The organism is Streptomyces amakusaensis, from assembly GCF_039532665.1.
Taxonomy (GTDB): Bacteria; Actinomycetota; Actinomycetes; order Streptomycetales; family Streptomycetaceae; genus Streptomyces; species Streptomyces amakusaensis.
Map to the genome: position 1 here is coordinate 1 of NZ_BAAASB010000028.1, position 57,671 is coordinate 57,671.

The window sequence follows — 57,671 nt, forward strand, 5'->3', positions numbered from 1 at the left end:
GCCGCCGACGGCCTCACCCTCACCGTCCGCTACGCCGACCGGACCACCACCACCAGGACCCGCACCCTGCCCGAACCCACCCACCACACCCGCCCCCTGGCCGCCACGGCCTACGCCCTCCACGAGACCCTCGGACTCCAGCGCGCCCGCGTCCGGGCCATCACCCTCCGGGCCGAGTCACTCATCCCCGCCGCGGACACGGCCCGGCAACTCACCCTCGACCCCGACGACGACCGGTCCATCACCCTCGAAGCCGTCACCGACCGGGCTCGGGCCCGCTACGGACCCGGCGCCATCAAACCCGCCACTCTCTCCGCCTCCCGCCCGAACGCCTCCCCCCAGGGCCCCGCGACACCTGCCCACCCTTTTGCCGGTGAAGCGGGTTGATGCCCTGATCGTCGTGGGCGAGTCCATGACCGGTGCGCACATCGCCGACGGAGACCACATAGTCGTCCGCGCCCAGCCGTCGGCCGAGAACGGCGACATCGTCGCCGTACTGCGCCGCACCACCTGACAGCCGGCCACCAAACACGGCCGCCGCCGGAGTACAGGGCTGACACCCTCCTCCGCCTTTCAGGGCCGGCTGCCGGGTCAGCGGTCCTCCAGGGCGCGCCAGGCCCGGTATTCCTCGCGCACGTAAGCTCGCAGCCCCCGGCGGTGCCCAACGGCGAAGTCCGTGCCTTCGCCGAGCGGATCATCAACGCCGGTGTCGCGCAGACCGCACACCTCGCAGCGCTCCAGGAACAGGTCAGCCGGGCGGGGAAGGCTCTGCGCCGGGCACAGGCCGGCACCGGCGGGGTGGATCGCGCCGGGCAGCGGGAACTCGTCGTGGTCGCTCTGTCCGTAGAGGTCGCGTCCGTCGAGGTAGTGGAGGCTGGGGTCCTCGGCGGACCACTGCTCGACGATGTCGGCGAGGACATCGCGGACATCGCGGACGACAGCGAGTCTCCGTAGTCCGGCAGCCGTCTCGGCCGGATCGCCGGTGGCCCTGAACGTCAGCGTGCCGCCGGAGAGGTCCGGCGTCAGAGGGCCGGGGGTGTTCTCGTGGGTGGGGCACAAGCACGAGGGAGACGAGGAACAGCCGACGGCTGAACGCCGCTACGAGCGGAAACGGAACACTTCCCCGCCTTCGTCGGCATGGTTGCAGCCCTCAGCTGCCACCGCAGACTCGCCATGCTCCCCGCCGTCCCGGACCGGGAGGCACCGGCTCAGTCGCCGGTCCAGGCATCGAGTCGCCGTCGCAGATGGTTGCGTTCGATGTCGTTGCGGGCGGCTTGGATGGCGTGGCGCATCAATTGCCGTGCCTCCGGGTGGTGGCCGAGTCCGGCGGTCAGCTCGGCGCGCAGGACGAGCAGCCGGTGATCGCCGGGGGCGGCCCGCACACCGTCGAGAGCGGCGATGCCCGCGGCGGGTCCGCGGGCGAGGGCGATCGCGGCGGCGCGATTGGCCAGGACCGCCGAGGACGGTGTCTGTTCGGCGAGCCGGTCGTAGAGGGCGACGATGGCTTCCCGGTCGGGATCGGGCTGGACCTGGAGGGCGGCGATGGCGGCCTCCAGCACCCACCGGCCCGGGCGGTCCCCGCTGCGGCGCAGGGCCCTGGTGGCGAGGTGGAGTCCGTGGCCGATGTCGTCCCAACGCCAGCGGCCGCGGTCCTGATCTGCGAGCGGGACCAGGGCGTCGCCGTCGGTCCGGGCATCGCGTCGCGCGTCGGTGAGGAGCAGCAGTGCGGACAGGCCGAGGACTTCGGGTTCGTCGGGCAGCAGCCTGCGCAGCAGGGCGGCCAGGCGCAATGCCTCGTCACACAGGCCGGGCCGGACCAGTGCCGGGCCTTCGGCGGCCGTGTGTCCCTCGGTGAACACCAGGCCGATGACGGTCAGCACCGCGTCCAGGCGGTCCGGCCACGCGGCGCGGGGTGGGATGTCCAGCGCGATCCCGGCGTCGCGGATCTTGCGTTTGGCCCGGACCAGGCGCTGGGCGACGGTCGGTTCGGTGGTGAGCAGCAGCCGGGCGGTCTCGGCGGCGGTCAGCCCGCACAGCAGGCGCAGCGCGAGCGGCACCTGGGCGGAGGCGGCCAGGGCCGGGTGACAGCAGGTGAAGACCAGCCGGAGCAGGTCCTCGGCGGCGGTGTCGGACCAGCACACGGCGCCGAACGGATCGTCCGGGTCACTGACGCTGTCGGCTCCCGGTTCGTCCCGCAGCTCGTGGGCCAGGGTGGCGAGCTTGTCCACGGCGACCCGGTCGCGGCGCAGCCGGTCGAGGACCTTGCGGCGGGCGGTGGTCTGCAGCCAGGCGCCCGGCCTGGCGGGAACCCCGTCACGGGGCCACGTCTCAAATGCCTTGGCGACCGCCTCGGCGGCGGCGTCCTCGGCCCGGTCGAGGTCACCGGTCCACCGGGCGAGACCGGCCACCAGCGTGGGCCACTCGGCCCGGTAGGCCTGTTCGACGGCAACCTCGACCGGGTCGGACATCGGTTCAGCCGAGCTCGGTCAGGGCACGGACCTCGACCGAGCCGAAGTCGGCGGCCGGGCAGCCGGCCGCGTACTTCAGCGCGGTGTCCAGGTCGGCTGCCTCCACGATCCAGAAGCCGCCGAAGGACTCCGTCAGCTCGGCGTACGGTCCGTCGGTGAGCAGGACCTCCCCGCGCCGGTTCCGCACCGTGGTCGCCGTGTCGGCGGAGTGCAGCTGCTCCGCACCGCGCAACACTCCGGACTCGGCCAGCGCCCGGGTGAAGGACACGAAACGTTCCATCGTGGCCTGGAGCGCCTCCGGCGCCATCTCGGTCAGAGCGGAATCGTCGACGTGGGACATCAGGATGTAGCGCATGGCATTCCTTTCCTCGCGGCGGCCGTACCGCCTCTCACCCGTTCGACGCGCATGCGGGCAAGGTTTCGACAGACTAGGACATGCGTTTCCCGAACCGCCCGGCTGCGCTGCGTCCACCGGGCCGTCGGGGCGGGCCCGGTCGCTCAGGCGAACCGCGCCTGCAGCGCGGTGAGGGTCTTGTCCACCGCCGTGCCGGCCCGCTTCGGAACACCGATCAGCCGCACCAGCCGCCGGGCCCGCTTGGCGGTGTAGTCGAAGGTCTCCGTGACCTCGGTACCGCCGGGCACCGCCCGCAGCCGCCACCGCCACACGTGCCGCCCGCGGTGCCGCCACGCGATCAGGACATCGTCCTCGAACTCCACAACGGTGTTGGTCGTCGTATAGCCCTTCATCCGCATCCGGAACACCGAGCCGTTCTCCAGCCGCTCCGGCCCCTCCACGACCCCCCGCACCTCACCAGTACCGTCCAATCCCGCGTGCTCGCCCGGTGCCGCGAGCAACGCGAAGATCACCGACGGCGGGGCGGCGACGACCACTCGGCGGCTCACCAGCGCCGCGGTGGGCAACCCTGCGTGGGTGGTACTGCTCATGAAAGGCCTCCTCTGACGTCCTGCGCGGGAGCCTGTCGCCACCCCGCTCACTCCGTCGACGCCCGGGCAGCCTCCGTTTCGACACCACGCCGTCCGTCGACCGGCCGTCTTTCAGAGGTGACCCCACTCGCACTCGTCGCGCGAACCTGGTCTCCGGCCGACGCCGCGAAGGCCGATGGTGAACTCCCCTGTGCCGCGCGGAGAGCGCGTCGGGCATCCTCGCTCGCCCCGCGCACCGTCACCGTGCCGCGCCGCCCAGGACGACGGTCCCGTGAGCGCCGGTCGGCGACCGGCTCGGACCATGACGGTGAGGACAGGCGAGCCCGGCACTGGTTGGCTCTGCCCGATGGCCTCGTACCCCCACGCTTCGGAGAGCGCGGACCTTCCCCTCGCCGACGGCCGGGCGGGAAGAGTCCGCCGAGGCCGTGTCCCCCGTCCGGCGGCTCCGCGCCGAAGTGGACGGGACCGGTGACCGCGGGATCGCGGATCTCCAGCCGGTCGATGCCCGAGGCCTCCGCGAAGGCGGCGATCGCCGCGAGGTACGCGGCCTCGACCGGCCCATGGTCACTGACGGCCTCCTCGGCACCGGTGTAGTGGCCGTGTTCGTCACGGTCGGCGGGGTCGTACCTGGTGATCCGGTGGACGAAGAACGGCGGCATGTGCCGAATTCCCAACACCTACGCCGCGTAGGGGCAGGTGCGGCGACCGAGGCTCTCCTGCGGAGGCTGCTGAGGGCAAGTCCGTGCAGGAGGCGGCCTTGTAACAGCCCACGCCAGGACCGACTCCGTTGGAAATTCAGCCATTGCTACTGGAAGGCCCAACGGCTGCCTCGATGGTCCCCGAGGACCCTAGAACTGACTCATCCGATGACGAGCGCGCGGAACGACCCCCGCGCGGGCGGGACTGCCAGGGAGGCCGCCACGCCCTCGCCCGGAAGATCTTCCACAGTCGGGCCGGGCGGCTGCCGAGCAGAAGCTCACCGCGATGCGCGACGTGTCCGCCCGGCGCACCACCGTGCACCTCGGGATGCCCGACTTCCGAACCAGCGCAGGCCGTCTCACCTCCGACCCGGCCAGCGGCTACTGAGGTTTAATGCGTGATGTCGCCGGTCGAAGTCTTGGACTGCGAAGGGACGAGGGATCGCCGCGCGCGGCATCATGCGAGGATCACCCGTAACGGGCTCTCCCGGATGGGTCGTGCGGCGTGTTGGCCTGGCTCCTGAGGGAAACCCCGCTTCGCGGAGCTGCGCTAGTAGTAGCCCTTCGTGCCGTCGAGTAGCTCCCGGACGATGTCCGCGTGCCCTGCGTGTCGCCCCGTCTCCTCGACGAGGTGAATCAGCATCCAGCGGAGATTGGCGCTGCCGTCGCGGAAGTCGGGGTGGCGGCCGGTGTCGTCCAGGTCGGCGGCGGCAATGATCGCGTTGCTGCGGGTGCACTGGGCCTCGTACTCCGCAAGGAGTTCTGCGAGGTGGCGGCCGTCGGTGTGCCAGTCGGCGTTCTTGCTTGACTCGTCGAATGCGGGGTTCTGCTTCTTGTCGCCGCCGAGGAACAGCACTTCCAGCCACATGTGCTCGGTCCAGCGCATGTGGGAGATGAGACCGGCCATCGTCATGTCCGGTGAGGTCGGGATGACCGGGCGGCGCGCGTCCTCGTCGCTCAGCCCTTCGCATTTCCAGCGCAGAATCTGCCGCTGCAGGTCCAGCCAGCCGACGAGCGCGGTGCGTTCATCCGCTTGGCGCGGGGGGCGTTCCAGTTCCGATGACATGGCGGCGCACGCTACCAGGGCGGTCGGGAGGCGGCACCTGGGTGACGGGCTTGTCCACGAACTCTCCGCTGTGCTGGGCTAGTTCGGAGCCCCTCCATCGCGGCCCAGAGCGCGACCCGGGCCAGGTCGACCCCGGACACCTCGACGGTCGTGCGATCGCCATCCCAGCGGCACCGTCGCCCAGGGGGCGTGCGGCGAGTTCGGGCAGCCGGTCCGCCCACGGCGCGGTCGACCCGGTCGGGGCGGCGGTCTGCTCACGCAGCTCCTCCAGCCGTGCCGCGAGCAGGTACTGCGCGGCGTGGGCGAGCGCGGACGCCGCCGCGGCCGGGTCCGCGTCCAGCTCGACCGGGTCCAGGAATTCCCGCCGGGTGCGCGATGTCGGCCTCCAGCGACACCCGGCCCCGCTGTGACGGCGGCCAGGTCGGCTGTCCAGGTTACGTCGACCAGCCCGGCCTCCATGGTCAGGGCCTCGGCCTGAGGGTAGCCGCAGTCCACGTACAGCCCGGCCGGCCGGGCTGTCGAACGACCCCCGCGCGGGCGGGGTGGACCTGGTCGGTCTCGTCGACGGCGGGGCCCCAGCGGAGCTTGGTGGCGGTCCACTCGGCGGCAGAGCGCGCCGGGCGGGCGGCAGTCAGGTTCCCCGGGTCCTGGTCGGCGGCTTTGGACCGTTGGTGCGTGCGGTCACGGCGACCAGTGACGCCTTCGCGCCGTGCCGGCGTTCAGCCGGACGCCCCGGAGTCCCAGGCTTCGGCGAGCGGGACCATGTGGTCGATGTCCAGCGCGGCGGTGTACCGAGCTGATGGGCCGGTGCGCGATGGACTCGCAGGAGCCGGGTGGTGGGACGATCGGGACGTCACCGGCTATGGCGGCCTGGACCTTGAACAGGTGGCGGATCCGGGCAGTTGGGCTCCGGCCCGGGCAGCCGGCCTCGATGGCCCCTTCATCAGGGCGACCATGTCCACACGGGTAGGGAACTCCGTTCCTCGTCGCCAGGGTCTCCACGCAGCCGGTTCCCGGCCTGTGTCATCCATCACCGCCGCCTGTGCCGAGTCCCGGCGACCGGTTTGGGTGCCTTCATTCCACACAGCCGGCGCTCGTGCCACGGACGGGACACCGCCAACGGAGGCTCCCTGACGAAAGGGGGGTATGCGACGGGGCGGGCGCGGGAACGTGTGCGAGCGTATCCGCCTCCGCCTCGAGGAGGTCCGGCTCAATGAGGAGCTGATGTGAACGGTCACCGCGGCGCTGGGCCTGATGTCATCGTCGTTGGAGCGGGTCTCGCGGGGCTCGCCTGTGCTCTGGATCTGTGCCGCGCCGGGCGCCGGGTGGCGCTGCTGGAGGCGTCCGACGGTGTGGGTGGCCGGATGCGGACGGACCGGCGGGACGGCTTTCTGCTGGACCGGGGCTTCCAGGTGTTCAACACTTCCTACCCGCAGGTGAAGCGCCGTCTGGACCTGCGGGGGCTGCGGCTGCGGCCCTTCGCTCCCGGCATCGTCGCGCACACGCCGGGGGGCCCGGTCCGCCTCGGCGACCCGACCCGGCTCCCCGCGGCGGCGGGATCGCTGCTGCCGGGGCGCGTCATGCCGGCCCGGGACCTGGCAGCCGTCGCCGCGCTCACCGCGAGGGACACGCTGCTGCCCGTCCGCCTCGTCAAGAGCCGTCCCGACCGGTCCACGGCGTCCGCTCTCGCGCGCGCCGGAGTGACGAACCGTACGGTCGCCGAGATCCTGCGGCCCTTTCTGTCCGGGGTGTTTCTGGAGGACCGGCTGGAGACATCGGCCCGTTTCTTCCACCTGGTCTGGCGGAGCATGGTCAGGGGAACGCTCTGTCTGCCCGCCGACGGCATCGGAGCGGTGCCCGCGCAGTTGGCGGGCGACCTGCCCGAAGGAGTGCTCCGGCTGGATACGCCCGTGGAGGCGATCACTCCCACCGGGGTGCTCCTGCGGGGCGGCGGTGAGCTGGAGGCGGCCGCGGTCGTGGTGGCGACGGACGCCTCCTCCGCGGCACGTCTGCTGCCGGGGCTGGTGATCCCGCCCGGCCGTACGGTCACCACCTACTACCACGCCGTGACGCGCCCGCCGCTGACCGAGCCTCTTCTGGTGGTGGACGGTTCCGGTGTTGTGCTGAACACCTGTGTGCCCACTGCGGTCACTCCCACGTACGGCCCCCCGGGCAGGGCGCTGGTCTCCACCTCCGTGCTGGGAGCCGACCGGCCCGGGGCGGGCCAGGCCGTCCTGGGGCGCCTGGCCGAGCTGTACGGCACCGACACGAGCGGCTGGCGGCAGGTCGCCGCGTACACCGTCGAAGGGGCGCTGCCCGCGATGGAGCCGCCGTGGCCGCTCAGCCGGACCACCCGGCTGGCCCCGGGCCGGTATGTGTGCGGGGATCACCGCGCGACCGGCAGTGTGCAGGGCGCACTGGCCTCCGGTACCCGCGCGGCCCGGGAACTGCTCGGTGAGCGGACGCGGCTCGCGACGGGACAACAGGACGGAAGGCCGCGTCCGCGGACGGCCGGCGGACGGACAGGAGGATGAGGGCCCGAAGCCGCGGCCGGGCCCGGCGAGGGGGAGCGACCGTGCGGCACACCGGCGCGCGGGTTCCGGCGGTGGCCGCCGCCCCGGGTTCCGGCGGTCGCCGGCCCGCCGAAACGTCCCATCGGCGTGAGCGCCAAGCCCGTGCACGCGCCGCCGAACGGCGCGCGGCGTGAGCGGGCCGCCCGGCCTGCCCGGGGACGCGTGTGATGTGGCCGTCATCGGGGGCGGCGCGGCCGGACTCAGCCTCGCCCACCGGCTCGGCGCCTCCGCGCACTTGACCGTCACCCTGGTGGACGCTCCCGAGGGGCCCCTGCGGCCGGCCGAACGGACCTGGTGCTACTGGGACCGGGGCACAGGCGACTTCGACGAAGCGGTGAGCGCCACCTGGTCGCGGCTGCGCGTACACGGTACCGACGGCCGGGCGGTGACGGTGGAGCCGGCTCCACTGGCCTACCGGATGGTCAGGTCCAGGGACTTTGAACGGCTGGTCCACTCCCGGCTGGCCCGCTCGCCCCGCGTCCGCGTCGTGCGCGCGACGGCGGACGACGTACGGAGCACTGCCGGCGGCGCGGAGGTCCGCTGCACGACGCCGGAGGGCCGGACGCTGCTGGTCCGGGCCCGGAGCGTCTTCGACTCCCGCCCCCGGCGAGTGCTGCCACCGGCCAGGACCCTGCTGACCCAGCACTTCTGCGGCTGGTTCGTGAGCACCGATACGGAACGATTCGACCCCTCGGTCGCGGACCTGATGGACTTCCGGGTGCCCCAGCCGCGCCACGGGCTCGCGTTCGGCTACGTCCTGCCCCTGGCGCCCGACCGGGCGCTCGTGGAGTACACGGAGTTCTCCCGGACACCGCTGACGACCGAGGCGTACGAAACGGCTCTGACGCACTACAGCCGCGACGTTCTGGGACTCGGCCCCCTGACGGTGGAGTCGGCCGAGCAGGGCTGCATCCCCATGGCCGACGCCCGCTTCAGCCGGCGCGCGGGACCTTCCGTCTTCCGCATCGGAACGGCCGGCGGGGCGACCCGCCCGGCGACGGGATACACCTTCGCCGCCGTACAGCGGCAGAGCAGGGCCATCGCCGAGGCCCTGGACGCGGGGCGCGCGACCGCCCCCGCACCCCATGGGCGGCGGGCCCTGGCCATGGACGCCGTCCTGTTGCGGGCCCTGGACACCGGGAGGGTCGACGGCCCCGCGTTCTTCACCGATCTGTTCCGCCGCGTCCCGCCGGAGCGCCTGCTCCGCTTCCTCGACGGCGGGACCTCCGTCCGGGAGGAGTGGGGCATCGGCCTGCGGACCCCACTCCTGCCCATGCTCCGCACCGCTGTCGAAATCCCCTTCCTGCCCCGCCGCCCGACCGACCCCCGCCCCGAAGGACGTCGCCGATGACCCTGATGCGCGACCACGACCTGGTGCTGGCCTTCGACCACGCCGCGCCCGCTTACGACCGCCTCACGGCCCTCAACCCCGGCTACCGCGCCGGCCTTTTGCGTTCGGCACGCCGGCTGCGGCTGCCCCGGGAGGGGGACGGGGCGCGTGTGCTGGACCTCGGCTGCGGCACCGGTGCCTCCACAGCGGCCCTGCTGCGGGCGTGGCCGCGCGCCCGGATCACGGCCGTCGATGCCTCGCCGGGGATGCTGCGCCGGGCGCTGGCCAAGCCGTGGCCCGCCGGTGTGCGCTTTCGGCACCTGACGGCGGAGGAGGCTGCGACGCGGGGGGAGGAGCGGTACGACGCGGTCTTCGCCGCCTATCTGTTCCGCAACCTCACCGACCCGGACGGAGTCCTGCGGGCCGTCCGTTCGCTGCTGCGGCCCGGCGGCCGGCTCGCCGTCCACGAGTACAGCCTCAGCGGTGCGCTCCGCCACCGCGCCCTGTGGGAGGCCGTCTGCCGCACGGTGATCATCCCGGCGGGCAGTCTGACCGGTGACCGCGCCCTCTACCGGCATCTGTGGCGGAGCGTCCTCGACTTCGACACCGCGCCGGCCTTCACAGCGCGTCTCGCGGGCGCGGGATTCACCGGCGTACGGGCGGTCCCCCTCACCGGCTGGCAGACGGGGATCGCCCACACCTTCCTGGCCTGCGCCGGGGCCGCGGCGCCGCGCCCGGAGGACGCCCGGTGAGCGGCTCCCGACCGACGGCCCGCCGGGGACGCGACCGCCGGGCGGAAGTCCTCCCGGCCCCTCGGGGACGGGAGCGCTTCGCGCCCCGCGACGCACCGGCCGTCGCCGTGGCGGGCGGCGGCATCGCCGGCCTGGCAGCGGCGACCCTGCTGGCCGAACGGGGGGCCAGGGTGACCCTGTACGAGCGGGAGGAGTCGCTCGGCGGACGCCTCGCGGGCCGGCCCACCCGCCTCAGCGACGGATCCCGGGTCACCATGAGCCGGGGATTCCACGCCTTCTTCCGCCAGTACTACAACCTGCGCGGCCTGCTGCGGCGGACCGACCCCGGGCTGGACCGGCTGCGCCCGCTGCCGGACTACCCGCTGTGGCACAGCGGCGGACTGCGGGACAGCTTCGCGCGGGTTCCACGGACACCGCCGTTCAGCGCGCTCGGCTTCGCCGCCCTCAGCCCGACCTTCGGCTGGCGCGACCTCGCCGCCCTGGACGTCCGAGCGGCGCTGCCCCTTCTCGACGTCCGCGTGCCCGAGGTCTACGAACGCTTCGACCACATGAGCGCGACGGCGTTCCTGGAGGCAGTCCGCTTCCCCGCGGCGGCGCACCACCTGGCCTTCGAGGTGTTCTCGCGCAGCTTCTTCGCCGACCCGGGGGAGCTGTCGGCCGCCGAGCTGCTCCTGATGTTCCACATCTACTTCCTCGGCTCCGCCGAGGGCCTGCTCTTCGACGTACCGACCGAGCCCTTCCCACAGGCACTGTGGGAGCCCCTCGGCGACTACCTCCAGCGGCTGGGAACGGACATCCGCACCGGGACACCGGTGCGCGGTGTCCACCCCGAAGGCGCCACGGGGGTGGCGGTGCGGACCGACAGCGCCGCGGACCGGTACGACGCCCTGGTCCTCGCCCTCGACCCCGGAGCGCTGCGTGACCTCGTGGCCGCGTCACCCGGCCTCGGGAGCCCGAAGTGGCGCGAGGACATCGCGGCTGTGACGACCGCCCCGCCCTTCCTCGTCTCCCGGCTCTGGCTCGACCGCCCGGTCCGCGCCGACCGGCCCGGCTTCCTCGGCACCAGCGGCTACGGCGGCCTCGACAACGTCAGCGTCCTCGACCGCTACGAGGGGGAGGCCGCGCGCTGGGCCACGCGCAGCGGCGGCTCAGTGGTCGAACTGCACGCCTACGCCCTCGCAGAGGACGCCCGGCCCGAGAGCGTGCACGGCCGTCTCGTGGAGAGTCTGGGCCGGGTGTACCCGGAGACGCGTGCGGCACGGATCGTGGACGCGCGGCACGAGTGGCGCTCCGACTGCCCCTTCTTCCCGGTGGGTTCCCACGCCCGGCGGCCCCCGGTGCGGACCTCGCACCCGAGGGTCGTGCTGGCCGGTGACGCGATCCGCTGCGACCTGCCCGTCGCCCTGATGGAACGCGCGGCCACCACGGGGTTCCTGGCGGCCGGGGAGCTGCTGAGGAACTGGGGTGTCCGGGGCCAGACGCTGTGGACGGTGCCCCGGTCCGGCCGCTCACGCGCCCTGCGGGCCCTCTCGGCGGCCGGGGCGCGGTGAACGGACGGGGCTCAGCCCGGAAACCGGCCCGTGCTGCGCAGCTCCCAGCGCCGCTGCGCATACGCCAGGTCGTCGCGCCACAGCCTGGCCGAGGTCCGGCGCATCACAGGACGGAGGAGCGGTGCCACGGCGCGGGCCAGGGCGAAGCCCCGCCGGCCGGAGGCGGCGACGACCGCCTCGACCACGGCGGTCCTCGGCCGCGCGTCCGACGCCGGGGTCAGCGGCGTGGCGTGCGTCTCCACCACGGACGTCGCCCCCTCGCCCTGGGTGATGCGCATGACCACGGTACGGGGCCCGGGAGCGGTGAACTCCGCCCGCACGGGGACCACCAGCCGGCCGGTCACCCGGAAGGACACGTCGACGACGAAGACATCGTCCTCCTCGCCCAGGGGTGGGCGAGTCACCGTGAGATCCACGAAGGAGTACGGGTGGAGCCACGAGCCGTGCCAGGGATCGAGCCGGTTGGCGACCACGTCCTGCGGCTCGCACCGTCCGACCGCCGTGTACACGGCGTGCACCGCGTCGGCCGGTGCGGGACGCGCCGGCACCAGGGGCCGTTCCGAAGGCTCCTCGCCGCCGATGGCGTCCAGCCGGACCCACACCAGGACTCCGTCGTCGTGGACCGGGTACGGCTCCCATCCCCCGACCGCCCCGCCGTCCAGGGACAGACCATGCCAGTGGCACACCAGCGTGCCGCACACCACCCGGCTTTCCCTCAGCGGTGCTCCGAGGTGAGGGCAGGCACCGGGGCCGGCGCGCATGTCGCCGTTCTCCGACCGCCACAGCACGATCTCGACGCCGCCCACCGTCCTGCCGCGGGGGCGGCCACCGGGGCGCACGTCGCGGGAGGCGCCGACGACGAACCAGTTGCCGGAGCGTCGTGCCGAAGCCCGCTTGAGTGCTTCGCCGATCACGGTCGGGCGCGCCTCGCGCCAAGTCGGTGGCTGGTTCGCCCAGGTGGACCGGCGGCGGCGCCGCAGAGGTGGTGACCAGGGCCTTCGGCGCGCGCGGTCGCTCATGGCACGGGCCCCTTCCGCTGGGACACGGCGTCGCCCGTGCCAGGTGTCCCGGCACTGGCACCGGCCCTCAGGCGGGCGAGGGCGATCTGAAGGACTCCGGCGGCGGCCCTGGTCGCGCGCCGGCGGCGGGGGACCACGGCGCGGCGATGTACCACGGCGTACCCCTGTTGCGCGATGGCGTCGAGGATGCCCGCGTAGAGGGCGAAGGCGGTGCGGATGCACGGACGCGTCCGCGGGTCGAGCATGGCGATACCCGGTTGTGCCGTGCGGTACACCCCTCTCGTCAGGGCTTCCGCGGCGATCAGGGCCGAGCGGATGCGCGGGTCGGGGCGGCCGGTGCGGCGGCTCCACTCCAGAAGCGGCCGGTCCACACCGTGGGCGGAGAGCAGATCCGCCGGCAGGTAGACGCGCCCGCGGTCGAGGTCTTCACCCACGTCCCGCAGGAAGTTGGTGAGCTGGAAGGCGATGCCGAGGGCGGCCGCGTGCGGCGCCGCCTCGTCGCGGTTCACGGCCGTGCCCAGCACGGGCAGCATCTGGAGGCCGATCACCGCGGCCGAACCGTGCATGTAGGTGCGCAGGTCTGCGTAGGTCGGGTAGTCCGTGACGTGCAGGTCGCTGCGCATGGAGGCCAGGAAGTCCGCGAACAGCGTGTGCTCGATGCCGTACCGGTCGGCGGTGTGGGCGACGGCCCTGACCACGGGGTCGTCGCCCCCGCCGGTCCGCAGCCCGTGCGCGAGGTCGGCCTCCAGGCGGCGCAGCAGCCGGTCGCGTTCACCGGGCGCGCGGCGCCCCTCGTGATCGTCCACGATGTCGTCCGCCCGGCGGGCGAAGCCGTACAGCGCGTGCACGGCGGGCCGGCGCTCCACCGGGAGCAGCCGGGTGGCCAGGAAGTAGCTCTTGCCGTGGCGGGCGTTGAGCCGTCGGCAGCGGTCGTAGGCGGCACGCAGGGCGGGGTCGGTGACACCGGCGGCGTCCAGTTCACGACGGGTCACGGGCGGCCTCCGCGGCGGATTCGCGATCGGCCCGTGCGATCGGTGCGGCGGTCCTGGCGGCCTGTGGTGCCGGACGGGCGTACGGGCGGGGGGCCCGGGGCGGTCCGGTCACGCGCGCGGCGGCGAGTTTGCCGCTGATGAGCACCGTCGGGATGCCGACACCGGGGGTGGTGCCGCAGCCCGCCAGCACCACGTTGTCCACGCCGCGCACCAGATTGCGGGGGCGGAAGGGGCCGGTCTGGGCGAAGGTGTGGGAGACCGAGAAGGGGCTGCCTCCCGCATGTCCCTGAGCGGTCCAGTCCAGGGGCGTGACCAGGAGTTCCTGGCGGACGCTGGCGGCGAACCCCTCCAGACCGCGGCGCTCCAGTTCGGCGACCAGGCTGTCGCGGTAGCGGGGCCCCAGATCGCGCCACTGCGGGCCGGAGGGTCCCACGTCGGTGTTCGGGCAGGGCGCCAGGACGTAGTGCAGGTGCCTGCCGGGCGGTGCCAGGCCGGGGTCGTGCGTGGTGGGGCGTGTGATCAGCAGCGACGGGTCGCTCATCAGCCGCCCCGAGCCGGTCAGCTCCTCGAAGGTGTCCTCCCAGGCGGCGCCGAAGGACAGGGTGTGGTGGGCGAGACCGGGCCATGTACGGTCGGTCCCGGCGTGCAGGACGACGGCGGACGGGGAATGGCGCAGTCGGACCGGCCGTCTGGGGGCGCGGCCCAGGAGTCCGTACGCCGCGGGCAGGCCGCACGTCAGCACCACGGCGTCACAGGGAATGCGTTCGCCGGAGGCCAGGCGTACCGCGCGGATCCGGTCCCCCGACCGTTCCAGGGCGGTGACCTCGGCCGACCAGCGCAGGTCCGCGCCGGCCCGGGCCGCGGCGGCGGCCATCCCGCGCGGCAGGGCGTGCATGCCTCCTCTGGGGAACCAGACACCGGCCACGGCGTCCATGTAGGCGATCACCGCGTAGGCCGCCAGGGCCCTGGCGGGGGCGACTCCGGCGTACAGGGCCTGGAAGGAGAAGACACGGCGCAGCCGGGGGTCCGAGAGGAAGCGGCCGATGCGCCCCTCCAGCCGGCCGAAGCCGCCCAGCGCCGCCAGCCGCGCCAGGTCCGGGTGAAGCAGTTGGAGGGGGGAGTCGAAGTTCGTGTCGATGAACCGCCGCATCTGGGCGCGGTACAGCCGTTCCAGCCATGTGCGCAGGGCGCGGTATCCGGCTGCCTCGGCGGGCCCCGCGAACCTTCTGACCTCGTCCTCCATCGCCGCGCCGTCGGTGTGGACGTCGAGTGCGGTTCCGTCCGCGAAGCAGGCGCGGTAGGCGGGGTGCAGGGGTGTGAGCGCGACATGGCTTGTGAGGCTGTCCCCCACGGCGGCGAACGCCTCGTCGGCCAGATGCGGCATGGTCAGGACCGTCGGCCCCGTGTCGATCTCGTAGCCGCCCAGCCGTACGCGCCCCGCCAGACCGCCGGGGCCGCCGTCCCGTTCGACGACGGTCACCCTGCGGCCCGCGCCCAGCAGGTGCAGCGCACAGGCGAGTCCGGACAGCCCGGCTCCCACCACGACCACATGGTCGGTCGGTCCCGGCACCGTCCTCACGCGGCCTCCCCGGCACGGCGCGGCGCGAGCCCGGTCGCCCGCTCGACCAGGGCCTCGAACTCCCGCCGGACGGTGGGCTCCGCGCCGGTCCGGGCGAAGTGCCTCAGGCTCGACCCGGCCAGTTGCCTGATCTTCGCCTCGACGGTGGCACGTGCCCCGATGCGCTCCAGGGCCGCGCGCATCAGTCGTACGGTGCCGGGTCCGGGGGGTTCACCCGGGACGAGGATGTGCGCGGACTCCCGGTCGCCGAGAGCCTCGGCCAGCCGGGCTCCGGCGGCGAGCAGATAGGTGGGTTTACGGGTCCGCAGGTCGTCGCCGGCCGGTTTCCCCGTCAGGTCGGGGTCGCCGAAGGCTCCGATGATGTCGTCGCGGAGCTGGAAGGCGAGGCCGGCACAGCGCCCGGCGGAGCGCAGCGCCTCCAGGACGGAGGCATCGGCGCCGGCCAGGATGCCGCCCAGCGCGAGGGGACGCCCGACGGTGTAGAGGGCGCTCTTGAGGGTGGCGATGGTGACCGCGTCCTCGACCGCCAGGGCCCCGGTGGCCTGAGCGTGGAGGTCACGGTACTGCCCGGCGACCATCTCGCCGCGCATCTCCTGCCACTCGCGGTGCAGTCGCGGCCCGTGCGGCGAGCCGAGCGCCGTCTCGGTCAGCAGATCGTCCGCCCAGGCCAGGGCGAGGTCCCCGGCGAGTACGGCCGCGGAGGCCGCGAAGACGCCGGGCGGGCCGGTCATGTGCCCGGACTCGTGCATCCGGGCGAGTTCCACGTGGACGGCCGGCGCGCCGCGGCGCAGGGCCGAGTCGTCCATCACGTCGTCGTGGATGAGAGCGCATGCCTGGACGAGTTCCAGGGCGGCACCCGTACGCAGCAGAGCCGTGAGGTCTCCCGCTCCGCCGGCTGCCCGCCATCCGCACCACGCGAACGACGTGCGCAGCCGCTTGCCGCCGCAGAGGACCAGGGCGGTCACGCGTTCGGCGATGTCACGGGCGAACACCGGGTCCGTGGCGCGGGCCCGTTCCAGCGCCTCGTCAAGGACGCGCCCGAGTTCCGCTTCCGCGGCCCGTGCCGCGTCGCGGGCCGTGAGCGGGCCGTCAGCGGGCCTGACCGGTTCGGCCCCGGTGGGCCGCGGTCCCAGCATGCGCACCCCTTCTCGCTGTTGGACACCTCTGCACCATGTGGTTCGCCCGGGTACCCCGATCCGGGTGGGGTGATGTCTCCCCGGCAGAAAGAGCGGTCGGGACGAGGCAACTCCATCGGCCCAGCGATGCCACCTGCCTGGCGGCGCTCCGTTGCCACAGGGCGGTGATCCGGCCGAGGTCCGCACCATGGCGCGGAGCGGTCGGGCGGTCGACCGGGACCCCATTGGCGAGGGCGGTCCGGGGCACGTCGCGGTCCCGGTCGGGGTCGTAGTCACCCATGACGACGTCGAGCGAGACACCGTTGTCGAGCCCCGGTCTCGTCATCAGCCATGGCCTGGACGATGTCGGGGTGGGCCTTCGCCATCACTCGACCGACACTTCCTGACCTGGGGTGTTGTCACGTGATCACGCTGTTTTCGGCTACCTGCTCAGGACGGTTCCCGGGTGCTGCCGCGGTGTTGTCGATGCTGGACAGCACACCGTGTACGCCGGGCGGCCGGCGTACGGGTCGGGTGCGGTGTCCGGCTCGTCCGGCTCCATCGGTGTCAGCTGCGCCGCTTCCCTGGCCATGGCCAGGGCCCGGCGGGCCTCGAAGCCGCCCGGCCCTTTCGAGGGCGGCATCTCCCCTCCCACGACCCCGCCGCGGGTGCGGGCGGATCGGGGCCGAAGGGCGTTTTCCGGGCAGGTTCCGGGCATCCTCGGAATGGCCTTGACCTCAAGTGCACTTGAGGTTAGATCGTGGGGTCATGACGCAGACGACAGCGAACAAGCGCCACGGCGGAGCCGCCGACCGCGGCTTCGGCGACCTCGGCCGGCTGATGTCCCTGATGACCGGGGCCGAGAAGCACGGGCCCGCCGCGACCTCCACCCTGGACGCGCTGTGGGTGCTCTACGACCGGGTGCTGAGGGTGACGCCCGGGACGGCGGACGATCCGGACCGCGATCGGTTCCTGCTCTCCAAGGGGCACGGGCCGATGGCGTACTACGCGGTGCTGGCCGCGAAGGGGTTCTTCCCCGAGGAGCTGCTGACCGGCTTCGGCGGCTACGACTCCCCGCTCGGCCACCATCCGGACCGGGTGCTGGTGCCGGGGGCCGAGATCGGCAGTGGGTCGCTGGGGCACGGGCTGCCGCTCGCCGTGGGCACGGCGCTGGGGCTGCGACTCCAGGGGCGCGGCGATTCCCGGGTGTGGGTGCTGGTCGGGGACGCGGAGCTGGACGAGGGCAGCAATCACGAGGCGATCGCCCACGCGGGCCCGGCCGGGCTGGAGGCGCTGCACGCACTGGTCATCGACAACGACTCGGCCACCCACGGCTGGCCCGGCGGAATCGCCTCCCGGTTCGAGGCGGCGGGCTGGTCCGCGGTGACCGTGGACGGGCGGGACCACGAGGCGCTGCACGCGGCGTACACCATGGCGCACCCCGGACGTCCGCACGCCGTGGTGGCCCGGGTCGAGCCCAAGCCCGACGAGGGTGAGCCGAAAGCCTCCTGAGCACCTCGCCCACCGACTGACCGACCGACCGATCAAGGGGGACACCCACGATGGACACCATGCGCGACCGCTTCATCTCCACCACCTCCCAGCTGCTCGACGAGGACGCCCGGCTGGCCGTCGTGCTCGCGGACATCAGCGCCGACGGGTTCAGGCCCGCCCAACAGGCCCACCCGGACCGGGTGATCAATGTGGGCATCCGGGAGCAGCTGCTGATCGGCGTGGGCGGCGGCCTGGCGCTCACCGGGGTGCGGCCCGTCGTCCACACCTTCGCCAGCTTCCTGGTCGAGCGGCCCTTCGAGCAGGTCAAACTCGATTTCGGCCATCAGGGCACCGGGGCGGTCCTGGTCAGCGCGGGCGGGTCGTACGACTGGCCGGCCGGCGGCTTCACCCATATGGCACCGGGGGATGTCGCCCTGCTGGACACCCTGGACGGCTGGACCATCCATGTCCCGGGCCATCCGGACGAGGCCGAGGCCCTGCTGCGCGAGGCGGTCAGGGGCGAGGACCGGGTGTACCTCCGGCTGTCGCTCCAGCAGAACGACCGCGCCCTCCCGGTGACGGGCGAGGGGTTCCTCACTCTGCGCGAGGGCCGCTCGGGGGTCGTGATCGCGGTGGGCCCGATGCTGGGAGCCGTGGAGGAGGCGGTGGAGGGGCTGGACGTCACCCTGCTGTACGCGACGACCGTACGGCCCTTCGACAGCGCCGCCCTGCGCCGGGCGACCGAGCACGCCTCGACGGACGTGGTGATCGTGGAGCCGTATCTGGCGGGCACGTCCACCACCGCCGCGAACGACGCGCTGCGCGATGTCCCCCACCGGATCCTCGGACTGGGGGTGGGGCGCGCGGAGCTGCGCCGCTACGGGCAGATGGCGGAGCATCTGACGGCCCATCGGCTGGACCCGGCCTCCCTGCGCCAGGACATCACCGGCTTCCTGGGCGGCCGTTGGACCGGCAGCGACGAGAGCCCGAGTTCCGGACACCGGGGGCGTTTTCGCGCCGTCAAACCGTAAGAAACATCTCGTGCGCGGTTCCGTGCGGCGCAAAACATTCGACAGCGGGGCGGCGCGGATGACGAGTTTGCTTCCGGAACCGGGGAGGGAGCGGGGCCCTGTCGGAAATGCGCCCGCCGGCCGTCTTCACCTCGTTACGAGCAAAGGGGCGGTGCTCGTGATCGGCCATGTCCGGAAGACGTCAGCACTAAGTCAAGTCCCGCTCGGGCCGGCGGAGTCGGGCCTGATCGCTGATCTACGCTGCGAAAGCGGCGCACAGAGCCCGCGCTGTTCACTCTCACTCATCCGGGAGAAACACATGGCGCTTCGAGACACGGCTGTCTCCTTCGACCTCAATGGATTGGATCTCGGCGACATCACCGTCACCGCGATGCGCGACACAGCGGGAACAGGTGAATCCACTTATTCCCTGTCATCGTCCTCCTCCACATCCTGTATGGGATGCAGCGGCTGCGGCGGCTGCAGCGTGCAGAACCCGATGACGGCCGAGACCTACTGACACAGGCACGGTGAGGGCTTCCGCGGCACCGGGTACCCCTCGGGCCCGCGGGAGCCCCGCACCACCTCGGATTCGCCCTCCTCACGCGCCGTCGACTGGATCGATAGTGAAGCCGCTCCTCCCGGAACGTCAGAAGCCCGCGGCCCGAGCCGACACCGGGCACGCCGCCCCCGCTCCCGCCCCCCGGCTCGCCCCCGGCGCTCTGATCCGTACGAACCTGCTGGGCCTGCCCGCCGAGGCCCGGCCCGCCGGCGCGTTCCGCGCGGCTCTGGCGGAACTGACGGAACTGGAGAGGGAGTTGACGGCGCTCGCTCCCGCTCTCGGCGACGCGCTGTACGCGAGCCGCGCGGGCCATGGGACGGAGTTCCACCGCGAGGTGGTGCTGCCGCTGCGCCGCGCGGTGCACAACGGGCGGGATCCGAGGCCCGCCGTCCTCGGCGGGCTGGGCGAGCTGTCCGGCCGGGTGCCCGGACTGGGCCGCTGGCTCGCCGCGCGGAGACGGAGGGGCGAGCTGCTCACGGCGCTGGAGGCCGGGACCGCGCCCGCGCTGGCCGCCGGGCGGGAGGCGCTCGCCGCGCTGTGCCGGGAGCCCGCGTTCACCCGGGCCGTGTCGTTCACCAGCACCGATCTGCTGCGTGCGGTGGTGCGCGCGGGAGAGGGCGGCCCGGACGACCGCAGGGCCCGGAAGGAGGAGGCGGGCGTGTTGCGGCACGCGATGCGCGCCGCCGCCCGGACGACCCCGCTCTCCTGGTTCACCGCCGTCGGCTGGGGCGAGCTGCCGCCCCCGGCCGGGGAACCGCGCAGGTCCTGGAGCGGCACGGAGCTGCCGCCCGCCCCGGCCGGGTCCGTCGTCCGGGTGAACCGCACCCTGGTGGAGACCCTGACGGCGGCGCTGATCACGGATCCGGTCCGCCGCGCCACCCTGCCCCACCGCATGTGCAGCAGTCCGCGGCTCTCGGAGGGCCGTGCCGCCTTCGCGCGCTCCCGTACCGCCTTCACCTCGGCGCGCTTCCTCTCCGTCGAGGACGACGAGGTCTCCCTCGCCGCCGGGGAGCCGCTGCGCCGCCTCGCCGCCCTGTGCGAGACCCCCGCCACCCTCGACGCACTGGCCGGGGCGCTCGCCGGGCCCGGGGAGCACGACGCGGCGCTCTCCTTCCTCGGGCAGGTGTACGACGCGGGGCTGCTCGTCCCCGTGCCGCCCGTCGGCCTCCAGGACCCGGACCCGCTGTCGGGGCTGGCGCACTGGCTCCGGGAGACGACCGGTTCGCCGCGGGACCGGGAACTGGCCTCCCGTGTCGAGGAGATCGCGGAGGCCACCCACGCCTTCGGGGCGGCGGAACCCCACCGCCGTACCGCCCTTCACACCGGCCTCCGGGAGCGCTGGGGGGCCCTGCTCGACGAGGTGGACCGTCCGGTGGGCGGCCCGGCGGGCGGCGACGCGGCGGCCGGACTCACCGTGCTGAGCGAGGACGTCGTCCTCGCTGAGCCGGTCCGGCTGGACGGCTTCCTCGGCGGCGCGGACCACGAGGCGCTGAGCGAACTGTCCGCGCTCACCGAACTCTTCGACCTCGGCCCCGTCGTACGCCGCTGCGTCCGGGACGGCTTCGTCGCCCGCTACGGCCCCGGCGGCGTCTGCCCCCATGTCTGGGACTTCGGCGCGGACGCCTACGAGGCCTGGCAGCGGGCCACCCGGATCGTCGCCGGCGGATCCCCGGACGCGCCGCCCGGGAGCGGTGCCGGACAGCTCTCCGCGCTCCGCTCCGAGCTGGTGCGCGCCGTGCACCGGGCCCGTGCCGACAGCGGCGGCGGCCCCGGCGAGGATGTCGTCCTCCCGGCCGCCCTGGTCACGGAACTCGTCCGCCGGACACCGCCGTGGGCGACCCGCCGCCCGGTGTCGTACTCCCTCTTCCTCCAGCGCGGGCACGACGGGCTGCTCTGTGTGAATCAGGTGTACGGCGGGTGGGGGCGCTTCACCAGCCGCTTCCTGGACTCCCTGCCCCCGGCGGCGGTACGGGGGACGGCGAAGGCGGTGCTCGGGGCGCTCGCTCCCGGCGCGCGGGCCGCCCAGATCCGGCCGGTCGCCGGCTTCAACGCGAATCTGCATCCGCTCTTCGTGCCCCAGGAGATCGGACCCGACCGCTCGCACGCCTCGCTCGGCGCGGCCGATGTGGAACTGTTCCACGAGGTGAGCACCGATGAGGTACGCGTCCGGCTCAAGGACGGCGGCGAGCCGGTCGACGTGCTCTACGCGGGCGTGTTCACGCCCCTGCTGCTCCAGCCGAGGCTCGCGCCGCTGCTGACCGACCATCCGCACGGCACCACCGACTTCTCCGCCCTGGCCCCCCGGCGGGTCACCCCCGTGCCCGGCGGCGATCTCGTGAGCACGCCCCGGGTCCGCCACCGCCATCTGGTGCTGCGCCGACGCCGGTGGCAGCTGGCGGGCGGCAGTGTCGCGGCGCTGCGGGCGGAACTCGCGGCCGAGGGCGGGGTGCCGGTGGCGACCGTCGCACGGTGGCGGGCGCTCCTCGGCGTACCCGATCAGATCTATCTGCACGCGGGGCCGCCCGCGCGGGGCGAGCGCGTGACGGAGGACGTCCTGCACGCTCTCGACCGGCCCAAGCCGCAGTTCGTCGATCTGGGGGACGCCCTCCATCTGCGCTGTCTGGGGAAGTGGCTGGCCCGGCACCCGGACGGCGCGGTGCTGGAGGAGGCACTGCCGGCCCCCGGGACGGCCGGGGCCGGACCGGCGGTCGAGCTGGTGGTGGAGACCTACCGCGCCGGGCGGCCCGAGTGAACGCCGAGTCGCCGGGCGCACCCGGCGGGACGAACCCGAGGGGACACCTATGAGCGGCCGTCAGCCGGCGACGAGCGCCCCCGCGCCGCCGGACGCACTCGATTCGCCGGACGCACCGGACGCACTGGACTCCCTGCGGCACCGGCGGCTGCGCCCGGGCGTCACCGCGACCCCGCTCAGGGACGGGGTGCACCTGCGCGGCTGGATCACGAGCGTCTCGCTGGAGGGCAGCCCCGCGCTCCCCGCGCTGTGGGAGCACCTGGCCGACGCGCTCGCGACGGACGGCGGTGCGGCGGCCCTGGCCGACGCGGTCCCGGCCGGTTCACCGCTGCGGGCGGCCCTGGTCTCGCTGATCGACCGGCTGAGCGAACACGATCTGCTGGTCGAGCGGGGCGGGCACGACGGCGGACTCGGCGGCCCGCTCGCGGGGCAGTGGCTCGGCACGGTCGCCGACCGGCCCGGTGAGGCGGCGGCCCGCCTCGCCGGGTCCCGGACGCGGGTGCTCGGCCCCCGGCCCGACGGAGCGTTCGCCCGCGCCGCCGGGCGGGCTCTGGACCGCGGCGGCACCGGGGCCGAGCGGGCCCGGGAGGAGCTGCCGGACGGGCAGCTCCTCCTGGTCGCGTCCCTGCCCGGCGGCGAACTGTCCGTGTCCGCCGGGGTGTACGCGGGCTTCGGCTTCGTCACGCCCGTGGGCAGCCCGGCGCAGGCGCGGGCGGATGCGGCGGCCCTCGCCGAACGGCTCGGCGGGGTCTCGCGGACCGGGGAGCCCGGGGAGCACCCGGCGCTGACCGCGCTCGTGGCGGCATCGGCGGCGCAGCGTCTGCTGTGCGCCGTCGCCGGGCTGCGCGATCCGTCCGCCGAGGCGGGCGGCGCGCGTCTGCTGCCGGACCGGCCGGCCGCGCTCGTCGCGGGCGAACGGCCGCTGCGGGGCGAGTACCGGACCTGGCTGGGTCCAAACCTCGTGGACGCGGACCGGGCCGCCCCCGGTGCGGTCCCCCTGACCCTGGCCGACGCGCTGGCCCGGATCCCGGTGCTCGGCGACGGCGAGCTGGGCGTGCTGGACGCGCCCTCCCCCGGCGCGCTGCCGCAGCTGCCCGCGGCCCTGGTCCGCTGCGCGACGCCGGGGGGCGAGCTGCTCTCCGGCGCGGCGCGGGCGGACCTCGCCCGGCTCGACGCGGTGTGCCGCGCCGCCGAACTGCGCCTGGGGGGCGACGGCCTGGATCTTGTCGTCGGAGTCAACCCCGGGCACGCGCGCGGCCGGGCGCTGCGCCGGGCCGCGGGCCATCGGGACGCGGTGCCCCGGACACCTGTCGAAGCCGCGGCCGGACCGCCCGGCCGTCCGGTGGCGTGGCAGCCGCTGGACACGGTCCATCCGCAGGCGCGGCACTGGTGGTCCGTACTGGTCCGGCGGCTCGGCGTGGACGCGGAGCCGGAGGTCTCCCGTATCGCCGCGGACCCCGGTGTGTTCCGTGCCGTGGTGCGCGGGCGTACGGTCGCGGGCGGGCCGCTCCGTGTCCTCGGCACGGCCGTGGAGGCGACGGCGGACGACGCGGTGGCCTATGCCGCGCTGTCGGCGGTGGTCCGGATCCAGGCGGGCGCGAGCGCCCCGGACCTCCGGTTCCTCACGCTGCCCAGCGGTGCGTCGGCCGCGCTCGGCGCGGCAGCGGACCGGGCCCCGTGGGAGGACGGGGGCTGGACGACGGCGTGGCTCGGGGAGACGGCGGGCCGGGAGGAGTCCCTCCAGGACGCGCTGGCCGAGGCGACCGGGCACTCCCCGCGCCCGTGGGAGCCCGCCGCCGGCACGCCCGCGCACCCGGTGTGGTCCGCGCTGCGGCAGTGCGGCTTCTCGGTTCTCTCCCCCTCCTCCGGCTCGGACCGGAACAGCGGCGCGTCACGGTCCGTGCCCAAGTCACGGTCCGTGCCCAACACCCCCGTGGAAGGACCCCGGTGACCTCAGCCGATCCGCTCCGGCACGCCCTGTCCGAACGGCACCCGGTCGTTCTCGGCGCACCGGAGGCCCTGCGCCTGACCGGGGGAAGCGCGCTCGTGCTCCTCGACGAGTGGAGTCTCGGCACGGCGGCGGAGGTGTCCCGCCACGCGCTGCGGCACCCGGTGACCCTCGTCCCCGTCCGGAGCGACGGGGCGATCACCGTGGTGGGGCCCGTGCTGCGGCCCGGCGCGCGAGGCTGTCTGTCCTGCGGCGAGTACCGGCGGCTGGCGACCATCGGCGGCCGGGCCCCCTGGAACAGCCCGGAACTCCGGCTCGCGGGCCGGCCCTCGCCCGCCTTCCTCGACGCCGTAGGCGTCCTGGCCGCCGACCTGCTCGCGGACGGAACGCCGCCGGACGCGGGCACGGACTCGGACGCGGGCGCGGTCGTCCATGTCGTCCACAGCGGCCGGGCCACCTGGTCGACCCATGAGTTCAGGCCCGTGGGCGGCTGCCCGGTGTGCCTGCCGCTGCCGCCCGACGGGGCCGAAGTCGCCGAGGCCGTCCTCGGCCCGGAGGCGCGCCGGCTGCCGAGACCCCCGCACGACCCCGCGACGCTGCGCGAGCCCAACGCGCGGACGGGCGCGGCGGGTCTGCGCGCCGAGCTGTTCGACGAGCGGTTCGGGCCGGTCAACCAGATCCTGCGGACCGAGGAGTCCGTGCACAGCCTGACGAGCGCGTACGTCACCTTCGGCCGCCACGGGCGCGACGGCGGCTACGGACGGAGCCTCGACTTCGACGGCAGCGAGCGCGTCGCGCTCTTCGAGGCGGCCGAACGCCTCGCGTCGATGAGCCCGACCGGCCGGCGGACCGCGCTGCGCGCGCCCTACGCCGAGCTGGGGCCCGAGCGGGCGGTGGATCCGGTACGGCTCGGTCTGCCCGACCCCGCGCACCACGGCCATCCGGCGTCGGCGACCGTCCCGTACACCCCGGAACTGCCCCTGGAGTGGGTGCACGGCTGGTCCCTGACCCACGATCGGCCCATGGCGGTGCCCGAGCACGTCGCCTACTGGGACCCGAGCCCGGGGCTGCCCCGGGTGGTGTACGAGTGCTCCAACGGCTGCGGTCTGGGCAACAGCACCCAGGAGGCGGCGCTGTACGGCCTGTTCGAGGTCGCCGAGCGGGACGCGTTCCTGATGGCCTGGTACGCGCGCACCCCGCTGCGCAGGGTCGCCCCGCCCGCCGACGACCCGGAAGTGGCCCATCTGACCGACCGTGCGGCGCTCGCGGGCTACCGGGTGACCCTGTTCGACGCCACCAACGACCTGGGGGTGCCCGTGGTGCTGGCCGTCGCGCTGCACCGGGGCGAACCCTCCACGGCCCCGCAGGCGTTCGTGGCCGCCGGAGGGCACCACGATCCGCGCGCGGCGATCCGCTCCGCCGTCGCCGAGGTCGTGACGAATGTGGTCAACGCCGTGCACCGGCACCGCGCCGAACCGGAGCTGTACGACCGGCGGCGGCTGCTGCCCATGCTGGAGCGGCCCGAGCTGGTCCTGACGCTCTCGGACCATGTGGCCGTGAACACCCTGCCCGAGGCGCGGTCCCGGCTGGACTTCCTGCACGGGGGCGGCGACCGGGGCGGTCCGGCGGCCGACTGGCGCGAGATCTGGCCCGGCGCGCCCGGACCGGTGCCGGATCTCACCTCGCTCCTGGAGCGGACGGTGGACCGGCTGGCCGGGCTGGGGCTGGAGGTCGTCGTCGTCCCCCTGGACGAGCCCGGCGTCCGGGACCGGCTCGGTCTGCGTACCGTCAAGGTCGTCGTCCCCGGGTCCCTGCCCATGACCTTCGGGCATGTCAACCGGCGCACGCTCGGGCTCCCCCGGCTCCTTGAGACGCCGTACCGGCTGGGCCGGGCGGACCGGGTGCTCCGCCACGAGGAGCTGTCCCCGCACCCGCACCCGTTCCCCTGAACCACAGACTCCCCGTGCCCCCTTCCGTGACGTGCCGAGCGACCAGGACACCCAGTGACGGACCCCATCGTTGTGACGACAGCACCCCCGGCGCGGCCCGGGGGCGGGCCGGCGGGCCCGGACGGCTGGCTGAGCCTCCACTGCTTCCTGCGGTCCGCCCCCGAGGACAACGACGCCTTCCTCCACGAGGAGCTGGCCCCGCTGCTCGACGGGCTCGTCGCCCGGGGCGGGGCCACCGGCTGGTTCTACATCCGCTACGACGAGGGCGGACCGCATCTGCGCGTCCGGGTGCGGGGAGCCGACCCGGCCGGGGCCGCTGCGCTGCCGGGGACGCTGGCGCGCCTGGCGGAACGGCTGGCGGTCGCCGAGGACCCGCCGCCGGAGCCGGCGGACGGGAGCCCTCCGGAGCGGCACGCGCGGCATGCCGAGGTCCGCCCGGAGCCGTACGTACCGGAGACCGCGCGGTACGGCGGGCCGGACGCCCTGCCGGTGGCGGAGGAGGTGTTCATCCTCTCCAGCCGGGTGGCGGTGCGAGCCCTGGCCGGAGCGCCGCGCGGCAGCGCGCGGCTCGCCCTCGCCGTCGATCTCGCCCACACCACGGCCCTCGCCTGCGGGATGGACCCGCTGACGGCGGCGCGGTGGCTGCGGCGGCACGCGGCGGGCTGGCGATGGGCCGAGGATGTCCCGCTGCTCGCCCCCCATCACATCCACACCAAGGTCAATCTCGTCTACGCGCTCCAGCGCGAGGCCCTCGCCGCCCGGGCGGAGTCGGTACGGCGGGGGCTGGACGAGGGCACGGCCCCCGCCCCGCTGCTGGACTGGTACCACGGGGTCCGGGCCGCCGACGAGACGCTGAAGTCCCTCGTGCCCTCCGTGAACCGTCCGCAGGTGTGGGCCTCCCAGCTGCACATGCTGTTCAACCGGCTGGGAACCGCGCCCGACGAGGAGCGGGCCGTGTGCCGCCTCGCCGCGCGCACGCTCCTCGACCGGGGCGAGGACGCCTCGTACTTCCCCGCCGGGCATCTCTCCCCCGACCGGCAGTATCTGGAGCGGAGCAAGTTCCACCTCGGACGCGAACAGGACTCGGCGGCCCGCGAGCTGCCGCCCTCGCTCTTCGGGCCCGCACCCGGCGACGACGTCCGGGACCGGGCCGAGATCCCCCTTCCCGCCGATCCCCTCCCCGAGACGGGGCTGCGTACGGTGATGACGGGCCGGGTCTCGCGGCGCGGCGCGCTGACGGGCCCGCTGGACGCGAGGACGCTCGGCACCCTGCTGTGGGGGGCCCACGCCTCCGGGCACACCTCGGTGCAGCCTCTCGCGGACGGGAGCGAGCGGCGGATGCGCCACCGCCCGTATCCGAGCGCCGGGGCCCTCTACACCGCCGGCATCCGGCTGATCGCCCTGGACGTCGACGGTCTGCCCCCGGGCACCTACCAGTGCCTGCCGGACCGGCGGTCCCTGCGGCTCATCGGCCCCGCGCCCACCCGCCAGGAGGTCGGTTCCCTCTCCTCCTATCTCTCCCGTCCTCCCGGCGACCCCGACGGCATCGCCCCGGACGGGCTCCCGGTACTCCTCGGGCTGTACGCGAACCTCGGCCTGCTCCGGGAGCGCTACGGCCTGCGCGCCCTGCGCCTCGGCCTCCTGGAGGCGGGCCATCTCGCGCAGTCCCTCCTCCTCGCGGCCACCGCGCTGGAGCTCGCCACCACCCCGCTCGGCGGCTTCCGCGACGACCTGGCCCACGAGGTGTTCGGACTGGACGACCTGGACCGGCCCCTCCAGTACCTGCTGCCGATGGGCCGCCCCCGGTAGGCCGCGGCCGTGTCGCGCGTACTCGGTTATTCGGTGGAAGTGCCCACCGCCCGCGATGAGGATCGCGGCATGACCGTCTTCCTGGAGACCGAACGTCTCGTACTGCGCCCGTTCACCGAGGCCGACGCCGGCCGCCTCCTCGCCCTGGACAACGACCCCGACGTCATGCGCTTCATCAACGGAGGCCGCCCGACGACCCTGACCGCGATCCGGACGCACACCCTGCCCCGGTTCCTCCTCGACCACGCCCGCACCGGGTCCCGCGGCTACTGGGCCGCCCTGGAGAAGGCCACCGGGACCTTCCTGGGCTGGTTCGAATTCCGCCCCCTGGACGACCCCGGCCCCTGCGCCGTCGAACTCGGCTACCGGCTCAACAGAGCAGCCTGGGGCCTCGGATACGCCACGGAGGGTGCGCGGGCCCTGATCCACAAGGGCTTCACCGACCTCGGGGTGGAGCGGGTGACGGCGAACACCATGGCGGTCAACACGGCGTCCCGCCGGGTGATGGAGAAATCGGGCCTGTCGTTCCTCCGGAACTTCACCGGCGACTGGCCCGAGGTGATCGAGGGCTCCGAGCACGGCGAGGTCGAGTACGAACTCACCCGGGAGCGGTGGGAGCGACGCCGGTAGGCGGCCGATTCCCGGCCCGCCGCCATATGTGTGGAGCCGACGAGGGCGTGCATCAGGAGCCGAACGTCTGGATGCGGCACGGCCGACCGGGCAGGAGTTCGAGCGCCTGCTACGCGCTCTCGACCCTCGCCATGATGATCTCCGCGACGCGGGAAGGGGGGATCCCGGTGGTGTCGACGACTTCGGCCTCGCGGCGGAGCCAGGGCAGGGACTCCTGGTACTCCGGCAGATGATCGAGACGCCACTGACGGGCGGTGACGCTCTCCGGCACCGTGTCGGTCCCGATACGGTGGACCAGGGTGTCCCAGTCGGTGTCCAGCAGGAAGTGGTGCACCGGGATGCCGGCCGCCCCCAGACCCGTACGGATCTCCTGCCAGTACCGCTCGACCAGAACGGTCTGGGTGACCACCAGGGTGCCGCCGACATGGTCCAGGACCTGCCGCGCGGTCTCCACCACCAGGCCCCGCCAGGGCGGGAAGTCCTGGAAGTCCCGCTCGGGCACGCCCAGTACGTGCCACAGCATCTCTCCGACCTTCTCGGTGTCGAGGAGTCTGGAGTCCGGGATCCGGGAGGTCAGCTCTTTCGCGGTGGTGGTCTTGCCCGCGCCGAAAGTTCCGTTCAGCCAAATGATCACGCTTCCGACCCTACGCGGACCGGCCGGTGTCCGGCCGGCGTTCGGCCGGCGTTCGGCCGATGTGATCCAGTTCATGGAACTCGGGCGCTCCAGAGGGCAGTGCACATCATGACCATTCCTTCCGCACCCCGCCGGAGCGTCCTGCGCGCCCTGGCCGTCAGCGTCGCCCTGGTGGGCGGCGCGATCCCCGCCTCGGGCACTGCGGCCTCCGCCGAGCCGCCCGGGACCTACACCCTGACGATCAACCATCTCGACCGGGCCGGCCGGGCCACGGCGGACTACCTCACCGGCGTGCACGGCCTCTCGGGGCCGAACGCGGGCAAGTCCGTGAAGCCGCACGACGCGTCCGGCACCACCACGGTCCGGCTGCCCCGGGGGCGGTACGCCCTGGACAGCGCGCTCCACAAGAGCGAGCCGGCGGACGGCGTCGACTGGATCGTGCAGCCGCGTCTCGACCTCGACCGCGACACCACGGTCACCGTCGACGCGCGGACCACCGCCGCCGTCGACGTCCGTCCTCCCGACCCTGCCGCGAAGCTCTACGTCGGCATGATGCTGGCCGAGATCACCCACAACGGCGTCACCCACCACCCCAACGTCTCCACCGGCGGCGCGGAACTGCGCGTCGCCCACCTCGGCCCCGCGGCGGAACCCGGGTCGGTGCGGCAGTGGTTCGACGGCCACTGGGAGGCCGGGAAGGGCGTCTACTCCCTCGGCTACGCCTTCACCGGCGACCGCGCCCTGACCGGCCTCACCCGGCACCCCGCCCGGCGGGACCTGGCCACCGTCCGCGTCGGCGCAGCCGCCACACCGGGCACGAGCGGGTACGCCAACGTCTTCGTGACGCCGAGCGCCGGACCGACCGTCGGATACGGCGGCACCGTCAAGACCCCCGGCACGGCGACCCACTTCGTGACACCGGAGCGCGGCACCTGGGACTTCATGTACGCGACCCGGGACGCGTCGGGCGCGACGGCCAGGCGTTACCACGCCGACGGCGTCCGCGTGCGCGCGGGCGAGACCACCTCGCTCACCTTCGACAACGCCGTCTTCGGCCCCGACCTCACCGGCCGCCCCGGCGCGGTGCGCGAGGGCCGCCGGATCTCCGTGGACCTCCCGCTGCTCGCCGACGGAGAAGGCCACACCTCCGTCGAACGGGCCCCGGACGAGACCGTCTCGTTCACCCTGCACCGCGACGGTGTGCCCGTCGCGCCGGAGGCCAGCGCCCCGGGGCGGGCCGCCTTCACCGTGCCCCCGGGGCGCGCCGCCCACCGCCTCACCGGCACGGCCCGGCGCACCGGCGCTCCCGGCACCGCCACCCGGGTGACCTCGGTATGGACCTTCGCCTCCGCCACCACGGCAGGCCCGACGCCGCTTCCGCTGAGCGCGGTCCGCTTCTCCCCCGGTCTGAGCCTGACCGGAACCGCTCCCGCCGGCACGGCCCTGCGGATCCCCGTCACCGTCCAGGGTGCCGCCGCGAACGGCCGGACCCGTTCCCTCACGGTCTCCACGTCCACGGACGGCGGTGCCACCTGGACCCGGCTCCCCGTCACCCGGGGTGCCGTCACCTTCCGCAACCCGCCCGCGGACACCGGTGTCTCGCTGCGCGCCGAACTGACCGACACCGACGGAAACACCCTCACCCAGACCACCGTCGACGCCTACCGCACCCGATGACCGCCGCCCCGCTTCCCGCTCGTGCGGGAAGCGGGGCCGACGGCCCTACTCCCCGGCGTCCTCGGCAGGCCCCCCGGCGGCGCGCTGTTCCCTGCGGGCCCGGGTGCGGGCGATCCGGGCCGCCGCCACGATCCGCAGGCCCTCCTCGCGCTCCCGGGCGTACCCCATGGGCTCCACGACATGTGAGCAGAGACCGCACACATAGCCCCCGTTCGGCCCGGTGAGCGCCCGGACCTGCAAGCACCTGTCGCACCGGACGTACTGGTACGCCTGGTGCTTGACGGTCGGTTCGGGGTCCCGGCCCGTGGCGCAGGTCCCGCAGACCCAGTCCCCGCCGGGGCCCTGTCTCATCGCCCCACCGCAGCGCGGGCAGTTCGTGACCATGAAGCACCGCATCCCATCCGCCGTCGCCTCGGGCAGAGCCCCTACGGACCAGACCGTACCGACTGTGGTCTCCGACCACCATGGCCGCCGCGGTCGCCGCCGCGAGGGCCGGGTGCGGACGGACGGTTCTCCAACACCGGCAGCACACTCGCCGGGCCCGGGTTCAGCCCCGGGTTCAGAGGGTGAAGGAGGCGCTCACGGGGAGGTGGTCGCTGGCGGTGGCGGGCAGGGTCCGCGCGGAGACCGGCCGGAGTCCGCGGGCGAGGATGTGGTCGATGCGCGCCACGGGCATCCGCGCGGGCCAGGTGAAACCGAAGCCGTCGCCCGCCGTCTCCTGGGCCGCCTTCATCCCGCGCAGCACGGGCGCGAGCCCCCGGTCGGCCACCGTTCCGTTGAAGTCGCCGACGAGGAGGGTCCGCTCCGACCGCTCCCGGTCGACGGCCTCCGCGAGAAGCCGGGCCGCGGCGTCGCGGCGGTCGGTGGTGAAGCCGGACGCCGGGGTGACCCGGACCGATGCCAGATGCGCGACAAAGACGGTGACGTCGCCCTTCGGCGTATCGAGCGTGGCTCTCAGGGCGCGGGGCCACGGCATGATGTCCACGGGTTCCGCGCCGGTCATCGGATAGGTGCTCCAGAGACCGACCCCGCCCTGGACCGTGTGATGGCGGTAGCGGGGAGCAAGGGCTTGGTGGAACGTCTCCCGGGCCCCGGGGGCGAGTTCCTGCACCGCGATCACCTGGGCGCCCGTGTCCGCGAGCCTGCGGGCGGCCCCCGCCGGATCGGGGTTGTCCGCGCCGATGTTGTGGCTGACCACGATCAGCTCCCCGCCCTTCTCCCGTTTGTCGACGAGCGAGCCTCCGAACAGATACAGCCAGGCCAGCGCGGGAAGCGTCACGGCGGCGAGTGCGATCCAGGAGCGGCGGAACAGCGCGAGCAGGAGCAGCGGCGGGATCGCCAGGCCGGACCAGGGCAGAAAGGTCTCGACGAGGCTGCCGGACCGGTGGCTCCCGTTGGGGATCAGGGGGTGGGCGATCAGGACGGCCGCGTACAGCGCGGCCAGTACCGCCGTACGTACGCCCCTGCGCCGTACGGCCCTCGGCGGCGCGGCGGGGCCGTCCGCCCCGGAGCGCGGTACGGGGCGCTCGTCCTGGATGACGGCGGGACCGGCGACGGGCGGGTCGTGGTCGGGCTGGTCGTGCATGGCGGTGCCTCCGGAGGGGACGGGCACGCGGGGAAGGCGCGTACCGGTCACTCTCCGGGAGCGGTGTGTCGACGTCGCGGAGACCGTTCGTCGGATGCCGCTCGGCCGGGTATCCGTCGTGTATCGGGGCGGTCCCGGCGGTTCCCCCGGATGCCGGTACCCGGAATACGGGGTGGGGGAGGCGGGTTGGGGCCGACATGGCAGACACAGATTACGATCCGCACGCGCTGCTCGCGCGCAGCCGGCTCGGCGTGCTCGCGACGATCAAGTCCGACGGCCGGCCCCAGCTCTCTCCGGTCATGCCCTCGTACGACCGGGCCGCGGGCGTCATCCGGGTGTCCATGAGCGAGGGGACCGCCAAGGTCGCCAACCTGCGCCGGGACGCACGGGCCTCGCTGGAGGCGACCAGCGAGGACGGCAAATCGTGGGCGACCGCCGAGGGGACGGCCACGCTCGTGGGGCCGGGGACGGATCCGGAGGGTCCCGAGGTCCAGGCGCTGGTGGACTACTACCGCGCCGCCGCCGGCGAGCATCCCGACTGGGAGGAGTACCGCTCGGTCATGGTGTCCGACCGCCGGGTGCTGCTGACGATGACGGTGGACAAGGTGTACGGCGCGAAGATCGGCTGAAAGGGCTGAAGCAGGGCGGGCGGCCCGGCCGGGGAAGGCCCCCGGCCGGGCCGCCCTACGGGATCAGGCCACCGGGACCGGGTAGGTCGGGTACTCCACCCCGGACACGTGCTGGACGACACGGATGACCTGGCAGGAGTAGCCGAACTCGTTGTCGTACCAGAGGTAGAGGATCGCGTCGTCGCCCTCGACCTTGGTCGCGCCCGCGTCGACGATCGAGGCGTGGCGCGAGCCGATGAAGTCGCTGGAGACCGCGTCGGGGGCGCTGATGAAGTCGATCTGGCGCTTGAGCGGGGAGGTCAGCGACACATTGCGGAGGTAGTCGAGGACTTCCTCGCGGGTGGTCTCGCGGGCGAGCCGCAGGCTGAGGATCGCGATCGAGACGTCCGGCACGGGGACGCGGATCGAGCTGCCGGTGATCCTCGCGTCGAGGTCGGGCAGCGCCTTGGCGACGGCGGAGGCCGCACCCGTCTCGGTGATGACCATGTTGAGCGGCGCGGAGCGGCCTCGGCGGTCGGACGGGTGGTAGTTGTCCAGCAGGTTCTGGTCGTTGGTGAACGAGTGGACGGTCTCCACATGGCCGCGCAGCACGCCGAACTCGTCCGCCATCGCCTTCAGCGGCGGGACGATCGCGTTGGTGGTGCAGGAGGCGCAGGACAGGATCTGCTCGTCCGGCTTGATCATGTCGTGGTTGACGCCGTGGACGACATTGAGGACGTCGCCCTTGCCGGGCGCGGTCAGGACGACCTTGTCGATGCCGGGGCGGAGGTGCTTGGAGAGCCCCTCGCGGTCGCGCCACCTGCCGGTGTTGTCGATGAGGATGGCGTTCTTGATGCCGTACTCGGTGTAGTCCACCGTCGTGGGGTCGTCGGAGTAGATCATCGTGATCTCGTGACCATTGGCGATGATCTTGTTGTTCGCCTCGTCGACGGTGATCGTGCCCTGGAACTGGCCGTGGATGGAGTCCCGGCGCAGCAGCGAGGCGCGCTTGACGAGATCCTGGCCGGCGCCCTTGCGGACGACGATGGCGCGCAGCCGCAGGCCGTTGCCGGAGCCGGCCTTCTCGATGAGCAGACGGGCGAGGAGGCGGCCGATGCGGCCGAAGCCGTAGAGGACGACATCGCGGGACTCGCGGCGCTCGATCTTGTTGTCGCCCGTGGCCCCGGCGACGGTCTCGGCGGTGAACTCCTCGACCGGCAGCCCCCGGTCGTCGGTCTTGTACAGCGCGGCGAGCATGCCGATGTCGATCTGGGAGGGGCCGAGATCGAGCGTGGTGAGGGCCTTCAGGAACGGCATCGTGTCGGTGACCGAGAGTTCCTCGCCGGCGATCTGCCGGGCGAAGCGGTGGGTCTTGAGGATGCTGACCACTGACTTGTTCACCAGGGAGCGGCTGTGCAGCAGGACCGTGACGTCCCGCTCCCGGTGGAGCTTTCCGATGATCGGGATCATCGACTCCGCGATCTCTTCGCGGTTCTTCCAGTTGGTGAACGAGTCCTCGTTGACAGTCACAGGATTCTCTTTCGAGCTAGGCGGCGCTCATATGCTAACCCCACGCTACTTCGGCCATTCAAACGGCGTGCGACCACCCCCTCGCGACCCTCGCCCGAGGGCCGCCCGACACCCCGAAACAGCAGGTCAAGGACGGTTCCCCAGACTCGCGGGCATCGGCCAACTCGCCTTGCGGGCATGGTCGATGGCCTCTTTCCGGACAGCCGAACGGCGCGTTCCGCAGGGCGTCGAGCCCGACGGGCCGGCCCGCCCCCTCCCTCGCTCCCCCGCCGTTCGACGGGGTTCACCCGACCGCACCGGGCGTACGAACGCTGCGTAAGCGCCGAGACACATGCGATCAGCATCGATTTCCGGCCGGTGTCGCACGGGGAACCCGGTGAGCTGGACGGATGCCGGCCGAGCCGGTCCATCGACGGCGGGCAGCGCGGGGGCCCATGATCACTGTCGGCAGCCGGTCCCCCGCCCCCGCCGGCCGGTACGCCTCCGCCGCCGCGGGAGCCGAGCGCGCGCCCGATCGACAAGAGGTCGAATTCCGGCCATGAGATGCGTTCGGGTGTCCGAGTTCCCCGTATCGCCATCGGTGGCCGAACTCGTACCTTCCGTGATGTGCGCTGATCAGGAGCGGTCCCGTACCCGCTTCGAGGCGTCCGGCACCTCCGAAAGGGAAGCAGCATGGCTACAGGCACAGTGAAGTGGTTCAACGCGGACAAGGGCTTCGGCTTCATCCAGCAGGACGACGGCGGCCCGGATGTCTTCGTGCACTTCTCCGCCATCCAGGCGCAGGGCTACAAGTCCCTCAACGAGGCCGACCAGGTCTCGTACGAGGTCGCACAGGGCCCCAAGGGCCCCCAGGCGGAGAACGTCACCGTGCGATAGCCCGGCGTTCCCGCGCTTCCGGTCCGGCCCGGTGTGATCCTCGGCGATCACACCGGGCCGGACCGGTTTTCCATGACCGCACCGGCCCTTCGGGCGGGGCGACCGGCGGCCGGTACCCGGCGCCCCGAAGGAATGGCGGCTTCCGATCTATTTGACAGTGACCTGACAAGGGTATGGTCCAGACCAAGGGTCGATACGTCCTCGCCGTCACGTCCACGGCCGCCGGTACCCCCAGAACGCCGGCCGCCGCTCGGCGAAGCGCGTGTCACCACCCTCGGCGAGGCCCGGCAGGAGCCGCGGGGCCTCCACAGCTGAAGGAGCTGGACATGAACGGGAAGAAAAAGCTGGCCTTCGTCATCGGCGCGGGGATCGCACCCCTCCTCGCCGTGAGCCTGCCGGCAAGCTCGGCCAGTGCTCACGGCTATATCTCCTCCCCTCCCAGCCGACAGGCCCAGTGCGCCGCCGGCACCGTCCCCTGCGGACCCATCAAGTACGAACCCCAGAGCGTGGAAGGACCCAAGGGCCTGCGCAGCTGTAGCGGTGGGCAGTCCCTCTTCTCCGAGCTCGACAATGACGGCAAGGGGTGGAAGGTGACCCCCGTCAGCGGTTCGACCACCTTCAACTGGCGCCTGACCGCGCGGCACGCCACCAGCACCTGGCAGTACTACGCCGGCGGCCGGCAGATCGCGGAGTTCGACGACGGGGGCGCCCGGCCCGGTGCGACCGTGTCGCACCAGGTCGACTTCGGCGGCCTCAGCGGCAGGCAGAAGGTGCTCGCCGTGTGGAACATCGCCGACACCCCCAACGCCTTCTACGCCTGCGTGGACGTCGACGTCCGCTGATCCGGCGGTACAACGAGTACAGCGAGTACGGCCGGCACGGAAACGTGTGACGACCGCGGTGGGCGTGCCGTCGCCCACCGCGGTTCCCCGTTTTCGGGGCTGGGGCCGAGACGGTTCCGGCGCTCAAGGTGCCGGCCGGCCCGGCAGGTCGTCCTCGACGCGGATCCGGGCGCCGGCCACCACGGCGGTCCGGGCCGGTTCCGCCCCGGCGGGCGGGGTGGCGGAGACCGTCGCGCGGTCCGTGACCCCACGTGAACGCGAGGTGCCGGCTCCGCTCGGGGCGGGTCTGTCCGGCGGGGAGATCGCCGACCGGCTGCACATGGGGTGCCGACCGTGAAGACCCATGTGGCCAATCCGATGGCGAAGGCGGGCCGGGACAACCGCACCCGCCTCGCGGTGCTCGCCGTCCGCTCGGGCGTCACCGCGGGGTGAGGCGGCCTCAGCGCCGGATGCTGTAGTGGGTGATGCGGGAGCGGGCGTCGTCCTCGGCGAGGCCGAGGGCCTTGCCGACGACGTCCCACGGGATCTCGTCGGCCTCCGCGGCATAGGCGGCGATCCGGCCGACGCGGTGGGTGGTGCGCTCCAGCGCGGCGACCGCCTTCAGCGCGGCCAGTGGCGCGTCGTCCGCGAGGGCGCTCAGCTGCTGCTCCAGCCGCTCCAGGAGATCGGCGAGTCCGGTGGGCAGCGGCACCGAGCGGGACTCGACATCGGCGAGGTGCCGCAGCCAGTCGCGGTGGGGGCCCGAGAGGTCGAAGTCGTCCGGGTCGGCTTCGTCCACCTGGGACCAGTCGAGCGGATAGAGGGCTGTGCCGCGCCAGCCGCAGGAGCACGAGCCGCGCACGCGGTCCGCCTTCGGCGCTCCCAGCGTGCCGTCGTACGCCCACCACTCGCTGGTGCTGTGCACGTCGGCACCGCTGCCGATGTCGATGTACACCGGTTTGGGCTCGCTGCCGTCGGGCAGGACCGCGCCCGCCCGGCCCTCGTGGGACGACCCGTACTCCTCCAACTGCCACCCCATGGCCTCTCCTTGTCTCCGGTCGGGTTCGGGCAGGACGCGACGGGAGACCGCCGCAGTCGCCGCGCCTGAGCGAGAGAATGCCCGATTCCGAAGGCTGCGAGCCGGCACATGCGCAGACCGGTCATGACTCTGGCGCGATCCGCGGCCCTCTTCCCCGGGGGCGGTTGGCGCGTACGGCCGCTCTCCGAACATCCGGCCCCTCGGAGAGCCCCGCGGCGTGTGCGGGGGCCGAGAGCCGCAGACTGGCCGGAACCGAGGGCGGGGCGGACGGCGAGCGGCGGCGGCCCTCATCCTCGTACCCACGGCGCGAGACGGAAGAGCGCCTGCGGTTCCAAGGTGAAGTGGCACATCAGGCACGGTCTGCTGTGTTTTCTCATCCACTGACACCGATATTCACCATTTGGCCCGCTCGACAGAAAGCCCGCTCCGCACACCGAAGAGCCGGAACCACACCCCTTCGGGGGTGATTTGGAAGGCACGAGACGATCAGTTTGAGACATTCGTTGATCGTTCACCGAAGGTGATGATCCGCCCCCGGGGCCCGGCCGGGGCATGACACCGGGGCCGCGTCCGAAAGTTGATCTTGTCGCGAAACCGTCCGCGTACTCATGATTCCCCGTAAAGGTATTGACAGGCGCATGACTGTTCGAACAGTCGTGGGCCTGCGCTTGGAGTCACGTCGTGGGCCCGCCCCCTCCGGTCCCGCGATCCCCCCACACGCATCACGCCAAGCCCCTGGAAGGGAAGATCACCTTGTCAGCGACACACCCCCCGGCGCGCGGAACGAGCACGCATGTCGCGATCACCCGCCCCGCCGTCGTGGTACCCGAGCACGTGGTGACACAGGACGAGATTGTCACGGCGCTCGGCGAACTCTTCGCCGACGTCCCCCATGTCGAACGCGGACTGAGCCTGATACGCAGCACAACGGTGGAGACCCGGCGGCTGGTGGCCGGGCTCGAGGAGATCTTCTCCGAGCGCTCCTTCGGCGTCCGCAACGCGTCCTACGCGGAGGAGGTCGTCCGGCTCGGCTCGGAGGCCGCCCGGCAGGCGCTCGACGCGGCGGGCGTCGCGGCGGCGGAGGTGGACCACCTGGTGTTCGTCTCCTGCACGGGCTACTCACTGCCCGGACCCGACGCCTACATCGCCCAGGAGATCGGCTGCCGGCCGACGATGCGCCGGACGCCGATCCAGCAGCTGGGCTGCGCGGCCGGGGTGTCCGCCATGGCGGAGGCGTTCAACTTCCTTCAGGCCTACCCGGACGCGACCGTCCTCGCCGTCGCCGCCGAGCTGAGTTCCCTCTCGTTCCAGCCGGACGAGTCCACCCTGAGCGACTTCATCTCCAACGGGATCTTCGGCGACGGCGCGGCGGCGGCCGTGCTCCGCCGTGCCGACGCCGCCTCCACCGGATTCCATATGTGGGGTGCCAGACAGCATCTCCTCCCCGCGTCGCAGTCGGTGATAGCCGGGCAGACCACCGAGCGGGGGTTCCACTTCAAGACCGATCCGCGCGTCCGCAACACCGTGCCGAAGGTGATACCCGAAATAGAGTCCTTCCTCGCGGAGTTCGGCACAAAACCCGGTGACCTGGGCTTCTGTGTCTCCCACACGGGCGGCCCACTGATCATGGACGGTGTGGAGAAGGGACTCTCCCTTCCGGACGGCGCGCTGCGGCACAGCCGGGAGAGCATGGCGCGGATCGGCAACACGTCGAGCGTCTCCGTCTTCGACGTCCTCAGGCGTCACCATGACGAAGGATCGCCCGAGCACGCGTCGCCCGGCCTCGTCGTCGCGTTCGGCCCCGGCTTCACGACCGAGATGATCGTGGGCGCGTGGAACGAGGGAACCGGGGGGTGACGCAACACCGCCGGGGCGGGGGCGCGTCACGCGGCCCCGCCCCGGCGTCCGTTCGGCTCACGCGGTGGCCGAGGGGGCCGAGAGGGCCGGCTCGGGCCGGAGCAGCGCGGGGAAGCCGAAGCGCAGGCCGACGCGCTCCCCCTGGGCGTGCGCGTCGGTGCCGGTGACCGAGTAGACGACCGTGCGGGAGAGGTCCCGGGTGGCGACGAAGGCGGAGTTGTAGCCGGGGCGGGCCCCGGTCTTGCCCCAGGCCTCGACGCCGTCGATCATGAAGCGCTGCATTCCGGCGGTCCGGCTCGCGCCCGGGATGCCCGGCGGAACCGTGAACATCTCGCGCAGCTGCTTCCACGGCACGATCCTGCCGCGGAAGAGCGATGTCATCAGCCGTTCCAGATCGTCGACGGTCGAGATCATGTCGCCCGCCGCCCAGCGATCCGCCACATTCCACTCGGTCACATCCACCGGTGCCCCGCCGACCAGCTGATACCCCCGGTTGTGCGGGCCGCGCAGCCTCGGATCGTCGCCGGGGAACGAGGTGTGCCGCATTCCGGCCGGCCCGAGGACGTACCGGGCCGCCCCCTCCTCGTACGACCGTCCGGTCGCTTCCTCGACCAGCATGGCCAGGATCGTGTAGTTGACGTTCAGATAGTGCTGTTGAGTGCCGGGCCTGAACTCCGGTCCCTTCGCCACTCCGGAGGCCACCACCTCCCGCGGGTCGATGGTGTCGAAGCGGTGGGCGTACCGCTCCTCCCAGGATTCGCCGAAGCCGACGTCGCCCGCCCGGATGCCGCTGGTGTGGTTGAGCAACCGCCGTACGGATATGGGCTCGAAGGCCGGTGTCAGCAGATCCGGCAGATAGTGCGTCACCGGCCGGTCGAGGTCGATCGCGCCGTCGGCGGCGAGGCGCAGCACCAGGGCGGCCGTCACGACCTTGGTCACCGAGCCGGCGCGGAACCGGCCGTGGGCGAGGGCCGGGCCCGGCCGTCGGACGTCCCGCACCCCGGCGCTCCCCTCCCAGCGGCCGTCCCGCCCGCCGGCCCGTACCACCGCGCTCGTCGCGTCCCCGTCCGGGAGCCCGGCCAGCGCCGCCCGCAGCGCCTCGGCCTGCGGGTGTCCGCCGCCGGGTGCGCTCCCCCGCCGGGGCACGGCGGACACGGCGGACGCGGGTGCCGCGGAGACCGCGAGAGCGGCCGCGGCCGCCACGAGTACCGTTCGGCGGTTCATCGGATTGCCGTTCATCGAGAGAGCTGGCCCTTCTGCCGGGTGAGGCGGACAACCTCATCCTCACGCTCCCCCCGGCCGCCCCGAATCCTCATTGAGGAGGGCCTCGCCCCCGGCCGGAGTTCGGGGTCACCCCCGCCTCGGGCGCCCTGCGCCTCGGGGCTGCCCCTAGGGGTGCCAACTCGATCTGTACGGCTACTGGTTGATGCTTCGCGCACCGCTGGGAGGACGCGGCGGTCGCGCCGTGCCGGGGACGATGAGGGCCGACCGATCGAGGGAGAGACATGGTGACATCAGTGACGTCCGCCGGGCGCGGCGGGCCCGGACGCCGCAGATCCGGCCGCCGGGCCGGGCGGTGCGTGTTCGTGGCGGCGGGGACCGCTCTCGCGCTGGCCGGATCGGTGGGCACGGCCGCCGCCGCGCCGCCGGCCCCGGAGACCCGGTCGGCGGGCCGGGCGGGCGGCCCCGCCGACGGGGTGTGGGAGGTGGACGGCTACGGCATGAGCGTCGTGATCGCGGACGGTGTGCTGCGCGGCTGGGACACCACGGCCGTCAGCTGCCTCCCCGGCACGACCGCCCGTCAGACAGGCCGTCCGGGCCCCGGCGGCACGGTCCGGTTCGAGGTGGACGGCATCGTTCTGACCGTACGGCCCGGACCGGGCGACCGCGCGTCCCTGAGTCTGGACGCCGCGGTGGACACCCGGCGGATGCGCCGTGTCGACGCCCTGCCGGAGCGGTGCGGCCGGACGCCGGAGAAGGATCCGGTGGCCACGTTCGACGTCTTCTGGCAGACCTTCGAGGAGAACTACGCGTTCTTCGCCGCCCGGGGGGTCGACTGGGACGCGGCGCGGGCGAAGTACCGGCCCAGGGTCCACGCCGGGACGTCTCCCGGCGAACTGTTCGACATTCTCAGCGAGATGGTCACCCCGCTGCGGGACGGGCATGTCGCGCTGGCCGCGAACACCCCCGAGCTGACCCGCTTCTTCCAGACCGGCCGGCCGGGGACGGCCGATCCCAGCGAGGAGTACGACGACCGGATCAGGGAGTTCGTCGAGCGCCGCGATCTGGGCGGGAAGCCGCTGCGCGAGTACGCCAACGGCGCGATCGGCTACGCGGACCTGCCCGGCGGCATCGGCTATCTGCGGATCAGCCGCTTCCTCGCGTACACCGCCGGTCCCCCCGCGTACGCCGCCGACTCCCCCGAACTCGCCCGGGTCCTGGACCGGATCATCACCCGGGCGCGCACCTCGGGGCCGGGGGCATGGCGCGGGCTGATCGTGGACGTACGGGTCAACGCGGGCGGGTTCGACGGGCTCGGGCTCCAGATCGCGTCCCGGCTGACGGATCGTCCGTACGCGGCGTTCGCCAAGCAGGCGCGCAACGATCCGCACGACGACACGCGGTTCACCCGGCGGCAGACCCTGCGGGTGAAGCCGGCCGCGGGCGTGCCCCGGTACACCGGTCCGGTGGCGCTGCTCACCGGTGGGGCGACGGTCAGCGCCGGGGAGACCTTCACCCAGGCGCTGTCCGAGCGGCCCTCGCCCACGACCCGTATCGGGGAGAACACCCAGGGGGTCTTCTCCGACACCCTGGCGCGCTCGCTGCCCAACGGCTGGCAGTTCGGGCTCTCCAACGAGAAGTACACCAATCCTCGCGGGTTCTCCTTCGAGGGTCCGGGCATCCCTCCGCATCTGGCCACCCCGGTCTTCACCGATGAGGAGTTCGCCGCCGACCGCGACAGCGCCTTCGACCGGGCGGGGAAGCTGCTGGGCGGCCGGCCCTGACCGGGAGTGGGGGCGTCAACGCGGGGCCGGGCACCAGCTGATCGAGCGACGGACCCATCCGTCCGGGCGGTGGCTCCGAATACCGGGTGAAAGCAGGTTCCGCCCGTCCGGGATCCACGGCCCGAGAGGTCGGGGATCCCTCCGGCCCGTGCCGGGCGGGCGGTCCCGCCGTTGAGCCCGATCACCCTCATGGAGTCTTCGATGAATGCCCTTCGCTTCCGCCGTACCGCCGCAGCCGTGGCCGCCGCGGCCGTTCTGCCGTTCACCCTCGCGGCCTGCTCGGACTCGGGGAAGGACACGGCGGCCTCCGACTCCGCCGCCGAGTCCTCCTCGGACGACGCGGGGGCGCGGGAGTCCGAGGCCGCGGAGCAGGACGCCGCGGTGGCCGCGGACAAGCCGTTCGGGACGGCGTGCCAGTCCGTCCCGAAGGAGGGCTCCGGCTCGTTCGACGGCATGGCCAAGGACCCGGTCGCCACCGCCGCCTCGAACAACCCGGCGCTGTCCACCCTGGTCACGGCGGTCAAGAAGGCCGGGCTGGTGGACACCCTCAACAACGCCGAGGGCATCACCGTCTTCGCGCCCACCAACGACGCCTTCGCGAAGATCCCGAAGGCCGACCTGGACAAGGTCCTCGCCGACAAGGATCTGCTGACGAAGGTGCTCACCTACCACGTGGTGGGCGAGACCCTCGCGCCCGAGCAGCTGCGGAGCGGTTCCTTCGAGACGCTCCAGAAGGGGATGATCACCACGGCCGGCGCGGACGAGGCGTACACGGTGAACGAGAGCGCGAAGGTCGTCTGCGGCAATGTCACGACGGCCAACGCCACGGTCCACATCGTCGACACCGTCCTGATGCCCAAGTAGGCGCGCCCAGGGGCCCGGAGCCCCCGGGGCGGGGAGCCCGCAGAGCGCACCGGAGGCCGGTCACCGCGCGGTGACCGGCCTCCGGCGTGCGGGCTTTCGGCTCAGTGCTGGGCGAGCGGCAGGGCGATGTCGGTGACCTGGCGGCGGGCGGGGAAGGAGCCGAGGTCGCGTACGGCTCCGGTCAGGAGGCTGACCTCGTACAGACGGTGGGAGGCGCCGGTACGGAGGGTGGCGAAGCCGTGGTTGGCACCGTCCGCCGGGGAGAAGTGAATGTCGAATCCGGCGTCCGGGCCCGCGTCGGCGCCGAGGCCGCCGGTGGGGGCGAGGGAGCCGCTGTTGGCGGGTGACTGGAGGTCGACGCGGTCGGTCAGGGTGTCGAGGTCGAAGAGGGTGGTGGCCGTGGCGGTGTCGAGGTCGTTGTTGGTGTAGGCGGCGGCGGTGACGCCCTGGGCCGTGGCGGGCGGCACGGTGGGGTTGGTCAGCGGGCCGTCGACGACGGTACCCGGCGCGCCGGTGGCGTCGTCGATGTTGTGGCGGAGGTTCTGGCCGGTGTCGCTGATGACGCGCAGCCGGTTGGCCGCCGGGTTGAAGTCGACGCCGAACAGGGTGCCGGAGAGCGCGGCCGTGAGCTGGGAGACCTTCACGGCCGTGGCGTTGGCGGTGTCGAGGGTGTAGACACCGCCCTGGTCGCCGACTCCGTACAGCTTGAGGTTCTGGACCCGGAAGTCGATGCCGACGAGCTTGGTGTCGCCCGTGAGACCGCTGATCCGGCCCAGGGTCCTGGTCGCCGAGGGCTTGTCGACGGCGAACCGGACGAGCCGCTGGTCGGCCGTGAGCCCGAGCGCGCTGAGGGTTCTCGGCGCGGCGGCACCGCTCTGCGGAGCCGCGGGGGCTGCGTCGGGGCCGGTGAACGCGAGGGCGGGTGTGGTGAGGGCGGCCAGGCAGACGGCGGCCGTGGCGACGGACTTGCGCATTGACGGTGCTCCTTGCTGGGTGGATCGCCCGGGGCGGGCGATGTCCGCTCAGGGTTCGGAGCCGAGGGCCGACGGTATGGGTGGCAGATGCACATATCACTCTGTCGGCGCAGCGAGGCCGCCCGCACAGCGGCGCTTTCACATGTGCGTGCCTCTTACATACACCAGTTCGACAGGCCCCCTTTTCAGTACAGTCACGGACTGTCGCCGGGCGTCACCCGGGTGACAGCCCGTCTCAACCGTTCAGGAGAGGCAGCGCCATGAGAAGAACCCCCCACCACCGGCTGCGCACGGCGGCGGTCGCCGCTCTCGCCATGGCCCTCGGCACGGTCGGTCTCGCGACCCTCCCCACCGCGGCGAACGCCGCCGCGAAGTCCGCCACCGCGGGCGGCGGACTCACCGTCCAGTACCGCACCAGCGCGACCGGGGCCACCGCCTCCCAGACCGCGCCCTGGCTCAAGGTGCGCAATACCGGCGGCACCTCGGTGCCGCTGAGCGATGTGAGGATCCGTTACTACTTCAAGGCCGACTCGGCCGGTGCCGCCCACCGCTTCTCCTGCGACTGGGCGGTGAAGGGGTGCGCCCAGGTGACCGGCTCCTTCGGCACGCTCGCCCGGCCGACGGCGACCGCCGACCGCTATCTGGAGGTCGGTTTCACCGCCGGGGCGGGCTCTCTCGCCCCGGGCGCGGACAGCGGGGACATACAGCTGCGTTTCCACCGCTCGGACTGGCAGCAGCTGGTCCAGAGCGACGACCACTCCTTCGGAGCCGGGCAGACCTCGTACGGCGACTGGCCCAAGGTCACCGCGCAGCTGGCCGGGACCACCGTGTGGGGCACCGAGCCCGGCGGGGGGCCGGCCGAGCCGCCGCGCGCGGCGCTCTTCGACGACTTCGACTACACCGCGCACAACGATCCCCGGCTCGCGGCCAACGGCTGGACGCCGCGCACCTATTCGGGCGGCCCCGGCGTCCCGGGCGCGACCTGGTCGCCGCAGAACATCTCCTTCACCGCCACGGGCGGCGAGACCTTCATGAATCTGGAGACCTCCACCTCCGGGACTGCGGCGAGCACCCGCCAGGCGGAGATCTCCACCTCGGCGATGAAGTTCAAGAACGGCACCTACGCGGCCCGGGTCAGGTTCAGCGACGCGCCGAGGTCGGGGCCGGACGGCGACCATGTGGTGCAGACGTTCTTCGCCATCAACGACCTCAAGTCGCCGATGGCCGACGACTACTCGGAGTACGACTTCGAGTATCTGCCCAACGGCGGCTGGGGCGAGAGTGCCAACATCTTCTTCACCACCTCCTGGGAGACCTACGACCCGAACTCGGGGCAGAGCGTCAACCAGCACACGGTGGCCCGCAGCAGCCACGGCGGATGGCGCGACCTGGTGTTCACCATCGACGGCGATGACATCCGCTACTACGTGGACGGGCGGCTCTTCAGCACCCACAGCGCCGCCTATCTGCCCGAGCGCTCCATGGTCATCAGCTTCAACCAGTGGCTGACGGATCTGACGGGCCAGACCTCCACCGCGCCCCGGGCGTACGAGCAGCAGGTGGACTACGTCCTGCACATCAAGGACCGGGTCCTCACCCCCGCGCAGGTCGCGGCGGAGGTCGGGGCGTACCGCGCGGCGGGCCGGACGTTCGAGGACACCGTGACCGCCGGGTGATCCCGGCCGGGTGCCGCGCTCGTCGCGGGAGGAACGGAAGGAACGGGAGGAAACGGCGGCCGATCGGGTGGCTCGTGGCGGCAGCTCGGTAGGGGCGGCGGGCGAGGGGTTACCCGTGGCTGCATGAGCCCTGATTCGAGTCAGCCGCAAGCCCCCGCTCCGCGTCCTCTCCGTGCCCGTACCGCCGCGGCGGTCTGTGCCGTCGTCGGTTCCCTGCTGTCGGTCACCGCCTGCGGCAACGACAGCGGCTCGGTGACCTCGGCCGCCGAGGCGGGGCGGGAGGCCGGGGCGGCCCGGGCCACGCCCAGCACCCCGGCCGCAAGCGCGTCCCTGTCACGGGAGCGGGAGCAGCGGAAGGAGCTGGTCGCGTCCGCCCAGATCACCTGGGACAAGGCGGCGGACAAGGCGGTGGCGGAGGTTCCGCAGAGCAAGCTCGTCGATCTTGAGCTGGAGCGCACTCCGCAGCGTCCCAGCCCGCCGGAGACGGCCTCGCCCCGGCCCTCCAGGAGTCCGGGTGCGCCGCAGTGGGCGGCGACCGTCGCCCAGAAGGACGGCACGGCCCGCATCGTGATCATCGACGCCGTGACCGGGCAGGTCATCGAGTCGCGTGCGGAACAGGGTCAGGACTCGGGCGACAAGCAGCAGCTCGCCGGGCTGCTCGCGCAGGCGACCCAGACGCCTCAGCAGGCGGTCAAGACGGCCACGGACAAGCAGCCGGGCACCGTCACCGGGGTGCAGCTCGATGACGACGACAGCAACGACGTCGCCGTCTGGCAGGTCGAGGTGGCGAACACGGACGACTGGACCGAGGCCGACTTCGAGATCGACGCCGCCAAGGGCGACATCGTGTCGCAGCGGGTCGACCGGGACTGAACGGAGCGGAACGGACCGCGGCCGCCGTGCCTCCCCGTGGAGGCGCGGCGGCCGCGGTCCTCTGCCGGCCCTGTCCGGGTCGTCAGTCGCAGGTGACCTTGTCGCGCGGGGTGTAGCGGGTGTGGAACGGCTCCCGCTTCACTTCCTCGCCGCCGGAGTGGAAGACGCGTTCGACGGTGACGTCGAAGCCTTCCAGCGGGGTCTGCGGCTGGCACTCCTCCGACTTGCCGGGGCGGGTGCCGGGCTCCTTGACATTGGTGCGCGGCCCCTGCACCGCCTCCACCTTGTCGTACTTCTTGGTGCCGAGGAAGGTGATCGTCACCGACGAGTCGGTGGACTCGGCCAGGATGTAGATGGCGTTGCCGGAGTCGTTGGTGAACCTCAGATCGAGGCTGCCCCAGGCGACCGTCGCCTCACGGCCCTCCGGGTAGCGCTCGATGTAGAAGGAGTGCGCGCCGTACTCCACGGGCTTGACGCCGGCGAAGAAGACGGCGTTGAAGACGGTGGTGGCGACGGCCGAGACGCCGCCGCCGGCGGCCTTGGCGTACTGGTCGTTCAGGATGATGGTGCCGTCGACGAAGCCGTTCTCCTTGGTGCGCTCACCGACGGTGCGGTTGAAGCTCCAGGTCTCGTCGGGCATGACGACCGAGCCGTTGATCAGTTCCACGGCGCGGCCGATGTTCTTGGTGCGGTACTCGGCCGGTTCGAAGTCGACCGTGAAGGAGGACATCTTCTCCTTCAGGCCCAGCTCGTCCAGGTTCTCCCTGGTCACCTTGGGCTGGGTCAGCCGGGTGGCCACCTCGCCGGTGCGGGCCGCCGCGCCGTCCTTGGTGAGCAGGGGCAGCACCGCGTCGGTGACCGAGTCGGCGGTGACTTCCCGACCGGGCTCACCGGCGGTGACCGCTTCGACCCGGTTCCCGTCGAGCCGCAGCTCGGCCTCGACGGCCTCACCCGTGGCGGCGGCGAGGGGGGCGGCCACCGCCGGGTCCTCGGTGAGGGCCTTTCCGTCGAGCTTGGGCACCAGCCGGCCGGCGGCGTCGGGCCGCATCTTCAGATGCTCGCCGAGGACGGCGGGGGTGATCGTGATCCGCTTGCCGCCCGTGGTGAGCGTGACCGGTCCGGACATCGCCGGGCGGGCGAACTCGTACATGGCCCGCTCGGTCTCCGCCGCGCCGATCCTGGGGGCCTTCTCCCGGATCGGGAGGTTGGCGGGCGTGGGCTCGGCGGCGAGGTACGCGGAGTGCAGGACGCCGACGGAGGCGTCGACGTTCAGGGTCTGCCCATTGCGGGGCAGGACCGGCTTCGGCTCTCCGGCGACGAAGGAGATCGCTCCGTCGCGGACCTTGCGCTCATGCTTTTCGGCCAGCTTTTCGAGGGCGGTCCGGGTCTTGTCCTCGCCGAGCCGGAGCACGGGCTCGACGGCTCCCCCACCGGCTCCGAAGAGCCCGCCGATCACGGTGATCGGGTCGCTCCCGCCCCGGACCGCGCGGTCGGCGGTCGCTCCGGCGTCGAAGGCGAGACCGGCCGAGCGCGGGTCGACGGTGTCGGTACGGTCGCCGATCTTCACCGTCAGGGGCCCGGTGGCGCTCGTACCGAGGCGTTCGTCCAGCTTCCGCCGGGCCTCGGACTGGCTCAGGCCGCCTATGTCCACCCCGCGCACCGAGGTGTCCTCGGGTATCTCGTCGCCGGTCAGCAGCAGCCCGGCGAGGTAGAGGGCGCCGAAGCCGGCGACCACCACTCCGCTCGTCGCTGCCACAGGATGTATTCGGCGACGCATGAGACTCCCTGAGAACGACCCACATGAATCCGGCCAGAGGGTGATCCGACCAGAGCGGCAAGCCTGCGATACTACCATAGGTTGCTTAAATTGACCGTAAAGTGACAATACCCTCTTACTGTCACCAATGACCTGTTCTCCCGGGGCAGTTCGACCGCATCGGCGGCGCGAGGCGCAGCCGCTCCGGCACCGTCACCCATGGTCAATAACCATAACTTTCGGCAACCTCGCTCCGGCGTGAGCGTGCCGCCGCCGACGCCGTCGTCAGCAGCGGCGACTTCTCACCCCAACGGCGCACGCTCCCGCGTTTCGCGCCGCCGCCCGCGTCGGCGGCGCTGGAGAATGCCCGGGTGCGGGGATCCGGGAAGCGTGGAGCGGGAGACGGCGATGTGCGGCACCCGGCGAGAGATCTCCGTCGTCGTCCCCCGCCTCCCCGGGGCCGACGCCCTCACGGATTTCCACAGCACCCTCGTCAGAACGCTGGTCCGGACCCGGCGCGCCTTTGAGATCTGTTACGTGGACGACGGCAGCCGCGACGGCACCAGGGCCCGGCTGACCGCGCTCTGCGCCTCGGACCACCGGGTGCGCCACACCTCCTTCAGCCGCGCCTTCGGGAGGGAGGCCGCCCTGCTCGCGGGAGCGCGCATGGCGCGGGGCGAAGCGGTGATCCTCATGGACGCGGACCTGCGGCATCCGCCGGAACTCCTGCCCCGGCTGCTGGAGTTCCACCGGCTGGGATACGACCAGGTCGTCGCGCGGCTCGACCGGGGTGACGAAGGCCGTGTGCGGGCCGCCGTCCGTGCGTTCGGCCGCCGGGCGCTGGGGCGTCTCACGGGCGTCGGGGCCGTCGACGGACCGGGCGACTTCCGGCTGCTGTCCCGCCGCGCCGTGGACAGCGTGCTGTCGCTGCCCGAGAGCAACCGGTACTCCGAGGGGATCTTCTCCTGGATCGGATATCCGACCGTGAGTTTCTCCTACCGGAACACCCGTGGGCCGGTGCGGGGCGGCGGGAACACGCGCGGCAGCGCGCTCGGCCGGGGCGTCGAGGGCGTGATCTCCTTCAACAGCCGCCCGCTGCGGCTGGCCCTCCACACCGGCATCGCGCTCTTCCTGGCGGCGCTGGGGTACGCGGTCTGGGTCGTGCTCGACGCCCTGCTGCGCCAGGTCGCCGTACCCGGGCATCCGACCCTGCTGACCGCGGTGGTCGCGCTCGGCGGGATCCAGCTGGTCACGCTCGGCGTCATCGGTGAATACGTGGGCCGTATCCATCACGAGGCGAAGCACCGGCCCCACTATGTGGTGTACGAGACGGACGAGTCGCCGGCCGCCCCGCCGTGCCCCGACCCGCAGGACGTGCCCGACGCACCCGACGCACCCGCCGTGCGCGACTCGCCCGACTCGCCCGACTCGCCCGGCGCACGAACGGCCGACCCGACCGGAACGCCTCGCACCGTACGGCAGTTCGCCCTCTTCGCGGCGATCGGCTGTGTCAATACGGCCGTCTATCTGGCGGTCTATGTCTCGGCGCACCACTGGATCCCCTATCTGGCGGCGCATGTCCTGGGATACGCGGTCAGCGTTGTGGTGTCCTTCCTGCTCAACTCCTGGCTCACCTGCCGGACCAGGCCGACCTGGCGGGCCTTCGCCCGGTATCCGGCGTCCGGCGTGGCCGGTCTGGTGGGAGCGGGAATCCTGCTCCAGCTCGCGGTCGGCGTGCTGGGGATGGACAAGAACATCTCGGCCGTGGCCGCCGGAGTGCTGGTCACCCCGTTCTCCTTTCTGCTGGCCCGGTGGGCCATCACCTCCGGTGCGGTCGCGCCGTCCGGGCGACAGCGATGACGAACGAACGAAAGGCGGAATCGCCCATGGCCGTCGAGGCGTCGGAAGCAGCCCTCACCGGGCCGCCGCCCGCAAAGGACCGGACCGGCGGCGGTGGTGGACGGCGGACGGCTCTCTGGACCGCGGCGCTCACCGCGCCGCCCCTCGGGCTTCTCGCCGCGGCCGCCTGGTTCGGCCGGCATGTCCGGCCCGGCGCGGACGACTGGTGCTTCCTGCCGGCCGTGCGCGACGGCGGCGTCATCGGGATGGTCGAGAAGTTCTACCTCTGGGACAACGGGCGCGTCGCGAACGCCCTGCTGGTCGGGGCGTACGCCAAACCGGGGATCGCGGGACACCAGTGGTTCGCCGCCGTCAGCGGGCTTCTCATGTGGGGGATCCTGTGGGCGGTGACCGCGCTGGCCCTGCGGCGTACGGCCCTGCGGGTCCCGCGCGCGCTGCCGCTGCTCGTGGCGTCCATGGCGACCGCCGTCTTCCTGCTCGCCAGCCCCAATACGTACAAGACGTTCTACTGGCCCGCCTCGGCCGTCTCGCACACGGTGGCTCCGGTACTGGCGTGCGCCGCGGTCGTTCCGCTGCTGCTGGCCCGGTCCCGCGCGGGCCGGAGGGCCGCGACGGCCGCGGTGTTCCTGATGGGGTGCTTCCTGGCCACGCTCTCCGAGAACACCTGTGTCGTCGCCCTCACGGTCCTGAGCTGTGTGCTGCTGCTCGGCCGCCGGCTCGTCACCGGCGGGCGGTGCGCCGAGGTGCGCCGGTGGTGTCTCACGGGGATCGCGGGGATCGGCGTCGGGACCGTCCTCCTGCTCACCTCCCCCGGCTCCCAGAGCCGTCGTGAGCGGTACGGCGCGAACGCGTCCATGTTCGCGCCCGATTCGCTGCTCGGGGCGCTGCGCGCCTTCGGGCACGTTCTCGCCACCCTTCTGACCACGTGGGAGTATCTGGGCGCGGTCGCGGCCGGGATGCTGCTGGGCCTGCTGTGCCGAAGCGGCGGAGCGCGGCCCTCGTCGGTCGTGCTGGGGAACCGGCCGCTGCTCGCCGCCGCCGGGACGCTGACGTTCCTCGTCGCGGGCTATCTCTGCACGGTGGTCGCTTACCCCGTCTTCGGCGCGGGAACGGCGACGGTCTCGCGCGCCTGGAACGACTACCTCCTGCTCTTCGTCGCCCTGCTCGTCGGCGTCGGCGCGCTGCTCGGGCGTGCCGTGAGAGTCGCGTCCGGGCCGCTCACCGCGGTCTGCGCGGCGGTCTGCGCCGCCTGCTGTCTCGGGCTCGCCCTCCCCCTCGCCGGGCTCGGGACGGAGATGGCGGCCAGGGCCCGGGCCTTCGACCATCAGGACCAGTGGCTGCGCGCCCAGGCCGCGGGCGGGGCCCGGACGCTCCCGTACACACCGCTGTCGGTCGCCGCCATGGGTGAGCCGTTCGGCAAACACGGCAGCTGGCCCGCCGGGTGCGTCGCCGATTACTACCATGTCGACAAGGTCACTCACTCGACCCGGCTGCCCTGAGCGCTCCGCCGGGCGCGCGCCTGTGGCGTACGCCGGCGGGCGGCGGTCCGCGGCTTCGCTCCGAACGGTTTCCGGACACGCCGAACCGTGGCGTAGCGTCCCGTCATCCGTGGGAGAACGGCGACCGCGGCGGGGGGGCGGGGGCGAAATGCACGATGAGGGCGGGTCATCCATACCGAAGGGGTCGGCAGGGGGTCCGGTGCACGGCGGCGGGGGCGATCTGCGTTTCAGCCTGCTGGGTCCGGTGCGCGCCTGGCACGGCGGGAAGGCGCTGCCTCCGGGTTCGCCGCAGCAGCGCGCGGTGCTGGCCGTGCTGCTGCTGCGCGAGGGCCGCACGGCCACGGTGTCCGAGCTGATCGACGCGCTCTGGGGTGAGGACCCTCCTTTACAGGCCCGTGCCACCATCCGGACGTACGCCTCCAGGCTCCGTAAGCTCCTCACCCCGGACGCGCTGGTCAGCGAGGCCGGCGGATACGCCCTGCGGGTCGGCCGCTCGGGTGTGGACCTCGCCGTGGCCGAGGGCGCGGCGGCGGAGGCCGAGCGGCTCCGCGCGGCCGGGGAGCCGCACCGGGCGCGTTCCCTGCTCGACACCGCGCTCAATCTGTGGGACGGGGAGGCGCTCGCGGGTCTCCCGGGGCCGTACGCCGACCATGAGCGGGCCCGGCTCGGCGAGTGGCGGCTCCGGCTGCTGGAGACCCGTCTCGAACTGGACCTGGAGACCGGGCGTCACGCGGAGGCCGTCTCCGGGCTGACCGCGCTCACCGCCGCCCATCCGCTGCGCGAACGGCTGCGCGAGCTGCTCATGCTGGCGCTCTACCGCGCCGGACGGCAGGCCGAGGCCCTCGCGGTGTACGCCGACACCCGCCGGCTGCTCGCCGAGGAGCTGGGCGTCGACCCGCGCGCCGAACTCTCCCAGCTGCAACAGCGCATCCTGCGCGCGGACGGGGAACTGGACCGCCCCGGGGAGGGGACGACGGCTCCCGCGCCGCCGGGCTTCGGCCCGCCCGCGCAACTGCCGCCCTCGGTGGCCGATTTCACGGGCCGCTCCGACGAGGTGCGCGGGCTGGTCGAGCTGCTGGCCACCGCGGGCGGGGCGGTCTCCCCGGTCGCCGCGCTGGCGGGGATCGGCGGAGTCGGCAAGACCACACTCGCCGTCCATGCCGCCCGGCTGTCGCGCCCGCACTTCCCGGACGGCCAGCTCTACGCCGACCTCCAGGGCGCGGGCAGCCGCCCGGCCGAACCGGCCACCGTGCTGGGGGCGTTCCTCCGTACCCTCGGAGCACCGGAGTCCACTATTCCGGACTCGCTCGAACAGCGCTCCGCGCTCTACCGCACCCTGCTGGCGCACCGCAGGATCCTGGTGCTGCTCGACAACGCCCGCGACACGGCCCAGGTCCGTCCGCTGCTGCCCGGCGCGGAGGGCTGCGCGGCCCTGATCACCAGCCGGGCCAGGCTGGTCGGCCTGGAGAACGCGCGGCTGGTCGATGTCGAGGTGATGTCCCCCGAGGAGTCGCTCCAGCTCTTCACCCGCGTCGTCGGCGAGGAGCGGGTCACCGTCGACCGGGAGTCGGCCCTCGATGTGGTCACGGCCTGCGGCTTTCTGCCGCTGGCCACCCGGATCGCCGCCGCGCGGCTGGCCGCCCGCAGCGGTTGGAGCGTCTCCGTCCTCTCCACGAAACTCGCCGACAAGCGCCGGCTGCTCGATGAGCTCCACGCCGGGGACCTCGCCGTCAAGGCGACCTTCGAGCTGGGCTACGCACAGCTGGAGCCCGCGCAGGCGCGCGCCTTCCGGCTGGTGGCGCTCGCGGACGGGCCGGACATCTCGCTCCCGGCCGCCGCCGCGCTGCTGGGGCTGGCTCCGCAGGACGCCGAGGACCTCCTCGAAGCGCTCATCGACACCTCGCTGCTGTGGTCCTCGGTGCCGGGCCGGTACGGGTATCACGACCTGGTCAGGCTGTACGCGCGTGCCTGCGCCGAGCGCGACGAGCGCCAAGCGGCGACTCTGGCCGCGCGCTCCCGTCTCCTCGACTTCTATCTGGCCACCGCCGCCCGGGCCTACGCGGTGGAACGCGCCGGCGACCGGCTGCCCGAGCATCTGGAGGCCACCGCGCACGAAGGGCTGCCCTTCGCCGACCGGCGGGAGGCCGTCGACTGGCTGCACACCGAGGCGCAGTGCGTACTGGCGTGCGTCGGTCAGTCCACGGCGGACGGCCTGCTCAAACGCGCCGTCGATCTGCTCTGGGCCGCCAAGAACCTCGCGGAGTGGGGTGCGCACTCCGCGCAGTACGCCACGGCCGCGCGGATCGCGTGGGACGCCGCCAGGGCGGCGGGCGACACCCGGGCCCTGGGCCGGGCCCACACCGCGCTGACCACCGTGGAGCTGATGGCGGGCCGCTACGGCGAGGCGGGCGAGCACGCCCGCCGGGCCGCGCTGCTCGGGGCGGAGGCGGGGGACATCGCGCTCGTCTACGCCGCCGGCAACGACCGGGGGATCATCGCGCTCACCCAGCACCGGCACGCCGAGTCCGAGCGCTTTCTGCGGCAGGCCGTCGAGGACGCCCGGACCTATGGCAACGAGCCGGGCCAGGCCACTTCGCTGTGCAATCTCTCCCATGTGTATCTGACCATGGACCGCGTCGACGAGGCGATCGAGCTGGCGCGCAAGGGCGTGGACATGCTGTCGGCCCATGGTCTGACCCTGCGGACGGCCAATGCCCGCTACACCCTGGGAAACGCTCTGACCAGGGCGGGCCGCCATGCCGAAGCCCTTGAGGAGCAGCTGTCGGCGCTGCACGGCTTCGCGGTGAACCGGCAGCGGCTGTGGGAGGGGACGACTCACTTCCGTATCGCCCAGACCCATCTGGGCGCGGGGCGGCCGGCCGCCGCCGCCCGCCATGCCGAACAGGCCCTGGCGATCGGCTGTATCGGGGGCGACCGGATACGCGCCGGAGTGCTGCTCACACTGGGCCGGGCGCTGCACCCGCTCGGACAGGAGGACCGCGCCCGTGCCTGCTGGGGGGAGGCGCTGGCGCTGCACAGGGCGTCGGAAGCGCCCGGGGGCCAGGAGGTCCTGGAGCTGACCGCGCTGCTCGGCATCGGCAACGGTGCCGACGCGGGCGTCACGGATGCCGGGCGGTAGCGGGAGGGCAGGCCCGCTCAGCTCTCCTGGAGCACCGAGAGGACGTTTCCCGCCGGATCCCTGAACCACGCGATGGCCGGTCCGCCCTCGTGCCGGGCGATGCCCTTCTCGTCGTGGGCGAAGCCCTCGTAGCGCTCGAAGCTCACGCCCCGCGCGGCCAGCGCGTCCACGGCCTCCTCGATGTCGTCCACCGGGAAGTTGAGCAGCGTGAACCCCGCCGGTGTGTGGTCCGGCTTCGGATAGACGAGGACGGTCGCGCCGCCGCCGAGTGTCAGGGTCAGCATTCCCTGCTCCTCGCCGACCTCCAGCCCGAGCGTCTCCCCGTAGAAACGTCTGGCCGCCGGGATGTCGTCGACGGCGAATCCGCTGAACGCCCTGGTGTCCCGGAACATGTGCCGTACCTCCGCCGTCTCGCGCCCGCCCGGTCGTCTCGGTCCCTCCATCCTCTCCCCGATGGTCACCGCGTGCGACCGAAGGGAATTCAGTCCACCGACCGCGCATTGGACTGGGCCAGAGGGTGATCGGGCTGATTACCTTCTCCCCATGAACGCCACGCCCTCTTCGAGCATCCATGTCGTCGACTCCTTCACCGACCGGCCCTTCGGCGGAAACCCCGCGGGGGTGTGTCTGCTGCCCGCCGGTTCATGGCCCGAGGACCAGTGGATGCGGCAGGTCGCGGCGGAGATGAACCACTCGGAGACGGCCTTCGCGCTCCCCCTGGCCGCCGGGGCGGACGCGGACTGGGCGATCCGGTGGTTCACCCCGCTCGTGGAGACCAATCTCTGCGGGCATGCCACTTTGGCCACGCGCCATGTGCTGCGCACCGAGCGCGGGCTTCTCGGCCCGATCCGGTTCAGCAGCCGGTGGAACGGCGTCCTCGTCGCCGACGCCGGCGCGGACGGCACCCTCGTCCTGGACTTCCCGGCCGCACCGGGCACCCGGGTCCCCGTTCCCGAGGGGCTGGCGGAGTCTCTCGGTGTCACCCCCGAGGCGACCTTCCGGACGGGTGCGCTCGGCGATCTGCTGACCGTGCTGCCCGACGAGGCCTCCGTCCGGGCCGTGACGCCCGATCTGGCAGCGCTGGCCGAGCTGACGCGCGCCGAGGAGCTGCGCGGTGTCATCATCACCGCCCGGGCCGCCGGCGCGGACACGGAGCACGGCTCGGGGTACGACGCGGAGCACGGTGCGGAGTACGACTTCGTCTCGCGCTTCTTCTCACCCGCCGAGGGCATCCCCGAGGACCCGGTCACCGGCAGCGCCCACACCGCTCTCGCGCCCTACTGGTCGGGCCTCCTCGGCCGGGAGAGCCTCACCGGGCTCCAGGCCTCCGCCCGCGCCGGGCTGGTCCGGACCGTCGTCAGCGGCGACCGTGTACAGCTGAGCGGCAGTGCCGTGACGATTCTGTCGGGAACCCTGGGCGAGGGTGTCGCCCGGGGGCGCGGGCCGGGCGGCGGGGCGACGCCGGTCGCATGACCTCCACACACCGGTGCGTGTTCTCCCTGCGGGATCAGAAACAGCTCGTGCCCGGCACTTCTCCGGAGGCGCTCGCCAGGGTGCTGGTCTCCGCGTTCTTCGGGGCCGGCACATCTCCTGGGTGCTCAACGACCGGGCCGACATCACGGAACGCACCCTGGAGGTCGTCCGCGCGGTGATCCCCCAGGAGCCGCCCGCGCCCTGACTCCGGCCCCGGCCCCCCGCCCGGTCCCGGTCCCGGTCCGGCGCCCCGGAGGGCGATCCACCCGGACGGCCCGCCGGATACGGCTTTCCGGACGACCGCGCGGGATCGCGCGCCCTCACCGCTCACCACGAGATGCTATGAACTTAATAAGCGATTTCCATCGATTCATCCCTTTTCAGGGAGGCATCCTCGTGAGTGCGACAACGACCAGCGGCACCGATTCCGAAGCCGCCACCGGCCCGGTGCACATCCTCTGGATCAACGCGGGCCTGAGCTGCGACGGCGACTCCGTCGCCCTGACCGCGGCCACCCAGCCCAGCATCGAGGAGATCGTCACCGGCGCCCTGCCGGGCCTGCCGGAGATCGCCGTGCACTGGCCCCTGATCGACTTCGAGTGCGGCCCCGTGCAGGGCGCGGACAACTTCGTGGAGTGGTTCTTCGCCGCCGACCGGGGCGAACTCGACCCGTTCGTGCTGGTCGTCGAGGGTTCGATCCCCAATGAGCAGATCAAGGCGGAGGGCTACTGGTGCGGCTTCGGCGACGATCCCGAGACCGGCCAGCCCATCACCACCAGTGAGTGGCTCGACCGGCTCGCGCCCAAGGCCACCGCCGTCGTCTCGATCGGCACCTGCGCCGCCTACGGCGGCATCCACGCGATGGCGGGCAACCCGACCGGCGCAATGGGCGTACCCGATTATCTCGGCTGGGACTGGACCTCCAAGGCCGGTCTGCCGATCGTCTGCGTACCCGGCTGTCCCGTCCAGCCGGACAACTTCGCGGAGACGCTCACCTATCTGCTCTACCAGCTGGCCGGCTCGGCCCCGATGATCCCGCTGGACGACAAGCTGCGCCCGGCCTGGCTCTTCGGCGCGACCGTGCACGAGGGCTGCGACCGGGGCGGCTACTACGAGCAGGGCCAGTTCGCCGCCGACTACGGCACCCCGGAGTGTCTGGTGCGCCTCGGCTGCTGGGGTCCGGTGGTCAAATGCAATGTCACCAAGCGCGGCTGGATCAACGGCATCGGCGGCTGTCCCAATGTCGGCGGCATCTGCATCGGCTGCACCATGCCGGGCTTCCCCGACAAGTTCATGCCGTTCATGGACGCCCCGCCCGGATCGCATGTCTCCAGCAACGCCAGCTCCGCCTACGGAGCGGTGATCCGCCGGCTCCGCACGATCACCGCGAAGACCCTCGACAAGGAACCCCGCTGGCGCAGGGCCGGCCGGGCTCCGAGGGCCGGCCACCGCTCCCGCTCCCCGCGCTGAACCCCGCCCCAACCGCCCGGCCCACCGCCGCGCCCCCACTCCGCTCGCTCGCAGAAGGGCACAAGAGAGACATGGCACCAACGACCAAGGCGGCCGGCGACGGCACGGGCCTGGTGGAGATGTCCTGGGACCCGATCACCAGGATCGTGGGCAGTCTGGGCATCCATACAAAGATCGACTTCAAGCAGAAGAAGGTCGCGGAGTGCTACAGCAC

Annotated in this window: 46 protein-coding genes and 4 pseudogenes (1 of these 50 running past the window's edge); 29 read left to right on the top strand and 21 right to left on the bottom strand. The window is 73.0% G+C overall.

The features are described 5' to 3' along the window. Both ABD371_RS32525 and ABD371_RS32530 read left to right on the top strand, forming a co-directional pair. The coding region (locus ABD371_RS32525; protein ID WP_486387876.1) for a DinB/UmuC family translesion DNA polymerase at nt 1-387 on the top strand (387 nt) is incomplete at its 5' end. Further along, the gene (locus ABD371_RS32530; protein WP_344485196.1) at nt 374-514 is read left to right on the top strand and encodes a LexA family protein; all 141 of its coding nucleotides are present in this window, start codon (nt 374-376) and stop codon (nt 512-514) included. The genes ABD371_RS32525 and ABD371_RS32530, both read left to right, overlap by 14 nt. 269 nt (nt 515-783) lie before the next feature. Here ABD371_RS32530 and ABD371_RS32535 read toward each other — a convergent pair. The 8 genes and pseudogenes from ABD371_RS32535 to ABD371_RS32565 form a co-directional block, all read right to left on the bottom strand. Then, a pseudogene (locus ABD371_RS32535) lies at nt 784-1,059 on the bottom strand (SGNH/GDSL hydrolase family protein); the annotation flags it as partial. A gap of 149 nt (nt 1,060-1,208) precedes the next feature. Further along, nucleotides 1,209-2,468, bottom strand: coding sequence for an RNA polymerase sigma factor (locus ABD371_RS32540; RefSeq protein WP_344485198.1), 1,260 nt, complete (start codon nt 2,466-2,468; stop codon nt 1,209-1,211). A gap of 4 nt (nt 2,469-2,472) precedes the next feature. Next, on the bottom strand, nt 2,473-2,823 hold the full coding sequence (locus ABD371_RS32545; RefSeq protein WP_344485201.1) for a YciI family protein: 351 nt from the start codon (nt 2,821-2,823) through the stop codon (nt 2,473-2,475). 143 nt (nt 2,824-2,966) lie between these two features. After that, nucleotides 2,967-3,413 (bottom strand): SRPBCC family protein, encoded by a 447-nt coding sequence (locus tag ABD371_RS32550; protein ID WP_344485204.1) that lies wholly within the window; start codon nt 3,411-3,413, stop codon nt 2,967-2,969. 291 nt (nt 3,414-3,704) lie between these two features. Then, nucleotides 3,705-3,816, bottom strand: a pseudogene (locus tag ABD371_RS35905) (GNAT family N-acetyltransferase); the annotation flags it as partial. Further along, nucleotides 3,815-4,072, bottom strand: a pseudogene (locus ABD371_RS32555) (RNA-binding protein); the annotation flags it as partial. The pseudogenes ABD371_RS35905 and ABD371_RS32555, both read right to left, overlap by 2 nt. A gap of 589 nt (nt 4,073-4,661) precedes the next feature. After that, complete coding sequence (locus ABD371_RS32560) at nt 4,662-5,177, bottom strand: DinB family protein (protein WP_344485208.1); 516 nt, start codon at nt 5,175-5,177, stop codon at nt 4,662-4,664. A gap of 461 nt (nt 5,178-5,638) precedes the next feature. Next, nucleotides 5,639-5,974: pseudogene (locus ABD371_RS32565) on the bottom strand (HNH endonuclease); the annotation flags it as partial. Between the two features lie 429 nt (nt 5,975-6,403). On the opposite strand from ABD371_RS32565, the gene ABD371_RS32570 reads away from it, so the two are divergent. The 4 genes from ABD371_RS32570 to ABD371_RS32585 all read left to right on the top strand — a co-directional run bounded on the left by ABD371_RS32570 (nt 6,404) and on the right by ABD371_RS32585 (nt 11,382). Next, entirely contained in the window at nt 6,404-7,711 is a 1,308-nt protein-coding gene (locus ABD371_RS32570; RefSeq protein WP_344485211.1) for an NAD(P)/FAD-dependent oxidoreductase, read from the top strand. Between the two features lie 169 nt (nt 7,712-7,880). Further along, nucleotides 7,881-9,101 carry a lycopene cyclase family protein gene (locus tag ABD371_RS32575; RefSeq protein WP_344485214.1) on the top strand — a complete coding sequence of 407 codons (1,221 nt, stop codon included), beginning with the start codon at nt 7,881-7,883 and terminating at the stop codon, nt 9,099-9,101. Further along, nucleotides 9,098-9,832 carry a class I SAM-dependent methyltransferase gene (locus tag ABD371_RS32580; protein WP_344485217.1) on the top strand — a complete coding sequence of 245 codons (735 nt, stop codon included), beginning with the start codon at nt 9,098-9,100 and terminating at the stop codon, nt 9,830-9,832. The genes ABD371_RS32575 and ABD371_RS32580 overlap by 4 nt, the downstream gene beginning before the upstream one ends. Continuing rightward, on the top strand, nt 9,829-11,382 hold the full coding sequence (locus ABD371_RS32585; RefSeq protein ID WP_344485220.1) for an FAD-dependent oxidoreductase: 1,554 nt from the start codon (nt 9,829-9,831) through the stop codon (nt 11,380-11,382). Before ABD371_RS32580 ends, ABD371_RS32585 begins: the two co-directional genes overlap by 4 nt. 11 nt (nt 11,383-11,393) lie before the next feature. On the opposite strand, the gene ABD371_RS32590 is transcribed toward ABD371_RS32585, so the two are convergent. Genes ABD371_RS32590 through ABD371_RS32605 form a run of 4 tightly spaced genes read right to left on the bottom strand, consistent with a single transcriptional unit; the run spans nt 11,394 to nt 16,108 of the window. Beyond that, complete coding sequence (locus ABD371_RS32590; RefSeq protein WP_344485223.1) at nt 11,394-12,401, bottom strand: DUF5914 domain-containing protein; 1,008 nt, start codon at nt 12,399-12,401, stop codon at nt 11,394-11,396. Further along, nucleotides 12,398-13,393 carry a phytoene/squalene synthase family protein gene (locus tag ABD371_RS32595; protein ID WP_344485226.1) on the bottom strand — a complete coding sequence of 332 codons (996 nt, stop codon included), beginning with the start codon at nt 13,391-13,393 and terminating at the stop codon, nt 12,398-12,400. Before ABD371_RS32595 ends, ABD371_RS32590 begins: the two co-directional genes overlap by 4 nt. After that, nucleotides 13,380-14,972 carry a phytoene desaturase family protein gene (crtI, locus tag ABD371_RS32600; protein WP_344485228.1) on the bottom strand — a complete coding sequence of 531 codons (1,593 nt, stop codon included), beginning with the start codon at nt 14,970-14,972 and terminating at the stop codon, nt 13,380-13,382. The genes ABD371_RS32595 and crtI overlap by 14 nt, the downstream gene beginning before the upstream one ends. Beyond that, complete coding sequence (locus ABD371_RS32605; protein WP_344485230.1) at nt 14,969-16,108, bottom strand: polyprenyl synthetase family protein; 1,140 nt, start codon at nt 16,106-16,108, stop codon at nt 14,969-14,971. Before ABD371_RS32605 ends, crtI begins: the two co-directional genes overlap by 4 nt. 747 nt (nt 16,109-16,855) lie before the next feature. Between ABD371_RS32605 and ABD371_RS32610 the strand changes: the two genes are divergently transcribed. From ABD371_RS32610 to ABD371_RS32645, 8 genes are all read left to right on the top strand, one after another. Then, a complete protein-coding gene (locus ABD371_RS32610; RefSeq protein WP_344485232.1) occupies nt 16,856-17,599 on the top strand; it encodes a transketolase in 744 nt (247 codons plus the stop codon). 50 nt (nt 17,600-17,649) lie between these two features. Continuing rightward, nucleotides 17,650-18,612, top strand: coding sequence for a transketolase family protein (locus ABD371_RS32615; protein ID WP_344485234.1), 963 nt, complete (start codon nt 17,650-17,652; stop codon nt 18,610-18,612). A gap of 298 nt (nt 18,613-18,910) precedes the next feature. Next, on the top strand, nt 18,911-19,111 hold the full coding sequence (locus ABD371_RS32620) for a thiazolylpeptide-type bacteriocin (protein WP_344485236.1): 201 nt from the start codon (nt 18,911-18,913) through the stop codon (nt 19,109-19,111). A gap of 106 nt (nt 19,112-19,217) precedes the next feature. Then, on the top strand, nt 19,218-21,905 hold the full coding sequence (locus ABD371_RS32625) for a lantibiotic dehydratase (protein WP_344485238.1): 2,688 nt from the start codon (nt 19,218-19,220) through the stop codon (nt 21,903-21,905). Between the two features lie 49 nt (nt 21,906-21,954). Continuing rightward, a complete protein-coding gene (locus ABD371_RS32630; protein WP_344485241.1) occupies nt 21,955-23,856 on the top strand; it encodes a hypothetical protein in 1,902 nt (633 codons plus the stop codon). Beyond that, on the top strand, nt 23,853-25,802 hold the full coding sequence (locus tag ABD371_RS32635; protein ID WP_344485244.1) for a TOMM precursor leader peptide-binding protein: 1,950 nt from the start codon (nt 23,853-23,855) through the stop codon (nt 25,800-25,802). The genes ABD371_RS32630 and ABD371_RS32635 overlap by 4 nt, the downstream gene beginning before the upstream one ends. 72 nt (nt 25,803-25,874) lie before the next feature. Beyond that, nucleotides 25,875-27,611 (top strand): thiopeptide-type bacteriocin biosynthesis protein, encoded by a 1,737-nt coding sequence (locus tag ABD371_RS32640; RefSeq protein ID WP_344485247.1) that lies wholly within the window; start codon nt 25,875-25,877, stop codon nt 27,609-27,611. A 69-nt stretch (nt 27,612-27,680) separates the two neighbouring features. Beyond that, nucleotides 27,681-28,241: a GNAT family N-acetyltransferase gene (locus ABD371_RS32645; protein ID WP_344485250.1), complete on the top strand. Its 561-nt coding sequence runs from the start codon at nt 27,681-27,683 to the stop codon at nt 28,239-28,241. 109 nt (nt 28,242-28,350) lie between these two features. Here ABD371_RS32645 and ABD371_RS32650 read toward each other — a convergent pair whose 3' ends face one another. Then, nucleotides 28,351-28,875 carry an AAA family ATPase gene (locus ABD371_RS32650; RefSeq protein ID WP_344485253.1) on the bottom strand — a complete coding sequence of 175 codons (525 nt, stop codon included), beginning with the start codon at nt 28,873-28,875 and terminating at the stop codon, nt 28,351-28,353. Nucleotides 28,876-28,983: 108 nt separating this feature from the next. On the opposite strand from ABD371_RS32650, the gene ABD371_RS32655 reads away from it, so the two are divergent. Then, nucleotides 28,984-30,552 (top strand): serine protease, encoded by a 1,569-nt coding sequence (locus ABD371_RS32655; RefSeq protein ID WP_344485256.1) that lies wholly within the window; start codon nt 28,984-28,986, stop codon nt 30,550-30,552. Nucleotides 30,553-30,597: 45 nt separating this feature from the next. On the opposite strand, the gene ABD371_RS32660 is transcribed toward ABD371_RS32655, so the two are convergent. Further along, entirely contained in the window at nt 30,598-30,903 is a 306-nt protein-coding gene (locus ABD371_RS32660) for a hypothetical protein (protein WP_344485259.1), read from the bottom strand. 208 nt (nt 30,904-31,111) lie between these two features. Next, complete coding sequence (locus tag ABD371_RS32665) at nt 31,112-32,137, bottom strand: endonuclease/exonuclease/phosphatase family protein (protein WP_344485262.1); 1,026 nt, start codon at nt 32,135-32,137, stop codon at nt 31,112-31,114. A 197-nt stretch (nt 32,138-32,334) separates the two neighbouring features. On the opposite strand from ABD371_RS32665, the gene ABD371_RS32670 reads away from it, so the two are divergent. Then, nucleotides 32,335-32,766: a PPOX class F420-dependent oxidoreductase gene (locus tag ABD371_RS32670; protein WP_344485265.1), complete on the top strand. Its 432-nt coding sequence runs from the start codon at nt 32,335-32,337 to the stop codon at nt 32,764-32,766. 63 nt (nt 32,767-32,829) lie between these two features. Here the strand turns inward: ABD371_RS32670 and ABD371_RS32675 are convergent, their stop codons facing one another. After that, entirely contained in the window at nt 32,830-34,275 is a 1,446-nt protein-coding gene (locus ABD371_RS32675; RefSeq protein WP_344485268.1) for a glyceraldehyde-3-phosphate dehydrogenase, read from the bottom strand. A 672-nt stretch (nt 34,276-34,947) separates the two neighbouring features. On the opposite strand from ABD371_RS32675, the gene ABD371_RS32680 reads away from it, so the two are divergent. Together ABD371_RS32680 and ABD371_RS32685 are read left to right on the top strand one after the other, a co-directional pair. Continuing rightward, nucleotides 34,948-35,151, top strand: a complete 204-nt coding sequence (locus tag ABD371_RS32680) for a cold-shock protein (RefSeq protein WP_190125554.1) — start codon at nt 34,948-34,950, stop codon at nt 35,149-35,151. A gap of 326 nt (nt 35,152-35,477) precedes the next feature. Beyond that, a complete protein-coding gene (locus ABD371_RS32685) occupies nt 35,478-35,993 on the top strand; it encodes a lytic polysaccharide monooxygenase auxiliary activity family 9 protein (RefSeq protein ID WP_344485273.1) in 516 nt (171 codons plus the stop codon). A 439-nt stretch (nt 35,994-36,432) separates the two neighbouring features. Here the strand turns inward: ABD371_RS32685 and ABD371_RS32690 are convergent, their stop codons facing one another. Continuing rightward, entirely contained in the window at nt 36,433-37,011 is a 579-nt protein-coding gene (locus ABD371_RS32690; protein WP_344485276.1) for a hypothetical protein, read from the bottom strand. Between the two features lie 753 nt (nt 37,012-37,764). Between ABD371_RS32690 and ABD371_RS32695 the strand changes: the two genes are divergently transcribed. Next, nucleotides 37,765-38,868 carry a type III polyketide synthase gene (locus ABD371_RS32695; protein ID WP_344485279.1) on the top strand — a complete coding sequence of 368 codons (1,104 nt, stop codon included), beginning with the start codon at nt 37,765-37,767 and terminating at the stop codon, nt 38,866-38,868. A 57-nt stretch (nt 38,869-38,925) separates the two neighbouring features. On the opposite strand, the gene ABD371_RS32700 is transcribed toward ABD371_RS32695, so the two are convergent. Next, nucleotides 38,926-40,092, bottom strand: a complete 1,167-nt coding sequence (locus tag ABD371_RS32700) for a serine hydrolase domain-containing protein (RefSeq protein ID WP_344485282.1) — start codon at nt 40,090-40,092, stop codon at nt 38,926-38,928. A gap of 281 nt (nt 40,093-40,373) precedes the next feature. On the opposite strand from ABD371_RS32700, the gene ABD371_RS32705 reads away from it, so the two are divergent. Both ABD371_RS32705 and ABD371_RS32710 read left to right on the top strand, forming a co-directional pair. After that, a complete protein-coding gene (locus ABD371_RS32705) occupies nt 40,374-41,873 on the top strand; it encodes a S41 family peptidase (protein WP_344485285.1) in 1,500 nt (499 codons plus the stop codon). A gap of 201 nt (nt 41,874-42,074) precedes the next feature. Further along, a complete protein-coding gene (locus tag ABD371_RS32710) occupies nt 42,075-42,737 on the top strand; it encodes a fasciclin domain-containing protein (protein ID WP_344485288.1) in 663 nt (220 codons plus the stop codon). Between the two features lie 101 nt (nt 42,738-42,838). Here ABD371_RS32710 and ABD371_RS32715 read toward each other — a convergent pair whose 3' ends face one another. Further along, nucleotides 42,839-43,711: a DUF4394 domain-containing protein gene (locus ABD371_RS32715; RefSeq protein ID WP_344485291.1), complete on the bottom strand. Its 873-nt coding sequence runs from the start codon at nt 43,709-43,711 to the stop codon at nt 42,839-42,841. 260 nt (nt 43,712-43,971) lie between these two features. On the opposite strand from ABD371_RS32715, the gene ABD371_RS32720 reads away from it, so the two are divergent. Further along, on the top strand, nt 43,972-45,387 hold the full coding sequence (locus ABD371_RS32720) for a cellulose binding domain-containing protein (protein WP_344485293.1): 1,416 nt from the start codon (nt 43,972-43,974) through the stop codon (nt 45,385-45,387). Between the two features lie 123 nt (nt 45,388-45,510). Continuing rightward, nucleotides 45,511-46,260, top strand: coding sequence for a PepSY domain-containing protein (locus tag ABD371_RS32725; protein WP_344485295.1), 750 nt, complete (start codon nt 45,511-45,513; stop codon nt 46,258-46,260). 82 nt (nt 46,261-46,342) lie between these two features. Here ABD371_RS32725 and ABD371_RS32730 read toward each other — a convergent pair whose 3' ends face one another. Further along, nucleotides 46,343-48,037, bottom strand: a complete 1,695-nt coding sequence (locus tag ABD371_RS32730; protein ID WP_344485298.1) for a VanW family protein — start codon at nt 48,035-48,037, stop codon at nt 46,343-46,345. Between the two features lie 369 nt (nt 48,038-48,406). Between ABD371_RS32730 and ABD371_RS32735 the strand changes: the two genes are divergently transcribed. From ABD371_RS32735 to afsR, 3 genes are all read left to right on the top strand, one after another. Then, nucleotides 48,407-49,876, top strand: coding sequence for a glycosyltransferase (locus ABD371_RS32735; protein WP_344485301.1), 1,470 nt, complete (start codon nt 48,407-48,409; stop codon nt 49,874-49,876). Then, nucleotides 49,873-51,375 (top strand): DUF6056 family protein, encoded by a 1,503-nt coding sequence (locus ABD371_RS32740; protein WP_344485303.1) that lies wholly within the window; start codon nt 49,873-49,875, stop codon nt 51,373-51,375. Before ABD371_RS32735 ends, ABD371_RS32740 begins: the two co-directional genes overlap by 4 nt. 148 nt (nt 51,376-51,523) lie before the next feature. Further along, nucleotides 51,524-54,514, top strand: coding sequence for an SARP-family global regulator AfsR (afsR, locus tag ABD371_RS32745; protein WP_381735231.1), 2,991 nt, complete (start codon nt 51,524-51,526; stop codon nt 54,512-54,514). Between the two features lie 17 nt (nt 54,515-54,531). Here the strand turns inward: afsR and ABD371_RS32750 are convergent, their stop codons facing one another. After that, nucleotides 54,532-54,906: a VOC family protein gene (locus ABD371_RS32750; protein WP_344485309.1), complete on the bottom strand. Its 375-nt coding sequence runs from the start codon at nt 54,904-54,906 to the stop codon at nt 54,532-54,534. 151 nt (nt 54,907-55,057) lie between these two features. On the opposite strand from ABD371_RS32750, the gene ABD371_RS32755 reads away from it, so the two are divergent. The 3 genes from ABD371_RS32755 to ABD371_RS32765 form a co-directional block, all read left to right on the top strand. After that, a complete protein-coding gene (locus tag ABD371_RS32755; protein ID WP_344485312.1) occupies nt 55,058-55,987 on the top strand; it encodes a PhzF family phenazine biosynthesis protein in 930 nt (309 codons plus the stop codon). 396 nt (nt 55,988-56,383) lie between these two features. Continuing rightward, nucleotides 56,384-57,457 (top strand): NADH-quinone oxidoreductase subunit B family protein, encoded by a 1,074-nt coding sequence (locus tag ABD371_RS32760; protein ID WP_344485315.1) that lies wholly within the window; start codon nt 56,384-56,386, stop codon nt 57,455-57,457. 71 nt (nt 57,458-57,528) lie between these two features. Next, nucleotides 57,529-57,671, top strand: partial view of a nickel-dependent hydrogenase large subunit gene (locus ABD371_RS32765; RefSeq protein WP_344485318.1) — the start only. It continues 1,642 nt past the right edge of the window; only the first 143 of its 1,785 coding nucleotides appear in the window; the start codon lies at nt 57,529-57,531; the stop codon falls past the right edge of the window.

Excerpts from the sequence above, each read along its gene's own strand:
- ABD371_RS32540 (WP_344485198.1), bottom strand. The coding sequence starts at position 2,468 with ATGTCCGACCCGGTCGAGGTTGCCGTCGAACAGGCCTACCGGGCCGAG.
- ABD371_RS32545 (WP_344485201.1), bottom strand. The coding sequence starts at position 2,823 with ATGCGCTACATCCTGATGTCCCACGTCGACGATTCCGCTCTGACCGAG.
- ABD371_RS32550 (WP_344485204.1), bottom strand. The coding sequence starts at position 3,413 with ATGAGCAGTACCACCCACGCAGGGTTGCCCACCGCGGCGCTGGTGAGC.
- ABD371_RS32560 (WP_344485208.1), bottom strand. The coding sequence starts at position 5,177 with ATGTCATCGGAACTGGAACGCCCCCCGCGCCAAGCGGATGAACGCACC.
- ABD371_RS32580 (WP_344485217.1), top strand. The coding sequence starts at position 9,098 with ATGACCCTGATGCGCGACCACGACCTGGTGCTGGCCTTCGACCACGCC.
- ABD371_RS32590 (WP_344485223.1), bottom strand. The coding sequence starts at position 12,401 with ATGAGCGACCGCGCGCGCCGAAGGCCCTGGTCACCACCTCTGCGGCGC.
- ABD371_RS32605 (WP_344485230.1), bottom strand. The coding sequence starts at position 16,108 with ATGCTGGGACCGCGGCCCACCGGGGCCGAACCGGTCAGGCCCGCTGAC.
- ABD371_RS32610 (WP_344485232.1), top strand. The coding sequence starts at position 16,856 with ATGACGCAGACGACAGCGAACAAGCGCCACGGCGGAGCCGCCGACCGC.
- ABD371_RS32615 (WP_344485234.1), top strand. The coding sequence starts at position 17,650 with ATGGACACCATGCGCGACCGCTTCATCTCCACCACCTCCCAGCTGCTC.
- ABD371_RS32620 (WP_344485236.1), top strand. The coding sequence starts at position 18,911 with ATGGCGCTTCGAGACACGGCTGTCTCCTTCGACCTCAATGGATTGGAT.
- ABD371_RS32630 (WP_344485241.1), top strand. The coding sequence starts at position 21,955 with ATGAGCGGCCGTCAGCCGGCGACGAGCGCCCCCGCGCCGCCGGACGCA.
- ABD371_RS32645 (WP_344485250.1), top strand. The coding sequence starts at position 27,681 with ATGACCGTCTTCCTGGAGACCGAACGTCTCGTACTGCGCCCGTTCACC.
- ABD371_RS32655 (WP_344485256.1), top strand. The coding sequence starts at position 28,984 with ATGACCATTCCTTCCGCACCCCGCCGGAGCGTCCTGCGCGCCCTGGCC.
- ABD371_RS32660 (WP_344485259.1), bottom strand. The coding sequence starts at position 30,903 with ATGAGACAGGGCCCCGGCGGGGACTGGGTCTGCGGGACCTGCGCCACG.
- ABD371_RS32665 (WP_344485262.1), bottom strand. The coding sequence starts at position 32,137 with ATGCACGACCAGCCCGACCACGACCCGCCCGTCGCCGGTCCCGCCGTC.
- ABD371_RS32670 (WP_344485265.1), top strand. The coding sequence starts at position 32,335 with ATGGCAGACACAGATTACGATCCGCACGCGCTGCTCGCGCGCAGCCGG.
- ABD371_RS32680 (WP_190125554.1), top strand. The coding sequence starts at position 34,948 with ATGGCTACAGGCACAGTGAAGTGGTTCAACGCGGACAAGGGCTTCGGC.
- ABD371_RS32685 (WP_344485273.1), top strand. The coding sequence starts at position 35,478 with ATGAACGGGAAGAAAAAGCTGGCCTTCGTCATCGGCGCGGGGATCGCA.
- ABD371_RS32690 (WP_344485276.1), bottom strand. The coding sequence starts at position 37,011 with ATGGGGTGGCAGTTGGAGGAGTACGGGTCGTCCCACGAGGGCCGGGCG.
- ABD371_RS32700 (WP_344485282.1), bottom strand. The coding sequence starts at position 40,092 with ATGAACCGCCGAACGGTACTCGTGGCGGCCGCGGCCGCTCTCGCGGTC.
- ABD371_RS32705 (WP_344485285.1), top strand. The coding sequence starts at position 40,374 with ATGGTGACATCAGTGACGTCCGCCGGGCGCGGCGGGCCCGGACGCCGC.
- ABD371_RS32710 (WP_344485288.1), top strand. The coding sequence starts at position 42,075 with ATGAATGCCCTTCGCTTCCGCCGTACCGCCGCAGCCGTGGCCGCCGCG.
- ABD371_RS32715 (WP_344485291.1), bottom strand. The coding sequence starts at position 43,711 with ATGCGCAAGTCCGTCGCCACGGCCGCCGTCTGCCTGGCCGCCCTCACC.
- ABD371_RS32720 (WP_344485293.1), top strand. The coding sequence starts at position 43,972 with ATGAGAAGAACCCCCCACCACCGGCTGCGCACGGCGGCGGTCGCCGCT.
- ABD371_RS32725 (WP_344485295.1), top strand. The coding sequence starts at position 45,511 with ATGAGCCCTGATTCGAGTCAGCCGCAAGCCCCCGCTCCGCGTCCTCTC.
- ABD371_RS32730 (WP_344485298.1), bottom strand. The coding sequence starts at position 48,037 with ATGCGTCGCCGAATACATCCTGTGGCAGCGACGAGCGGAGTGGTGGTC.
- ABD371_RS32740 (WP_344485303.1), top strand. The coding sequence starts at position 49,873 with ATGACGAACGAACGAAAGGCGGAATCGCCCATGGCCGTCGAGGCGTCG.
- afsR (WP_381735231.1), top strand. The coding sequence starts at position 51,524 with ATGCACGATGAGGGCGGGTCATCCATACCGAAGGGGTCGGCAGGGGGT.
- ABD371_RS32750 (WP_344485309.1), bottom strand. The coding sequence starts at position 54,906 with ATGTTCCGGGACACCAGGGCGTTCAGCGGATTCGCCGTCGACGACATC.
- ABD371_RS32755 (WP_344485312.1), top strand. The coding sequence starts at position 55,058 with ATGAACGCCACGCCCTCTTCGAGCATCCATGTCGTCGACTCCTTCACC.